The sequence below is a fragment of the Acinetobacter sp. SwsAc5 genome (genome assembly GCF_013391485.1).
Taxonomy (GTDB): domain Bacteria; phylum Pseudomonadota; class Gammaproteobacteria; order Pseudomonadales; family Moraxellaceae; genus Acinetobacter; species Acinetobacter towneri.
The window spans coordinates 1-57,671 of the sequence record NZ_JACAXD010000014.1 but is presented as its reverse complement, the minus strand read 5'-3'; the positions used below and the strand labels follow the sequence as shown (position 1 = coordinate 57,671).

Genomic DNA, 57,671 nt, shown 5'->3' with positions numbered 1-57,671 from the left:
TTCTGATCCAGTGGCTGATGGAGAGATCATTCAGGCAGCGCATCTTCGGGCTTTAGGTGCAGGTCAAACGGTAAAACAGACCATTGAATTGGTAAAAGTAATCAGGCTGCATGATGACCAGACACCAATAGTTTTCATGACTTATTTAAATCCGATTATGCAATATGGTTTTGAGACACTTATCGCCGAAACAGAAAATCTTATAGATGGAATATTGATTTTAGATGCTCCATATGGATATCGAGAAAACTTTGAAGTGCAGTTAAATGAAAAAAATATGCATTTAATTGCAATGACCGCGCCGACGACCCCAGTTGAAAGGTTAGAGCAAATTTCAGCGCGCGCGACAGGGTTTTTATATCATGTTGCAGAAAATGGATTAACAGGAGGAGACTTCAATCTATCTAATCTTGAGAAAAAGATGACTGAAATTAAGCCGATTTTTAATATTCCTGTTGCAATTGGTTTTGGGATCAAAAATGAAAGCCATGTTAAAGCACTAGCCAATAAAGTAAATCTTATTATCATTGGCTCAGCGCTTGTCGATACTTTTTTTAATAAGGGAATGAATGCGACTTTAGAAAAAGTGACGGTTTTTGCACAGATACTGAGACAAAATAAAGAATAGTCAGGCACCTTTCATAAATCTTCTTTAAAAGCATAATTGAATATAAAACAATATTTTATCTTCGCCTTCTCCCGAAAGGGAGATGGAACTTTATACGTGGGTTTTTTCTAAAAGTGATCGCTTTTTAAAAATCACTATTATCATATAGATGTGACATGCGTTTTTGCTTTGTTTCAAGATAAGCTTTGTTAAAGATATTTAAACCAACTTTTAAAGGAATACGTTCAACAACATTAATTCCTAAATCAGTTAAAGATTTAATTTTAAGGGGATTATTTGTAATGAGTTTTACATTCTTTATTTTTAAATAATCTAACATAATGGTACACATATCATATTTACGAGCATCTGCTGGTAAATTTAATAATAAATTGGCGTCAAGAGTATCATGTCCTTGGTCTTGAAGGGCGTAAGCTCGAATTTTATTGGTTAGTCCTATGCCGCGACCTTCTTGGCGCAAGTATAAGATCACACCTTGACCTGCATCATTAATCATTTTCATGGTTGAATGTAATTGGGGACCACAATCACATTTGAGTGATCCAAAAGCGTCACCTGTTAAGCACTCTGAATGAATTCTAACGAGTACAGGTTGATTAGAAATAGTACCCATGCCTTTAGCAAGAGCTATATGTTCTTCACCAGTACTTTGGTCTTGAAACGCTATAATTTCAAAATCACCAAATGCAGTCGGTAGTTTTGATTTTGAAACAAACTCTATAGCCATTGAAGAATACACCTATATAAATTTATATTTGGTACAATTTACTTAATCTAACTTGAAAGCATTGGCTAATTTTTTTCAGTCAAAAATTTCAGCATTTTACTTCCAAGTAAAGAGTATGTATTTAATAGTGAATTTTTTGTGAAATATTAAGTTGACAAAATAACTAACCAAGCTAAAAAAAATTTTTAGTTAGCTGAGGCTTTGTTGCTTAAATATGTAAATATCTGATTTAAATAAATTTAATTTTGGATAAAAAATAATCAAAACTTTTAAAATCATATGGTTATGAAAACTTTGCGCAACAAAGCCGAACAGATGCCAAAATAATTGATCTGGTACAGCGTATTACACCAACATGTTATACGCAGGCGATGAACTTTTTAACAGGTAAAAAACGCCGCAAATAAAGACGTATTCACATGAAAGATGATTTTATCATTTTAACCGAGTATGCTGAATCGAGTAATTTTTAAATTAAAAAAGCTTCGATTTCAATGCTGAAGCATTCCGTTAAATAAAATGATAAGGAGCCCTACATGAGTGGTTCTCATAACCATGATCACAGTCATGTTGAAGTGACTGCAAAAAATGCCAAGAAATTAACCATTGCACTTGCCCTGACGTTTACCTTTTTAATTGTGGAAGTGGTTGCAGGATTTATCACACAAAGTTTGGCCTTACTGTCCGATGCAGCGCATATGTTTACCGATGCCGCTGCTTTAGCCATTGCTTTAGCAGCCATCAAAATTGGGCAAAAGCCTGCCGATGATAAACGTACTTTTGGCTATCAGCGGTTTGAAATCTTGGGAGCTTTGTTTAATGCCATGATGTTGTTTGTGGTGGCGATTTACATTTTATATGAAGCCTATCAGCGTTTTAGTCAACCACCTGAAATTCAAAGCTTGGGTATGCTGATTGTTGCGGCTTTGGGTTTAATCATCAATCTGATTTCAATGAAAATTTTGGTGTCGAGCAGCCAAGACAGCTTAAATGTGAAAGGGGCTTATCTTGAGGTGCTCAGTGATGCATTAGGTTCTGTGGGTGTGATCATTGGCGCACTGGTGATTTATTTCACAGGTTGGATGTGGGTAGATACCGTTATTGCTGTGTTGATTGGCTTTTGGGTCTTACCTCGAACTTGGGTGCTACTGAAACAAAGTATCAATATTTTGCTCGAAGGTGTGCCAAGTGAAATTGATATTGAATCTTTACGTAATGACTTGCTGGCTTTAGAGGGTGTACAAGGCATTCATCAGCTTAAAGTTTGGGCTATTACTTCTAAAAATGTGCATTTAACCGCGCATTTGATTGCACCAGATGTAGATCAAAGAGCTTTATACCACCAAGCTGTAGAGTTATTGGGGCACGAGCATGGGATTACGCAAGTGACTTTACAGATTGAAGAAGATGAATGCCATCCACACCAACACGAACATAGTCTTTAAAAAGACTTGACCTTAGACTTAGTCTAGGCTTTACAATAGCGTCACTTTATTTCAGTACGACATTATGCGTTCTACCACGTGGACTAGCGTCTTAGTTGCTTTATTCATGTTCCAAAGTCTATGGAACGTGGCGGCAGCTTTTTGCGTCCATGAAGAACAAAAAGCTCAAGTCGTGACTCAACAAAGTTTTCATTTTGGCCACCATCAAACTACCTTGTGTGTGTCTGATGATAAGGCACACCAACAAATCAGTGTTAATGACCATACTCAAACGGCAAATGATCAGTTTCAATTGGGTGAAGACCATCAAGATCATTTACCCACAATGGCACATTTGATTATTCCGAAAGAAAAAAACTATCAACTGCCACTCGCTTTTGAACTTCGTGAGTGTCCGCAGTTTTTTTGGCACAATGCCTATCAAGCCCCTGATTTATTGGGGCAACATCCTCCTCCTGAACTTTCCCCGCTAATGGTGGGGTAGCCTAAAACATTTCCCACCACTTCTTCTAAAAATTAGTGGGAAAAAGCATGTCGAATCAATTTAAGGCGTTTATACGCCAAGCTCTTGCTGTGGGCATAACAACAGCCGCGATGCAATGGAGTTTTGCCGAACCGATCAAGACTTTGGATGAAGCTTTAGCAAAAGTAGAGCGCTATCAAAACCAAAGTGAAATTGGGCAACAGCGTCAAAGCATTTCAGAGCTGAACATCAAAAACAGCGGCCTATGGCAAAATCCTAGCTTAAATATCAATCAAGATGGTTTTGGTTCAAATACCGATCAAGAGCTCAGTATTGCCATCAGTCAGCCCTTAGATGTGTTTGGACAGCGTAAGCTCAATCAAAAACTCGCAGAAACAGCGCACCAACAAGTGCAGTTACAGCAACAACTGTGGACAGCACAAAGCCAATTGGTGGTGAAATTTGCATGGTCTCAATTGGCTTTGGCACAAGTTGAAAAATCGCTGTACGCAGCACAACTCAAAGTGAGTCAAAACAATTTAGACAGTGCCAAAAAACGTTATCAGGCGGGCAGTATTTCTTTGGTTGACTATGAACGTGCGCAAATCGAAAGTTTGGATATGCAGCGCTTATACCAACAAGCGGTATTGGCAGAACAAGTAGCACAGCGTCAACTCTCAAACCTATGGGGCGAAACCAAAGCCGATATTCAACTCAATGCGACCACCATGCCATGGCCAGATCAAAGTGATGCCACAGTACAGCGCTATATTGCTGAAGGTTGGTTGGAAAAGCTGTATGCACTGAACATTCAACAATCCAATTTAAATATTGAAAGTTTAAAAGTGCAGGCGCGTCCTAATCCGACCTTAAATGTCGGCATGAAACGAAGCCAAGCACCGAATGAAAGTAGCGATACCACATTAGGTGTCGGTGTGGATATTCCGCTGAATATTTTTAACCGTCAGCAATACAGCATTCCGATGGCCCAGCGCCAGCAAAGCTTGTTAAATCAGCAGCAACAGCGCGAGTTAAAACAGCAGATTTTAGATATCGCCAATGCCGTGCATGAGCTTAAAGGACTAAAACTGCAGTTCAGTGCGATCAGTCAACAAACCACTTTGGCAGAACAAGTGCAAGTCCGCACACTGCAAGGTTTTAAAGCGGGAAAGTTGTCCATTACCGACATTCAACAAGCCAACTCACAACTGCAAAGCATACGCCTTGGGCAGTTGCAGTTATTACGTCAAGCTTGGCAGACCGCATTGAGCGCAGAAGCACTCAGCCTCGGTACCAGCTATGAACAGATCAGTAGTTCAGATGCTTTTAGCCAAATCAGTAAAAATTCGATCGCACAAATACAAGACCTCATCCTTGGCGGAGCACAATAATATGCAACTAAAAAACCAATTTGGAAAAATATCACAGCCATTGATGATTGGGCTTTTGCTCCTTATTACATTCCTCATCGCTGTTGGGATCTGGTTTAGCTCCAAAGATAAAACCACCGATGAACATGCGCATGCCGAACATGAAGAATCTGAACATACGGATAAGCCCGAGGCAGAAAAAGGACATGCCGAGGAAGGTGAAATTCAACTGACAGCGCAGCAACTGACAGAGCAAGGCATTCAAATCGCTTCAGCTCAACAAGGTGTGGTGTCTCAAGTCACCGTTCTACCCGGAAAGCTTGTGGTGAATACCGATCAGCAAGCTCATATTTCGCCAAACTTTGGTGGGCATGTGGAACAGGTGAATGTTGAACTTGGTCAAAACATACAAAAAGGACAAACCTTAGCTGTACTGTCTGTACCCGAGCTGATCGATCAACAAGCCAATTTGCGGATGGCCCAAGCTAGCTTGGATTTAGCGCGTCAAGATTATCAACGTGAACAGCAGTTATGGTCACAGGGCATTTCTGCCAAGCAAGATTATCAACGGGCAGAAAATGCTTACCGACAAGCGCAGATTACTGTGCAATCGGTGCAAAGCCGCTTAAACGCCCTAGGTGCAACAGGTGGGGTAAATGGTCGTTTTGCCATTAAAGCACCCATTTCAGGTGTGATTAGCCAAAAAGATATCGTAGTGGGTGAAAACGTACAATTGGCCGATCAGCTTTTTGTGATTGAACAATTTAAAGAGTTATGGCTTGAGTTTAATCTGCCTGCTCAGTACTCAGGTCAGTTACAAGCCAATCAGAGTCTGACATTTAAGCCGAATGCTTCTGATCAAAAATATGAAGCCGTCATCCAAAGCTTAAATTCTCAAGCCGATGCACAAACAGGACGTTTGGTGGTACGTGCTAAATTAAAAAGCCAAGCTGCTGAACTACGTCCAAATGTTTTAGTGAATATCTTTTTAGACAATACCAGTTCCAAAACAGTACTTCGCGTCCATAAAAGTGCTATTCAAAACATTGAAGGTCAGACTTCGGTATTTGTGGTCGACGCTGAACAAAAAGGACAAGTGCATTTGAAAGCGCAGCCCGTTCAACTTGGACAAGCTTCAAACGACGCTCAATGGGTGGAAGTAATTTCAGGCCTAACAGCAGGACAACGCTATGTCAGTCAAGGCAGCTTTGTGCTTAAGTCTGAACTAGAAAAAGGCGAGGCTGATCATGCACACTAATCATGATTTACCCAAGCCTGAGGGTTTGTTTGAACGAATTATTCAGTTCTCTATTCAAAATGCAATTTGGGTCATGCTCTTTGTCTGTACATGGATTGCGGTCGGAGTTTATAGCTATCAAAAACTGCCGATCGATGCAGTGCCTGATATTACCAATACGCAAGTACAAATTAATACCCAAGCCAATGGTTTTACCGCACTAGAGGTTGAGCAGCGGATTACCTATCCAATTGAAACTGCAATGGCGGGTATTCCAGATTTACAGTTGACTCGCTCGATTTCACGTTATGGTTTGTCCCAAGTCACTATTGTATTTGAGGATGGCACAGACATCTATTGGGCACGTCAGCAGATTAATCAGCGGGTGCAAGAGGTCAAAGCGGACTTACCTAGCGATGTTTCCCCAACCATGTCACCAGTTTCAACGGGTTTGGGTGAAATTTATCAGTGGGTGATTAAAGCCGAACCGAATGCTAAAAAAGCGGATGGTATAGCTTATAGCGCGATGGACTTGCGGGAGATCCAAGATTGGATTGTTCGCCCACAACTGCAACGTGTTGCGGGAATTGCAGAGGTCAACAGTATTGGCGGGTTTAACAAAACCTATGTGGTTGCTCCCGACTTTAACCGTATGCAGCAGTTGAATATTTCCTTGAGCCAACTGCAAACCGCTTTACAGGAAAATAATGAAAACCGTGGGGCAGGTTTTATTGAGGAAAATGGTCAGCAACTCACAGTGCGTGTTCCAGGGACACTCAACAGTCTTGCAGACATTGAAAATACAGCGGTTGCCAGCCCAAAAGGGAACCCTATTCGTGTCGCAGATATTGCGCAGGTTTCAATTGATCATGACCTCAGAACAGGAGGCGCAACCTATAACGGCGAAGAAACTGTACTCGGCATCGCTATGATGATGATGGGAGAAAATAGTCGAACGGTGTCTAAAGCTGTAGATGCCAAAATTCAGGAGGTGCAAAGTAGTTTACCGCAAGGCGTTAGAATCGAAACAGTTTATGACCGCACCACGTTGGTAGAAAAAGCCATTAAAACAGTGCAAAAGAACTTGGTTGAAGGCGCAATCTTGGTGATTGTGATCCTCTTTTTATTCTTAGGTAATATTCGTGCGGCGTTAATTACAGCCTGTGTGATTCCACTGTCTATGCTGTTTACTTTAAAGGGTATGGCACAGCAGAACATCAGTGCCAACCTAATGAGTTTGGGTGCATTGGATTTCGGTATTATTGTCGATGGCGCAGTGGTAATTGTTGAAAACTGTATTCGCCGTTTAGCCCATGCGCAGCAGTTACTCAAACGACCGTTGACTCAGTCGGAACGTTTTAAAGAAGTGTTTTTGGCAGCGCGCCAAGCCCGTCGCCCGCTCATTTTTGGTCAACTGATTATTTTAGTGGTGTACTTCCCAATTTTTGCACTGACTGGTGTAGAAGCAAAAATGTTCCACCCAATGGCTTTGACGGTTGTACTTGCACTTGTTGCAGCCATTATTTTGTCGATCAGCTTTGTACCTGCGGCTGTCGCACTTTTTGTTAAAGGTGACATCAAAGAAACTGAAAGCCGTTGGATGCTGTGGCTAAAAAATCGTTATCAGCAGGTATTGGACTATGCCTATCAGTATAAAGCAGTGGTTTTAACCTTTGCACTGTGCTTGTTGATGTTGACAGGATTACTTGCAACACGTATCGGCAGTGAGTTTGCACCGCAACTGAGTGAAGGTGACTTTGCTGTACAGCAACTGCGCTCTCCAAGCACAGGCTTAGAAGAATCACTTCGTATTCAGGAAAATACGGAAAAGCTACTTCTGAAAAAATTCCCTGAAATACACGCTATTTTTGCGCGAACAGGCACGGCTGAAGTGGCGACCGATGTAATGCCTCCAAATATTTCAGATGGTTATATCATGTTAAAACCCCGTGATGCATGGCCAAACCCGAAAGAAACATTGGATGAACTGCGTAGCCGTATGCAGGCGTATTTAGCGACATTGCCCGGTAACAACAGTGAGTTTTCTCAGCCAATTGAACTGCGTTTCAATGAGTTAATATCGGGTGTACGTAGTGATGTCGGTGTCAAAATCTTTGGCGATGACATGCAAGTATTAAATGCGGAAGCTGAAAAAATCAGTAAATTGATTCAACAGGTTTCAGGCAGTACCGCCGTTAAAGTTGAACAAACGTCGGGTTTACCTTTGCTCAATGTGGAAATTGATAAAAGTTTAGCAGCTCAATATGGCTTAAGTGTCAAAACTATACAAGACTATGTGTCAGCAAGCATTGGCGGACAAAATGTCGGTGAAATTTTACAGGGTGACCGCCGTTTTGACTTTGTGATTCGGCTCAGTGAGCAAGATCGTAGTCTCAGTGGGATTGCGCAACTGCCAATACAGCTTCCAAATGGTGGCAGTATTTTACTTACCGATATTGCCACTGTAAAAATGATGGATGGCATCAACCAAGTCAGCCGTGAAAACGGCAAACGGCGTGTGATTGTCACGGCGAATGTGGAAGGGCGTGATTTGGGCTCTTTTGTCACAGAAGTACAAAGTCAGCTTAAGCAGTATCCTCTACCAAGTGGTTACTGGATTGAATATGGTGGTCAGTTTGAAAATCTGGCCTCGGCGCAGGCTCGAATGCAGATTGTGATTCCACTGGCGTTACTGACAATCTTTATTTTGCTGATGGCCGTTTTCCATAACATCAAAGAAAGCTTGTTGGTGTTCACGGGTGTTCCATTTGCTCTAACTGGCGGAGTGCTTTTCTTGTGGTTAAGAGACATTCCCTTGTCAATGTCGGCGGGTATTGGTTTCATTGCCTTGTCTGGCGTTGCCGTCTTAAATGGTTTGGTCATGCTGACCTTTATTAAAGAGCTAAGAGGGCAATATCGCCTGCATGAAGCCGTTTGGCAGGGAGCGATTTTGCGATTAAGGCCTGTTTTAATGACCGCTTGTGTGGCGTCCTTAGGTTTTGTTCCCATGGCGCTTGCCACAGGCACAGGGGCAGAGGTTCAACGTCCACTGGCGACCGTGGTGATTGGTGGAATTATTTCTTCGACGTTATTGACCTTGGTGCTATTACCAGTGTTGTATCGTTGGATGAATGCAAAAAAAGAAACGGAAGTTTAATTCCTTAATCAGATGAAGTATGAGGAGGTAAAATACTCTCCTCATGCTTGAGTGTGAGAAAATTATGCAGATGAACGGGCTTGATAAAAACCTGCATCAGAACGAGCTAATGCTGGTAGTCCACGAATTTGATCGGCAATTTTCTCAGCCATCATAATGGTCGTAGCATTCAAATTCCCTGTGATAATTAACGGCATAATTGAGGCATCAACCACACGTAAATTGTGCAGACCATGTACACGCCCTTGACCATCGACCACGGCCATTTCATCTTCGCCCATTTTGCAACTACAAGAAGGGTGGTAGGCCGTTTCAGCATGATTGCGTACGAAGTCATCCAATTCTGCATCACTGCTTAAATGTTTACCCGGACTAATTTCTTCACCGCGATAAGGATCTAATGCGGGTTGTTGCATGATTTCACGTGTAATCCGAATAGCATCGCGGAATTCGCGCCAATCTTGCTCTGTAGACATATAGTTAAACAGAATGCTTGGATGTTCAAATGGATCTTTAGATTTTAATTTGATGCGTCCACGCGAGGGTGAACGCATAGAACCGACGTGGGCTTGAAAGCCATGTTCTTTGACTGCGTTGCTACCATTGTAGTTAATCGCAACAGGCAGGAAATGAAACTGAATATTGGGCCAAGAAAATTCATCGGAAGAGCGAATAAACCCCCCTGCTTCAAATTGGTTGCTGGCGCCAATCCCAGTTCCATTGAATAACCATTCGGCACCAATGGCAGGCTGGTTATACCATTTCAAGGCGGGGTAGAGCGAAACAGGTTTTATGCATTTATATTGCAGATACATTTCCAGATGGTCTTGTAAATTTTCTCCGACACCAGGTAAATCATGGACAAGTTCAATATCTAGATCACGCAGTAACTCGCTAGAGCCTACACCTGAACGTTGTAAAATTTGCGGAGATGCAATTGCGCCTGCACAGAGCAAAACTTCTTTATTCGCATAGACCTGATGTAACTGTTGCCGATTTGCACCTTGCAGGTATTCCACCCCAATTGCTTGTTTGCCACTAAACAGAATTTTATGGGTGGTGGCATGCGTCATGATGGTCAAGTTGGGGCGCTGCTTTGCCATATCCAGATATCCGCGGGCTGTACTGGCGCGTCGACCATTGGGCGTGACGGTTCGATCCATAGGGCCAAAACCTTCTTGTTGATAGCCATTTAAATCATCTGTACGTGGATAACCTGCTTGTACGCCAGCTTCTACCATGGCATGAAACAGCTCATTATTATTGGCTTTCGGTGTCGCAACACTTACAGGTCCATCATCACCATGATAGTCGTTGGCGCCAATATCACGACTTTCTGCTTTGCGGTAGTACGGCAAACAATCGGCATAGCTCCAGTTTTCCAAACCTTTTAAAGTTGACCACTGTTCTAAGTCCATCGCATTGCCACGGATATAGCACATGCCATTAATCAGTGAAGATCCACCCAAACCTTTGCCGCGTCCACATTCCATGCGGCGGTTATTCATATGCGGTTCGGGGTCAGTTAAATAAGCCCAGTTATAACGTCGCCCTTGCAGTGGATAAGCCAGTGCAGCAGGCATTTGGGTACGAAAATCGAGTCGGTAGTCAGGTCCGCCTGCTTCTAGTAATAAAACAGAGACATCGGCATCTTCGGTTAAACGAGCGGCAAGAACATTACCCGCAGAGCCTGCACCAATAATAATATAATCGTAGTGTGTAGAATGCATAATGATCCTTTTTCTATGGCAGTACCACGCCCGATTAGAGCGTGGCAACATGTTGAGTTGAGGATGTAAAAACAGAAAAATAAAGAATAAAGGTCTGTATTTAGCGTTTAGAAAATACTGTGATAATCGCCCAATTCGACTTGAATGGATTTAATGCGGGTATAATGTTGCAAAGTAGATAAACCATTTTCACGTCCCACACCCGATTGCTTATAGCCCCCGACAGGCATTTCTGCAGGGGATTCGCCCCAAGTGTTAACCCAGCAAATGCCCGCTTCAAGTTGGTGAATAATGCGATGTGCCTGCGAGATATCTTGTGTTACAACCCCCGCTGCTAGACCATAAGGGGTCTGGTTAGCACGTTGAATGACTTCTTCGATGCTGTCATAAGTCAAAATACTCATCACAGGTCCAAATATTTCATCTTGTACAATTCGCATGTCGTCATGACAGTCTGAAAAAACAGTTGGCATGACATAAGCGCCCTGAGCCAGTTCCGCAGAGGTCGCTCGTTCACCCCCAATTAAAAGTGTCGCACCTTGCTGTTTGCCCAATTCAATATAAGACAAGACTTTTTCCATATGCGGGAAACTGGTGAGCGGACCAAAATTGGTTTCTGCCAACATTGGGTCACCTACACGAATACGTTTAACACGTTCGAGTACAGCCTGTTCAAACTCGACTTTTAGGTGGCGCGGAATAAAGACACGCGTACCGTTGGTGCACACCTGACCCGAACTAAAGAAATTTGCCATCACTGCAATGTCCGCAGCGCGGTCAAGAGGGGCATCAGAGCAAATGATCAACGGAGACTTGCCGCCGAGTTCCATGGTAATTTCTTTTAAACTGGATGCAGCTGCACTGGACATGACTTTTTTGCCTGTTTCCACGCCACCTGTAAAGGAAATTTTGGCAATTTCTGGATGTTCAGTCAGCCATTGACCGACTTCTTGTCCAAGCCCTTGAACCACGTTAAAGACCCCAGCAGGCAAACCCGCTTCGGTATAAATTTCAGCCAACTTAAAGGCCGTCAGTGGCGTAATTTCACTGGGTTTGAAAATCATGGCATTCCCCGCAGCTAAGGCAGGTGCAGATTTCCACAGCGCAATTTGAATAGGGTAGTTCCATGCGCCTATACCCGCGACAACGCCTAAGGGTTCGCGACGGGTATAGAAAAAACTACTTTCACGCAGGGGTACTTGTTCGCCCTGAATCGCAGTTGCAAGACCTGCATAATATTCGAGAACATCCGCGCCAGTTACAATATCGACACTAGAGGTTTCGCTGTATGCTTTACCCGTATCGAGCGTTTCTAGACGGGCAAGCTCATCATTACGTTTACGTAAAATATCCACGGCACGCAGTAGAATACGTGCCCGTTCAACAGCCGTCATGGCGGCCCAAACTTGTTGCCCTTGTTGGGCACTTTTAACCGCCGCATCTACATCGGCTTGACTTGCTTGCTGCACGCTCGCAAGGATTTGACCTGTAGCAGGGTTAATCGTATCGAAGGTTTTACCACTAGTGGCATTGACATACTGTCCATGGATATACAATTGATGTAATTGTGCATCATTCATTTTGCTGTTCCTGCCGTATCTGTTGTATTAAGCGAAGTTGCATATCGACATAGTCGTATGCAATAGAACGTGCCAAGTCACGATCAAATGCTTGATGACCACTTAAACTGCCGCGTAACCAAAGACCATCAATCAAAGCAGCAAGCCCTTTGGCGATATGGCTGGCTTTGTCTTTAGGCATCATCTGCAGTAAATGAAATTTTAAATTTGAATAAAGACGTTGGTCATTTATTCGCTGCAAGCGACCTAAATCGGGCATGTGCATGCTGGCGGACCAAAAATCTAACCAGACACGCATCGCTGTTTGATTCACCTGACTGATGTCAAAGTTGGCATCAATAATTGCCTTAAGTAAATTTTCTGGTGTGGGCTGACTAACTTTGGCTTTATAGGTTGCCGCAGTTTCACGTAAGACAAAGAGCATTTGTCGCATACAGCTTTCAATCAAACCCTGCTTATCACCAAAATAATGACTCACAATGCCTGTAGAAAGTTGGGCTTTTTTTGCAATCTGAGCAATAGTGGTATTGGATAAACCCACCTCGTAAATGACCTCATAGGCTGCGAGAATGATTTCTTCACGACGTTCATGCTCAGGTTTAACTCTACGTTTATTCATGATAATCCAGAAAATTTACCTTAGATTTAAAGGTGTTAGATTCAATTATTGACATGGAAAACATCATAGCATTTTTTTATGATACTTTTAATTGATTGAACGTTCAATCAATTAAAAGTATCATGTTGTTTAAATTGAATGCAGCTTTGCAAAGTTTGTTCTCAATTTTTTAAGTATTAATGCTTATTTATCATATGGATAGATTTGTAGTTGGTTTTGGTGAACCTGTGGCAGAGTACGCGCATTTTTTTATGTTCTTGCTTGAAACATCGGATACAACACCTAAAAGCTTCTACAAAAATTGAGTTTAAGGAGAAGAACAGTTTATTTATGTCGTTCTCATGTTGGAATTGGTTGTGTAAGCAGGGCAAATTTAGGGAATTTGTTACACTGCCACATATCTTTATATTCTGGCTAAACATTCGGTTACACGAAGATAGCATTTTTGTCGGAGACAAAAGTACTGTCGTATAGCACTTATCGATTTTTAAGCTCTCGACAGCGAGAAGTTTAAAAATTGATTTTCAACTTATATTTACTTCCTTGAGGATTGTATGGCAACAGATAATCCAAGAGCAGTTGATGATCAAACATTAGCACCAAAAGACCGTTTAAATGGTGTGGTCTTTTATATTTCAGCTCTCATTATTTTAATTTTTTCAATTACCACCATTTTGTTCAATGACTTCGCCAATCAAACGCTGAATGCAGTTTTGGCATGGGTCAGTTCCACCTTCAGTTGGTACTATTTACTGGCTGCCACACTGTATATGGTGTTTGTGATTTTTATTGCCTGTTCACGCTATGGTGATATTAAGCTTGGCCCCAAACATTCTAAACCCGAATTTAGTTTACTCAGTTGGTCTGCCATGCTGTTTTCAGCAGGGATTGGTATCGATTTGATGTTCTTCTCGGTCGCTGAACCTTTATCCCATTATATGCATCCACCAGTAGGTGAAGGACAGACCTTTGAAGCTGCACGCCAGAGTATGGTCTGGACTTTATTCCATTATGGCCTGACAGGATGGTGCATGTACGCCTTGATAGGCATGGCATTGGGATATTTCAGCTATCGCTACAATTTGCCACTCACCATCCGTTCCGCGCTTTATCCGATTTTTGGTCAAAAAATTCATGGTCCGATTGGACATAGTGTGGATACTGCCGCGGTGATCGGGACGATTTTCGGTATTGCGACCACCTGCGGTATTGGTGTCGTGCAACTGAATTACGGTTTACATGTACTGTTCGATTTACCTGAAAATCTGTGGATGCAGGCATCCCTAATTGGTGTTGCTGTAGTGATGACCATTATTTCGGTGACTTCAGGTGTAAATAAAGGTCTGCGCATACTCTCGGAAGTGAATATTTATGTATCCGTGGGTTTGATGCTGTTTATTTTATTCCTCGGCAATACAGAATTTTTACTCAATACTTTTGTGCAAAATATTGGCGATTACATTAGCCGTTTCCCAAGTATGACCTTGGAAAGTTTTGCCTTTCAGCAACCCAAAGAATGGATGAACAGTTGGACGCTATTCTTCTGGGCTTGGTGGGTGGCTTGGTCACCTTTTGTGGGACTCTTTCTTGCACGTATTTCTCGTGGGCGTACCATTCGTGAGTTTGTCAGTGGTACCTTAATCATTCCGTTAATTTTTACCCTAACGTGGCTGTCAATTTTCGGAAATAGTGCATTATACAATGTGATTTTTGATGGAAATCTGGCATTGGCTCAAACCGTCATTGCCAATCCAGCACACGGTTTCTACGACTTGTTGGCTCAATATCCGTTTTTTCCTTTTATTGCAGGCATCGCAACCATTACAGGGTTGTTATTTTATGTGACTTCAGCCGACTCAGGTGCATTGGTCTTAGGGAATTTCACCACACAATTTACCAATGTCGACCATGATGCACCACGCTGGCTCAGTGTATTTTGGGCTATTGCCATTGGCTTGCTGACCTTGGCCATGTTGATGACCAATGGGATTACTGCTTTGCAAAATGCAACTATTATCATGGGGTTGCCTTTTAGTTTTGTTATGTTCTTGGTGATGGCAGGTTTATATAAATCTTTAAGACTTGAAGATTATCGACAAGCCAGTAGCAGTTTGAATGCAGCACCTGTGGTGGGTAATGTAGATATTCTGAACTGGAAAAAACGCTTGTCACGGGTTATGCATCATCCTGGAACCAGCGATACCAAACGCATGCTGGATGAAATATGCCGCCCCGCCGTTCTGGCCGTAGCAGAAGAAATGCAAAAAAGAGGCGTGAATATTGACGTGCAGGAAAGTGCATTAGAGCAAGATCCAACTTTGTATCATTTAGATTTGATTATTCATCTGGAAGAAGAACAGAACTTTGTTTATCAAATCTGGCCAGTACGTTATATCGCACCCACATTTAGTGAACGTGGAAAGTTAGGTAAACGGTTTTATTTCCGTTTGGAAACCTATCTTTATGAAGGCTCACAAGGTAATGATTTGGTTGGTTACACCAAAGAGCAAGTTATTAATGACATTCTAGACAGATACGAACGACATATGACCTTCTTACATATAAACCGAATCAGTCCTGGAAATCGTCCGTTATTTCCAGATCCACAAAGTTAATCAGGGGACACCATGTATATCTCATATTTACATGCTTTTGCGTTGTTCTTTTCATTGCTTAATCCATTTCTGATGAGCATTTACATGATTGGCATGATTCGTAATTCAGAAGCTAGAGTGTTTAATAAAGCCCTGATTCAAGGCTGTTTAATTGCTTATGCGGTATTTATGCTATTTGCATGGGGTGGTGAAGCTATTTTCAGCAAATATTTGAATGTGCGCTTTGAGGCATTTCAAATCTTTGGTGGGCTCATTTTCTTGGTGATTGGTTATCGCTATGTGTTTCAAGGTGCAGACACCATTGGTGAGATGCGGGGAGCACCTGAACATTTGGCAGGTACCATTGCTATGCCCTTCATGATTGGACCGGGGACGATTAGTGCCGCCGTGGTAACAGGCATGACTTTGCCCATTAGTGGGGCTGCGCTGGTAATTTTCCTCACCTTGGCGCTAACTTGTAGTTTAATGATTTTGATGAAGTTTGCGCATGATCATCTCAGGTATAAGCATGCCAAATATATAGACCGTTATGTGGATATTGTAGGTCGATTATCTGCGTTACTGATTGGTACTATTGCGATTGAAATGATTATTACGGGGATTTTAGGTGTGATTGCAGAGATGTAAGTTCATCACAGAAAAAAACCGAATGCAATTCATACAGTTTTATTTACAGTCTCCATACACGTAAAAATCACGCCCCAGTTTAACTGGCAATAGTTTTGAACCCTTAGTTTTGAACCCTTGTATTAAAAATTAAACGAATCTAGCAATTCTTTATTTGATGTTAATACTCATCCAGTATTGAGGTTTTTTATCTTTTCTTGCTTGTGATCTAGGTTGAAATACTCTAATTTCATACTCACCTGACGCAGGTAAAATATAAATACCATTATCATCAAGCTCTGGAGAATATTCTCCAAGACTGATGGAGTCTTTTAATTGATTACCCCATAAGTAAGTTTCAACATTTCCTCCAGTCAACTTCACTTTTAACTTTTGCCCTTTTTTAGCATAAAATTTGTAGGAATCATACTTGTATCCATCTATCCTTCCGTAATAATTTGCAGAGTAAGCTTTTTTTGCAAAGTTAACTACTACAATCTTTCGTATATCATTGTTATCATTTGCAAGTACGGCAGGGCTAAGCATAGTTAAAGTTAGGGCCATACAAGCACCAGCTAGTAATTTCGTATTCGCTATTTTCATAAGTTACCTTAATAATTGTATACCTCACTACAGAATAACATATGAACCCTTGATCCTAGGCAGTATCTAGGACAAACAACTCCTCGTTTGCGAGCAGCTAAAAAAGATCATCTGTTTCAAATTTCTTTTGTGATTCTACTTTTTCCTCGCCAACAATGTCGCAAAACGCTGTTTAATTCGATTACCATCTGCATCTTTACGGTGCAATTCACCGACATTTTCATTGTATTTCACAATATCCCAATCAGCATAATAAGCACTTAACTCACCCGCTTTAAAACTAAAAGGGAAGTCCTGTTGCACAGGGTAATCTTCAGTATTCATCGCGCAAACAATTAAGTTAAAGCCTTGAGGTTTGGTCGCTTGCTGCATATGCTGAATAAGAGGAGGGATAGTTTCAGGCGCCAAAAACATCATTACTACGATACAGTTGATGAAGTCATATTCACCAGTAATAGTGGCATCCTGATTGAAATCCCGAACAGCAGTTTGAATAGATGAAATCTGTTCTGCAGCAATAATTTCATTTAATTTTTGGATACTACTCGGATTCACATCCCAAGCATCCACCTGAAAACCGTTTTGGCTCAAATACAGCGCATTTCGGCCTGTACCACAGCCAACATCCAAAGCTTTACCCACGGTTAACTGTGGAAGTGCCATTAAAATTTCAGAATGTGTTGGGCTTAATTTATATTTTTTAACAAAATAATCTTGAGGCAAACAATAAAAACTAAGCTGGCACTCAATATCATCACTGGCAGATACAATTTTATGCCACGCTTGCGGTTCAATAAATGGTGGTTGATTTTCCACGGAAAAAATATGGTCAGATTGTACTTCACCAGATTCATGCAGCATCGAAAAATGCAATTCGCCTTTTAAAATAGTCAACTTCGCCCATGTGCCGACTTGGGTATTGTGTTGTTTTTTAAACCCTTGTGGAATTGAGTCATGATTCCAAATAGGAAGTTGTTTATAACAGATCAATTCTTGTTGCATCATAAACTCCAGTTATACCGATTCTGATGGGGTAAAGCTTCACAGTAATGTAGTGTCTTGTGTAGATTAGAAAATATCATCTTCATTTCAGCATAACATTGCAGACCTGTTTCAGCCATCTTCTGAATTTTATCCATCTCATTAAAATCAAAATTATTTAAATGATGTAGATGGTTAAAATACCAAACTGAAAAATATTCACCTCAAATTGCATGATTTTCATGTCTATTCAGTTGTGAATGTTTTACCATAAGCTGTTTTAATTCATTGAATTATCCCGTGTTTATTCAAGCCAATCAGTACGTTATTCCAACACAGCAGCATGATTATCCTGAATGGCATCGTGGGCGTGAGCGTTATGTGCTTTGGTATTTAGCTGTTCAACATCCAGCTTTAGAATGTTATTTACAACAATTAAAACAGCAATTTTCAGATGTATTATTTCGCCCAAACACTCGCCAGTTTCATATCACCTTATATATTTGTGGGTTTTATGCAGCAAAAAAGCATTGGGAAGATGACTTTCTCGAGTCACAATTTCAACAACAAGTTCAAGCCTTACAGCAGTTGCAACTAGAGCCTTTTCAACTGAAAGTGGGCGGCATCAATAGTTTTGATAGTGCTTTATTTGTAGAAGTGCAAGATCAATCACAGCAACTGGCGCGTATACGTCAGGCACTTAGCGTAGGCGGGGCTGAAATCGCAGCTTTACAGTATCATCCACATATTACTTTGGGTTTATATCAAACAGCGTGTTCAACCAATTTGATTTTGCAGCGTATTCAAAATCTCCCCGTGCAATATTTCGATTTAGATATCCATCATTTAAATTTTGGTTATTATCAGGCACACACTTTACAAGGTCAGCTATTTAGCACGCATCAATTTCCTTTGGAGCACATGTGATTCAACTTATTTTGGGCGGTGCGCGTTCGGGTAAAAGCCGTATGGCTGAGCAAACCGCACAGCAACTTGGCAAATCCGTCATTTATGTAGCAACTGCACAAGCGGGCGATGCAGAAATGCAGGCGCGGATTCAGCATCATCAACAACAGCGTCCGCAGACTTGGCAATTGTGCGAAGAGCCTTTGTATTTGGCGGAGCAGTTAAAGATGCTGGATCATCCGAATGCTGTGATTTTAGTAGATTGTCTGACCTTGTGGATGAGTAATTTGTTGATGCAATCTGCAGAAAGCTTTGCCGAACAACAAATTTCAGCATTGCTCGAAGTTTTACCTCAGTTGCAAGCCGATATTATTTTAGTGAGCAATGAAACAGGTTTGGGCGTTGTACCGATGGGCGAAATAACCCGAAAATTTGTCGATGAAACAGGGCGATTACATCAGCAATTGGGACAAATTGCAGACAAAGTGCAGTTCTGTGTCGCAGGTTTTCCAATGCTTTTAAAAGGAGAGAAGAAATGACTTGGTGGTTTGCAGCGTGTCAAAAGCCAAATGAACAGATGAAACAACAGGCAATTGCACGACAACTTCAATTGACCAAACCAACAGGTTCATTGGCAGCATTGGAAAATATTGCGATTCAACTGGCGGCTTTGCAAGGAACAACGCAGCCGAATATTGAACGTCCGTGGATATGTATTTTCGCAGGCGATCATGGCGTGATGGAAGAAAATATTTCCGCCTATCCCCAAGCCGTGACTCGGCAAATGCTACAAAATTTTGCCACAGGTGGGGCATGTATCAGCGTCATCGCCCGACAATATCAGGCGCATTTACAAGTGGTGGATTGCGGCTCGGTCGGGGAAGCGTATGAATATGCAGGAGTAGAGCGGCATTGTATTCGTGCAGGCACAGCGAATTTTGCTAAAACCCGCGCCATGACTGAACAAGCGTGTGCAGATGCGATGGCACTTGGACGTCAAAGTGTGGAAGATGCCATCGCACAGCAGGCCTCGATTTATGTCGCAGGTGAAATGGGTATTGGAAATACCTGTTCGGCATCAGCCTTGTCTTGCTTTTTATTACAAGAACCTGCTGAAGCCTTGACTGGCATAGGCACAGGAATTGACACTGCACAATTGCAACATAAAAAACAGGTGATTGATGCTGCTTTAGCTCTACATCAGAACTATGTGCAAGATGATGCTTTTAAAGCCTTATGTGCAGTTGGTGGATTGGAGGTCGCCGCAATGGTGGGTGCGTATATTCGCTGTGCGCAGTTGGGCTTGCCGATGGTGGTGGATGGTTTTATCAGTAGTGCTGCCGCATTGGTTGCAGTGTGTTTAAATCCTCAAGTCCGTGAATGGATGTTGTTTGGGCATCAATCGGCTGAATATGGACATCGTCGCTTATTAGAAGCATTAGATGCACAAGCCTTGCTGCATCTAAGTTTACGTTTGGGTGAGGGCAGTGGTGCGGGCGCTGCATTGGGCATTATCCAACTGGCTTGCGCTTTGCATAATCAAATGGCGACTTTTGCTGAAGCTGCAGTTATTGGTGAGAAAGTATCTTCATGATCATGCTAGACCTATTAAGACATGGCGAAACAGAATTGGGTCATACTTTGCGTGGCTCAACCGATGATGCTTTGACTTTAAAAGGTTGGCAAGACATGCAGCAGACTTTAAACACGGCAATAGCTACAGGACAGCGATGGGATGTTGTGGCAAGTTCACCTTTACAGCGTTGTCTGCAGGTTGCTCAGACCTTTGCGCAAGCACAGCAATTGCCACTGTATATTGATGCACAATTTCAGGAAATGCATTTTGGTGCATGGGAAGCTATTTCCACTCAAACCTTATATGAACAATACCCTGAAGATTTAGCTAAATTTTGGATGACACCGACCCAATTTAGTCCGCCACAAGCAGAATCTTTGCTAAATTTTCAGCAGCGCGTTTTGCAAGGTCTGTCCGATCTCAACCAATATTTACAACAACTCGAGCAACAACCTAAACGTGTGTTATTGGTCACGCATGGCGGGGTAATTAAATTGCTCAAAGTATTGGCGCAGAAAAAATCTTTAGACGATATTTTAAAAATGTCTGCAGCGTTGGGGCAATTGAGTTCATTCCAGTTACATCCCAATGGCAACATTTGCATGCAGGGGCAAACATGACACCTTTTTGGATTGCCTTGCAATTCCTGAGCACTTTTCCTGTTTCTTTAAAACAGATGCCAACTGCAGCGCAAAATGCACAATCACTGCTGTTTTATCCGCTCGTTGGCTTACTAATTGGAGCTGCGCTGTGGGGGATGGCGCATTTATTGCAATTCTTGCCTTTGGTTCTGAGTAGCAGCTTAATTTTAGTGCTCTGGATTTGGCTGACAGGTGGTTTACATTTAGATGGACTGGCTGATACTGCCGATGCATGGGTCGGCGGTTTTGGTGATCCTGAACGTAGCTTAAACATCATGAAAGACCCAAGCAGCGGCCCGATTGGAGTATTGAGCTTACTGATCTGCTGTTTATTAAAATGGTCTGCGTTGTATGTATTGCTCGAACAACAGTATTTGGCATTTTTGCTGTTTGTACCCGTATTGGGACGATTAAGCGCTTTGGTTTTATTTTTAAGCACGCCTTATTTACGTGCCAATGGTTTAGGCACTGCTATTCAGGCACATTTGCCTAAAACAGGCACAAAAATTGTGATCGCATTGACCTTGCTTGCAGGAGTGCTTTGGGGATGGGTGGGTTTGGTGACCGTTCTGACTTTTATCCTTAGCACCTTGTATTTGCGATATAAATTTATGCAGCGTTTAGGTGGAATTACGGGCGATACCGTTGGTGCGAGTATTGAAATAACAGAAAGCATGATGTTATTGGCTATTGCGATTCTTTGGTTTTTAATAAATTAGCTTTTGAGCAGTTTTTCTTGTTTCAAGTGCGCTGAAAATTGAAATAATATAAGCGAATGAATTTACAGCTATTTATGCACTCAATTTCAGCAAGTATGCAGATGAATTTGTCATTTGTCGGAAAGTTCCTAAATTAGATTTGCTATTTTTTTTAAATATGATAATAGTAGTTTATGTCAATCAGCCTTGATGGCATTTGTATCTCAGGATGAGATCACAAACGTGATGTATAAAAATCAAAAGGAATGTCATTTATGATCAAACTGTTAAAGCAAATTTTCTGTATCCATATTTATGAATATGACGCAATGGAAGAAATCGGGGCGCATTTAGAGTGTCGTAAGTGTGGGGATTCTAAGACACAATAATGTTAAGTATTGAATCTGTATTAAAACCAAGTGAGTCTTTATGACTCACTTTTTTATTTTAGGCTAATAGCCTGAATATTTTGCTTAGTCTTGCCTGCATGTATAGATTAGACTGCACTTATCCATCTTCAAAACTACATATATCATTCCTACCTCTTTTGGTGGGGAGACTTCTCATGCTGTACGAAGTTTGATTTATACAAGTGCACAATTAAATTTTCTATCCTCCGCACACTTTATCCCACAAGGTATTCCGCTTAAAATCCAGTACCTAGAAATATTGAACTGACCGTATTTATGGCTAAAAACTTTCAAGAAAAAACGTATATTGTAGATGACAATCTAGCAGATACTTTGACGTGGTTGCTGCATCATCAGGACTGTTATGATCGGTTTTATTATGATGCGATTCAGCAACAACTGACGGTAGAACATGCCAACGGGGTAGATATTATTAAAACAGGGCAGTATTTAAATGCCAGTTACGGAATTTTAATCACCTCTTAAAAGCATTGCCGCATAAACTTATTTTGCTGCATAAAAAACAAAGTCCCTTTGCGGGACTTTGTACATTTGGATGGATGCTAAAACTTTAAGCCATTGCCATCGCATCTACCGACAATTCAGAAACCGTTGGTTTAGCACGTTCAGGCACTAAGCCTAACTTTTGGAACAATTGTTTGTCTTTGCCTTCGCCTGCGTTTGGTGTAGTTAAAAGTTTTTCACCTGAGAATAACGAGTTCGCACCTGCCATAAATGCCAATGCCTGATCTGAATCAGACAACGATTCACGCCCTGCAGACAAACGAATATAGCTGTTTGGCATGATAATACGTGCAACTGCAATAGTACGAATCCATTCAATCACATCTAGCTTTTCGACTTCAGCCAGTGGTGTACCTTCAATCGGAACTAACATATTGATTGGCACAGATTCAGGGTGTAACGGTAAAGTCGCCAATTCATGTAACAAACCAATACGGTCTTGGGTATCTTCACCTAAACCGACAATACCGCCACTACACACTTTCATACCTGTTTGACGCACAATATCTAAAGTATTTAAGCGGTCATCAAAGCTGCGAGTACTAATCACATTGGGATAATACTCACGCGATGTGTCTAGGTTGTGGTTGTAATAATCCAAACCTGCATCTTTTAAGCGTTCTGCTTGAGATTGATTCAACATCCCTAAAGTCATGCAAGTTTCTAAGCCTAGAGCTTTGACTTCACGCACCATTTCTAAAACATACGGCATATCGCGTTCATGCGGATTACGCCAAGCAGCGCCCATACAAAAACGTGAAGAGCCTGAGGCTAATGCTTCTTTGGCTTCCTGAATGACTTTATCAACTGCAATACGTTTTTCAGCTTCAAGCTGTGAATCATAATGCGCAGATTGCGAGCAATATTTGCAGTCCTCAGGGCATTTGCCTGTTTTAATAGACAATAAGGTACTGACTTGTACGGTATTGGCAGCAAAATGTTGGCGATGCACACGTTGTGCTTCAAAGACTAAATCCAGAAAAGGCTGTTCATATAACTGCTGAATTTCTTCCCGAGTCCAATCATTGCGTACTGACATAAGTAAAAGTCCATCATCCCTATTATTCATAGTCTGTATCATACACAAATAGTTGGAATCAGAAAGGCATAATCTCCCAATTTCATGGCTAATATTCGACAGTATGGAAACAAAAATATGCAGTCGATTTGGTTGCAAACTTAAGCAATTTTAATACTATTTCGCTGCAAAATTTATTTTTAAGCATTTTTATTTTGCAATGAATTGGTCACTAAAATTCAGTTAACTGCATAAATTGGCAAGTAACCTGCAGCCAAAATATCGTACCATTTGGGTGGTAGTTTTTGTTTAAATTTTAGGCTGTTTAAGCAATTGTTCCTGAATGGCCCAATCAATATGGATTTGCACAATCTCATCATGTTGTGCTCGCGTTTGCTGCAAAGTTTGCAAAATCTGTGCTGAAAATGGGGCATTTCCAAGCCCGATTGCAATATTACGCATAAAACTTTGATAGCCTGTACGACGCAATGGACTACCTTCAGTTTTGGCTAAAAACGTGCTTTCATCCCATTGCCATAAATCTAGCAAGCTGACTTGATCTAAGGCATGTCGAGGGTGAAAATCCTCCACCGTAGTGACTTGTGCAAAGCTATTCCACGGACAAATCAGTTGGCAATCATCACAACCAAACACCCGATTACCAATACCACGACGTAATTCTTCAGGAATAATACCCTGATATTCAATGGTCAAATAAGCAATACATTTACGCGCATCCAACATATAAGGTTCAACAATGGCCTGCGTTGGACAAATGTCGATGCAGGCTGTGCAAGAACCGCAATGCGAGGTTGCAGGCGGATCAAAAGGCAAATCTAGTGAAGTAAACAACTCGCCCAATACAAAAAAAGATCCAGATTTTTTATGAATCAGTAAGGTATGTTTACCTGTCCAACCCATACCAGCACTTTCTGCCAGTGACTTTTCAAAAATCGGGGCTGAGTCCGCAAAGGGGCGTGATTCAAAATTCCCCACTTTTTCACGAATACGGGTGGCAAGAGTTTTTAGGCGTCCGCGCATGACTTTGTGATAATCGCGCCCACGTGCATAACGGGCTATAATTGCAGAGTTAGGTGCATCGGGAATGTGTCGTGGACGTGGTGTTTCCACCAAATAATTCATCCGCACACAAATAATACTTTTTGTATTCGGGACTAACAGTGTGGGATTAGCGCGCTTGTCTAAATTTTCTTCTAGAAACTTCATATCGCCATGATAGCCACGTTTTAAATATTCCTGAAAACGTGCTAATTCTGCTTGAGCATCTGGTTTGGCAATGACACAATCAGCAAAACCAAGCGCCAAAGCTTGAGCTTTAATCCACGCTTTCAAGGCGGCTGGATCGTCTTGATGCAGAGAAATATGTGCTGAAGTGGTGGATGTTGCCATAACAAAATAGAAGGGAAGAAAATGCCGCAGCAAGTGTACCATAGCCCTGTTTATCATAGTCAAAGTATTCAAGCGTGGGAGCAGCGCTGGTTTGCCCGTCAAAATAGTTCTTACGGTTTAATGCAGCAAGTGGCGTGGACACTGCATTTACAAATTCGCAAAATTTTTGCCGCACAGCCATCTACAATACAAAAAATTGCTGTGTGTTGTGGACAAGGCAATAACGCAGGCGATGGCTATTTAACTGCAAAATATTTAAAACAAGCAGGTTTTCAAGTCGATATTTATGCCGCAACACGCGGTTCATCGGCAGATTTACATCAGGCTTTTTTAGAAGCTCAGACAGAACAAGTCAATATAATTCAAGGTTTTGCATTTCAACAAAGTTATGACTGCTATATTGATGCATTATTTGGTATTGGTTTAGATCGTCCTTTAAATGATGAGTGGCAGTCGCTTATTCACGCAATGAATCAACAAGCGGGTTTAAAAATTGCGGTTGATATTCCAAGCGGTTTAAATGCCAACACGGGGCAGCCATTGCCATGTGCAATTAAAGCCGATTACACCTTTACAGCTTTGGGTTTGAAAGCAGGGTTATTTACAGGGCAGGCACAGGAATATACTGGACTGGTCGATGTGCTGGATTTGATTCCAGCCGATGCAGAACTCAAAGCGTTGGCCCAACTCACACCACATTTGATTCAATTACCCGCACGGCAGGCTTTTGGACACAAAGGCAGTTATGGGCATGTGTTGATTGTGGGCGGACATGCACAAATGGGTGGTGCGGTGATGATGGCTGCAGAAGCCGCATCAAGCGCAGGTGCAGGGAAAGTGACTGTGGTCTGTCATGCCAAACATCATGTGGCGATATTAAGCCGTGCGCCGAATTTAATGTTGCGGGATATAGACGCACTGACAGGCGCAGAAATTCAGCACTTAATTTCACAGGTCGATGCCGTGAGTTTAGGGATGGGACTAGGACGAGATGCTTGGGCAGAACAGCATTATGCAGACTGGTTTGCCGCACTAAATCAGTCCGAGGTAGAAGTAGTTTACGATGCCGATGCCTTGTGGTTTTTGGCGAAACAAGCGCATTCATCGCATCATCCAGCCCAACTAAAACCGAACAGTTATGCCACACCACATTCAGGTGAGGCTGCGACCTTGCTCAATACTACGGTTGCAGCCATTGAAGCAGACCGTATTGCCGCGATTCAGCAATTGCAGCAACGCTATGCAGGCGATTGGGTGTTAAAAGGTTCAGGTAGTTTGACTTTGCAAGCTGCATCTACAGAACCGCAAGCAAGTTCATTGTGGATTTGTACCGCAGGCAATCCTGGTATGGGTACAGGTGGTATGGGCGATGTGTTGGCAGGCATGATTGCCAGTTTAAAAGCCCAGTTTCATCATAAAATTCAATTGCATGAAATTGTCATGTTACATGCCTTGGCGGGGGATGTATTGGCACAGCAGGGCATGCGCGGTTTACAGGCACAGCACATGAGCCAAGCGATTTATCAGGTTGTGAATCGGTAAAATATAAGCGATGGCGATGCTGATTTAGCGACGTCTGGAGCTTGAGCGACTGCGCCCGCGAGCCATACCGCCCAAGGCATTGAGCACAGCCAATTTGGTCATGCTGCCTGATGCATGAGCATGGCAAATTGCAGCAGCCAAAGCATCGGCAGCATCTTGTTGTGGTTTAATGGATAGATTTAATAGTTTCATGACCATCATTTGTACTTGTTCTTTATCGGCAGCGCCATAACCCACGACAGATTGTTTAATTTGACGGGCGGTATATTCCGCCACTTGTAAATCTAAATTCACCAAAGCGGCAATCGCTGCACCACGAGCCTGTCCCAATTTCAAGGCAGAGTCTGGGTTTTGCGCCATAAACACTTGTTCAACTGCAGCTTCAGTCGGGCCGTGAAATTTCACAATCCGTTCAATCCCTGCAAAAATCCGTTTTAAGCGTTCAGGCATTTCACTGGTTTCGGTGCGAATGGTTCCTGCATCTACAAAACGTAATTTAGCGCCATCACGTTCAATAATGCCGTAGCCCGTTAGACGAGAACCAGGGTCGATTCCAATAATAAGTGACATGCCAAGCCTTAAAAAATTACATCAAGTTGAATTATAGGAGTTTAAATCTCTTTTGTGTGGAGTAATTTCAAAACATTCGGTCAGTAAGCTGCTGTTTAAACCATTGGAATGTATCCCACGCCACATTTTCAATTTTGGACTTCATTTTATTTTAAGTTTTGAGGTGTATATTTTATATACGGTAGCAAATGAGAGCGGCAATGAAGTGGATTAATAGGCTAAAACAGTGGGCGAAGCAAATTAAACGAAATGTTTATGCGGTTTGGTTTGTCGCACGTGATCCTGAAACGCCGTTTATGGCAAAGCTTTTGGCATTGTTGGTCGCTGCTTATGCTATTTCTCCCATTGATTTAATTCCAGACTTTATACCTGTTTTGGGTTATTTGGATGATTTGATTTTAGTGCCATTGGGTATCATGTTGGTATTGCGTTTAGTACCTGCAGAGGTAATGCAGCGCTGTCGTTTACAAGCCGATGCGATCAGTCAAAAACCGAGCAGTTATATCGCAGCATCGGTTTTTATTGCGTTGTGGTTATTGTTGGCTTATGTCGCGTATTTTTATCTTTATCGTTCAAATATATAGACGTATTGAGTCTGTTATTGTGTGATGATGAAAATATTAATGACAGACTTAACCTTTAAAAATACAATAATGCCCATATTGAAACAACAGCGAATCAAAAAAGCTTGATCCCGATGAAGCACTTGGTTACTGCATTTTATTTATTTTATTGAGATTAGATTAATTTTCATGAAATTATTTCTTATTGTTCTAATTGGCTTAGTTCTTGAAGTCTTCGTCTGGATTGGTGTGGGCGACCTAGTGGGGAGCATGTGGTACGTGTTCTTTTGGTTTGTCGCTGCTTTCTTCATTGGTTTGAACCTGATTCGTAAATATTCTGCAGGCGTGATGCCACAAATGCAGCAAATGCAAATGGGGCAGATGAGTGCCGATCCTGCGCTGAGCAATAATTTACCTAAAATTTTTGCGGGTTTTTTATTGATGATTCCAGGATTAATTAGCGATGTTTTGGCATTGCTGGTGATGATTCCTGCCGTACAAAATGCCTTTAAAGCGGCAATGATGAAAGCCATGATGAAACGTCAGCAAGCCATGATGGATCAAATGATGGGTGGCATGATGGGCGATATGAATGGCATGGGCGGAGCAGGTCAAAACCCGTTTGCAGATTTAATGCGCCAAATGCAAGATATGCAAAATCAGCAGGGTGGTGGTCGTGATTCCAGTATTATTGATGGTGAAGCACGTGAAATTACCCCCGATGCGAAAAAAATTGAAATGAAAGATGTCAATCCACCTAAATAATATAGGTGATGCTTGATATCAAACCGAATCGTGCTGATTCGGTTTTTTTTATGTGTGTTTTTGGGTAAATATTCAAATATTGAGAGGCCTATTTTAAAGCCTTATTTATTCTCTTGCTGCAAAAGGTATAATCGGACTTTCAATTCTCCTGATGTATTTATGTCTTTGTTATTCACCATTTGTTCGCTGCATTTTGTGGCACAGCTTAGCCCAGGCCCAGATGTTTTATTAATTGCCAAAAGTGCAGCCAGCAATACCCGTCGTAATACCTTGCAGATTATTGCGGGCATTTCATCGGGGATTGTGGTGTGGGTAGTGCTGACCCTATTGGGTTTTACGGTTTTGGTGCAGCAGTTTCCTTGGATTCAGCAAGTCTTAATGCTGATTGGCGGTTTATTTCTTGCCAAAATGGGATGGGGCATGTTGTCGGGTGGTTGGCATAGTTGGCAGCAGCGCAAACAGTTTGATGATACTCAAGTGCAAATTCCAGCCGCAAAAAACTACTTTTTATTGGGGCTATTCACCAATTTATCTAATCCGAAAACCTTAATTTATTTTAGTAGTGTATTTGCTTTGGCGTTGAGTTCATCGGCAAGTGCATCTTTGAAAGCCCAATTGGCAGTGATTATTCCAATCCAAACTTTTGTGACATTTACACTATTTATGTTGCTACTTTCTACACCAAAAATGAAAAAGTTATATCAGCGTTCAGGCAGTTATATTGATATGGTCTCGGGCGGATTATTTTTATTATTTGCTGTGTGGTTGTGGTTAGATGCACTGCGTATGTTTTAAAACATAGGTTTTGATGCCAATTAGTTAGATGATTTGATGTTGTCCAAAGCCAAGTTTGACGATTTTTCATTCAGTATTTCGGTTGCAGTCGTGTTTTCAGTTTTATCTAAATGATTGGGCTGATAAGTACGGTTTGATTGCAAAGTTGCTTCGGTATTTTCCGAACCTTGGTATTTACGACTACGGTTGGCACGTTCTCGCAAGCCACCTTTTTTAATGAGTTGCACCACTTTAACTTTACTCCGTGTAATAAAAAAATATGTGCTGAAAGCCAAGCTTGAGTCTAAACTTCAAGTAATCGAGCATGCAGAATTTTAGCATGGCATACCTATTTTAGATGGATAAAGTGACTGTTTATTCAAAAATACGATTTGCGCGAATAGCAGAACTTTGACATTCTAATTCACAAGCGATTGTGTCAGTTAAATCATCCAAAGGATGCAGGCTACAAAGTGTCACAGTTGCTTAAACAAAATTACACTGCATCAGGGTAGATGGTGTAACAATAAAAACAAGAATTACAGTGAAGTAGGAGAATACCTATGCTGTATCATCAGTATCGTTGCGCATGTTGCAATCGGGTGGTGGAATCATCAGAAAAAGAATGTGGTACTTGTGGTTCACACAATATTCGTAGTCCTTATGGTTTCTGGTTATTCTGTATTTTGGCATGCTTGGCAGCAGCCGTTGTGTTTAAAGTCGTGCATGTTTATTTGCAAGATCATCAAGAAGTGCCCGTGCAACAATCGGTGCTTGAGGTGATTCGTACGCAATAAGTGCTGCATCCAAGCTTAACGCTTATTTCGTCTATACAAGATTTCAAAAAATCCTGAATCATTAAATGGCTCAGGATTTTATTCAACTGTTTTTTCAATATTGAAGAGACTCACCATTTTATTCTTCAATATGGATGAGCAATTTAAAAAGATTAGCGACTTAAGAAGTCAGCTTGGTTGATTGCAGACAGTGCAGCATTCACCTCAAAAATCTTGCCACGAATATTCTTCACGCCAAAACTTTCTAAACGTGCAGTGTGCATTTTTAAATAGCGTTCAGCATTGGCCGCATGATCAAACAGATAGATTCCACCGGCTTCCTGTGTTTGACTGTTCTCAGTCCAAATTTTCCAAAGCATGCCAGTTTCTAGGTTAATGCTTTCTGCAAGTTCACGGTACGCTTGGCTCATGCTTTCGCCAAATGGGCCTTCAGAAGGGAAATCGACTTGAAGAATAACCGCCATAATAAACTCCTACATCATTATCTTAGATGAGTATTTAAAAAATCTCAGGAATGATTCACTATAACATATTAGTATTTTGTATATTGTGGTTTGACAGCTAAATTTTAGGCATAAAAAAGCCCACCGAAGTGAGCTTGATAAAACTGAAAAGTTTTACATTACAGACCTGCAGAGGCTTTTAATGCTTCAACTTTGTCGGTTTTTTCCCATGTAAATGCAGTGTCAGAACCTTGACGACCAAAGTGGCCATAAGCTGCAGTCTGTTTATACATTGGTTGTAACAGGTTCAACATGTTGGTAATGCCGTATGGACGTAAATCGAAGTGTTCACGTACTAAAGCAATAATCAACTCATCTGCCACTTTTGCAGTGTTGAAGGTGTTGATTGAAATTGATGTTGGCTCTGCAACACCAATAGCATAAGACACCTGAATTTCACATTTGTCTGCCAAGCCAGCTGCCACAATATTTTTGGCAACATAACGGCCTGCGTAAGCAGCAGAACGGTCAACTTTAGATGGGTCTTTACCAGAGAATGCACCACCACCATGACGCGCCATGCCGCCGTAAGTATCGACAATGATTTTACGACCTGTTAAGCCGCAGTCACCTACAGGACCGCCAATCACAAACATACCTGTTGGGTTGATGTGGAATTTGGTGTCTGCATGGAACATTTCTGCAGGAATCACTTTTTTCACAATTTCTTCAATTACCGCTTCTTTAAGCTGAATTTGAGAAATTTCAGGATCATGCTGAGTAGATAACACCACCGCGTCCAAACGTACAGGCACACCATTTTCATAAGCAAAAGTCACCTGACTTTTTGCATCTGGGCGTAACCACGGCAAAGCACCACTGCGACGTAATTCAGCTTGCTTTTCCATTAAGCGGTGTGCGTAAGAAATTGGGGCAGGCATTAATACATCAGTTTCACGGCTGGCGTAACCAAACATCAAACCTTGGTCACCTGCGCCTTGATCTTCAGGCTTTTGACGGTCTACACCTTGTGCAATTTCAGGTGATTGTTTACCAATCATGTTAATGACCGCACAGGTTGAACCATCAAAACCTAAGTCAGAATGATGGTAACCAATGCCATTTACGGTTTGACGAACAACGGCTTCAAAATCGACATTTGCAGTTGTTGTGATTTCACCTGCCAGTACAACCGCACCCGTTTTTACAAGCGTTTCACAAGCAACCCGCGCATAAGGGTCTTCTTTTAAGATTGCATCCAAAATGGCATCACTGATTTGGTCAGCCATTTTATCTGGATGGCCTTCGCTTACAGATTCCGAGGTAAATACAGCGTACTCGCGCATAAGTCCTATCACAGTTAAATTCAAAAGACGCAATATGTTACATCGAGTTAGACTTTAGGACTAGCGCATTACGACTAAATTGGCTGAATTTATTTCAATTCAATGACTTTTTATCGCATATCTTTAGCTAAAAAATAGATAAAGTATCGGTATGACTATATTGTGACTCAAAAATATTCATGTTGGCTAAAGTATGCTGTCATAATTTTAAACTAAGGAGCACCTTGTTTTTAAGTGGTGAATCATTTTTAAAAACAATATTGTAGATGGGTAATTTAAAGACTTTGAATTGACTTTATCTGCATCAAGCTGCATTTTCAAAAGCTGTTTTAAAATTTTGGACGATGGCTGTGATTCAATTTATTGTGTGAAAAGTGAATAAAATTCAAGATGTGTTAAAATCTGTCTATTATTTCTACAGAATACTGTTGTGTTTTAACTTGTTGCTAGGCATTTGATTGGAGTTGCTGCAAGAGCGACATCACAATTCCATCCTGCGTCTATAAATTGAAATATCTATACTTTAGAATTTTGCCAAGAATAGAGCTTAACACGGCAATTAGCTATTTTCTTGTTGTTATAAACGTGAAAACGTCTTTGAATTTGCACGAAAAATACCCTGAATGGGAATTAATGCGGAAATATTGTTGCATAGGCTTTACCCCTCAGGCGTTTTTTTGAGAGAATAGCGGCTGTTTTGAATTCTATTCATCTTCTTCTATTTAACGATTTTTTGTGGACTCTGACCTATGACGACCCCGCTTAACGAACGTCGTATTGCAAACGCAATTCGTGTATTGGCAATGGATGCTGTGCAAAAAGCAAATTCAGGACATCCAGGTGCACCGATGGGGATGGCAGATATTGCCGATGTGGTGTGGCGTGAATTTTTGAATCACAACCCAACCAATCCACAATGGGCAAACCGCGACCGTTTTGTATTGTCTAATGGTCATGGTTCAATGTTGCAATATGCGTTGTTGCATTTAACAGGTTATGATCTTTCAATCGAAGATTTAAAAGCGTTCCGTCAGTTACACTCTAAAACACCTGGCCACCCAGAATTGGGTTATGCACCAGGGATTGAAACCACCACTGGTCCACTCGGTCAGGGGATTGCCAATGCTGTTGGTTTTGCTTTAGCAGAAAAAACACTGGCTGCACAATTTAATAAAGAAGATATTCAGGTTGTAGACCATTTCACTTACTGTTTCTTGGGTGATGGTTGCTTAATGGAAGGTGTTTCACACGAAGCATGTTCATTGGCAGGTACTTTAGGTTTAGGCAAGCTGGTTGTTTATTATGATGACAACGGCATTTCTATTGATGGTGAAGTAGAAGGCTGGTTCTCTGACGATACCGAACAACGTTTCTTATCTTACGGCTGGCAAGTCTTAAAAGTTGATGGTCACGATGCCGATGCAATTCGTGCTGCAACGGTTGAAGCAAAAGCTGAAACGCAAAAACCGACTATTATTATTTGTAAAACTGTTATTGGTTTAGGTTCGCCAAACAAACAAGGTAAAGAAGACTGTCACGGTGCGCCATTAGGCCATGATGAAATCGCTTTGACGCGTCAAGCATTAGGCTGGACAGATGAAGCATTTGTTATTCCTGAAGATGTATATGCTGCTTGGGATGCTAAAGCGAAAGGTGCAGAAGCAGAAGCAGCATGGAATACAACTTTTGATGCCTATGCAGCAAAATATCCAACGGAAGCTGCTGAACTTAAACGCCGTTTAAGCGGTGAACTACCTGCAGAATTCATCGCGCAGGCAGATGCGTTTATTGCTGAAACCAATGCTAAAGCTGAAACTATTGCAACGCGTAAAGCCAGCCAAAATACTTTGCAAGCATTTGGCCCATTATTGCCTGAATTATTGGGTGGTTCTGCAGACTTGGCAGGTTCAAACTTAACCCTTTGGAAGGGTTGCCAAGGCGTTCAGGACAATGCAGCAGGGAACTACGTGCATTATGGCGTACGTGAGTTTGGTATGACTGCTATTGCAAATGGTGTAGCACTTCACGGTGGTTTCATTCCTTACGTTGCAACATTCTTAATGTTTATGGAATATGCGCGTAATGCCGTGCGTATGTCTGCATTAATGAAGCAACGTGTGATTCATGTGTATACCCACGACTCGATTGGTTTGGGTGAAGATGGTCCAACACACCAACCGATTGAACAAATTGCATCTTTACGTGGTACGCCAAACTTAAATACATGGCGTCCTGCAGATACCGTTGAAGCGGCTATTTCTTGGAAATCTGCATTAGTACGCAGCGAAGGTCCAACTGCTTTAATTTTCTCACGTCAAAACTTGCCATTCCAAACTCGTACTCAAGCGCAAATTGAGAACGTGGCAAAAGGTGGTTATGTCTTGGCTGAAGAAAAAGGTGAATTGAAAGCCATTATTATTGCAACAGGTTCAGAAGTGGGCTTGGCAATGGAAGCATACGCGCAGCTTGAAGGTGTACGTGTTGTGTCTATGCCGTGTGCAGAAGAATTTGTGAAGCAAGATGCAGCATATCGTGAAGCGGTATTGCCATCACATATTCGCGCACGTGTTGCGGTTGAAGCAGCGCATGTAGACTACTGGTGGAAGTTTGTCGGCTTAGACGGTAAAGTTATTGGTATGACAACTTATGGTGAATCTGCACCTGCAAAAGACTTGTATCAGTACTTTGGCATTACCACTGAAGCGGTTGTTGCTGCAGTAAAAGAATTAACAGCTTAATTTTTTAATCCAGTGTTTTTAAAGGCGTTCCTGCAAAGGGACGTCTTTTATTTTTGCATATTTGTTTGGTATTCGATGTGATGATCCAACAAATTTTGTCAGTGTAAGTCAGGTTTGTGAATAAACCTCTGTGTAATTGAGTGAGATGAGAAATGAGTTTGTACGAGCAAATTAATGATGAAGTCACTTTAATGGATGCGGGTGAGCAAAAGTGGATTGGACAAGATTTACCACTTGAAGCTATGGTGGCGGTAGAGTTGTTGTTACAGGATTTGGCTGAAGATCAGCAAATCAAAATTCGCCGTAAGAACCATGAAAAGCAATCAGGCTTAAAGCAGGTTGATCGTATTTTGATTGAGAAGCTTTAATCTATTGCGATGAATACGGTGCATTAAAAGGTGTATCGTCAAAAACAGCTTTATTCTATGCGTAGGGTAAAGCTTTTTTATTGCTGAAAAATAGTGTATAAAATAGCCTAAGCATAATATGAATTGTGCATAATTAGTAAAATGATTCGATGCAAAAATAATCAGGCAACATCAAAGCTTGCAGACAACTATATTAGATCGTCAATTTAAGCACATCGACATTGTCGCGTTAAGTGAAATCCAATTTGAGCAATGGCAACCACTTTGGCAGGGTTATCAGCAATTTTATCAGGTGCAATTAAGTGATGAGGTTACGCAAAATACGTGGTCAAAACTAATTAATCCACACAGTACGCATATTTATGGTTTTGCTGCCGTATATCAAACTCAAGTTGTGGCAATTGTGCATGTAATTGAACATGACAGTTGTTGGACGCTTAAACCTTATGCCTATTTGCAAGATTTATATACCTTGCCTGAGTACAGAGGGATGGGAATTGCTCAGCAGCTTATTCAGCAGGTGAATCAAACAGCGCAACAGCGTGAATGTGATCGGGTATATTGGCTGACCCATGAAGATAATTTACAGGCACGGCAGTTGTATGATCGTGTCGCAAAAAGAACAGGTTTTATTCAATATCGCAGTCCTGTAACGGCGATGTAAAACGCGCATGCATATTTTTACAAATTTATCGTTTCAGTCATGCAACATACTGTTTTATCTTTAATCCTGTATTTGCAGCAAAAATCTATAAACTAAACCTCATTGAAACGTATCAACACTTTTAGAGATGAACAATATGAACATGAAATCAATTGCTTTAGGTTTGGCTATCGCGTCTGCAGCAACAATGACAATGGCTAAACCAGTGGCTTATCAAATTGACCCAACGCATACTGCTACTGTATTTACTTGGGATCACTTCGGTTTTTCTACGCCATCAGGTAACTTCTCAGACATTCAAGGTACTATCAACATTGATGAGAAAAAACCTGCTAACTCATCTGTGAATGTGACGATTCCATTAAGTAGCATCAACACCAACGTAAAAGCTTTAGATGAGCACTTAATGGCAGCAGATTGGTTTGATGCAGCAAAATATCCAACCATTACTTTTAAAAGTACAAAAGTTGAAACTCAAGACAAGAAAAACTTTAAAATCACAGGTGATTTAACAGTTAAAGGTGTAACTAAGCCAGTGGTACTTGACGCAGTATTGAACAAACAAGGTCCACACCCAATGACTCAGGCAGCGACTGTTGGTTTTAATGCAACAACATCATTCAACCGTTCTGCATTTGGTATCGCAAGCTATGTACCAAACGTGGGTGATAAAATTACTGTTAACATCACTACTGAAGCATCTGTAGCTGCAAAAAAATAAGCAGTTGTGATTTGATCAAAAAGCATCATTTTTTAAATGGTGCTTTTTTTATGTCCGTGATTTCATCTACATGACTTTGATGTTAGTAATTTTAGGTCTATGACTTGTAAATCTATGTAGATAAATGGCTTTTTCTGTTTTTCTGTTTTTCTTTTTGTCCATCTGTACATCCAAAATATAAAAAAATGCGAACCGAAGTTCGCATTTTCATTCATCATGTTGAGGTTAAAAGCTTAACTTAGAAGAAGCCTGCAGGTTTAGTTGAATAACTTACCAACAAGTTTTTGGTTTGTTGATAATGTTCTAACATCATCTTATGGTTTTCACGGCCAATACCTGACTTTTTATAACCACCGAAAGCTGCATGCGCAGGGTAAATGTGGTAACAGTTCGTCCAAACGCGACCCGACTGAATAGCACGACCTGCACGGTAAGAAGTGTGCGCAGAACGTGACCAAACACCTGCACCTAAACCGTAAATGGTGTCATTGGCAATTTTAATGGCTTCATCGAAGTCTTTAAATGTGGTCACAGAAAGCACTGGGCCAAAAATCTCTTCTTGGAAAATTTTCATGTCGTTGGTGCCTTTGAAAATTGTCGGCTCAATATAGAAACCGCTGCCAACTTCATGACGCTCACCACCACCTGTTAACACTTGTGCACCTTCGGCACGACCTGTCGCAATACAACCCAAGATTTTGTCCTGTTGTTCTTGCGATGCTTGTGCACCAATCATCGTTTCAGTATCAAGCGGGTGACCTGTTTTAATACGTTTAACACGTTCAATGGCTTTTTCAAGGAAACGGTCAGCAATACTTTCCTGCACGAGCGCACGCGATGGACAAGTACAAATTTCACCCTGATTCAGCGCGAACATAGCAAAGCCTTCGAGTGCTTTGTCTAGGTAGTCATCATCTTGCGCCATAACATCTTCAAAGAAAAGATTTGGAGATTTACCACCAAGCTCCAAAGTCACTGGAATGATGTTTTCAGTGGCGTATTGCATGATCAATTGACCGACCTGAGTCGAACCTGTGAATGCAATTTTGGCAATACGTGGATTGGTTGCCAATGGGCGACCAACTTCTACGCCGTAACCATTGACTACGTTTAGTACGCCTGCAGGCAATAAATCTTGAATGAGTTCGACTAAAACTAAAATGCTGGCAGGGGTTTGTTCTGCAGGTTTAAGTACAATACAGTTACCCGCAGCCAAAGCAGGTGCAAGTTTCCATATTGCCATTAAAATAGGGAAGTTCCATGGAATAATTTGCCCTACAACGCCCAATGGCTCATGGAAATGATAGGCAATGGTATCTTCATCAATTTCAGAAATTCCGCCTTCTTGGGCACGAATACAGCCCGCAAAATAACGGAAATGGTCAATCGCCAATGGAATGTCGGCAGCCAATGTTTCCCGAACAGGCTTACCATTATCCCATGTTTCTGCCACTGCCAATAATTCTAGATTTTGTTCTAAACGATCTGCAATTTTAAGCAGAATGTTGGAGCGTGTGGTTGGAGATGAGCTGTTCCATTGTGCTTTGGCTTTATGGGCTGCATCTAAAGCCAGTTCAATGTCTTCTGCCGATGAGCGTGGGACTTTGGTAAATACTTTGCCATCTACAGGAGAGATATTTTCAAAGTATTCGCCTTTTACAGGGGCGACCCACTCGCCACCAATAAAGTTTTCGTATTGTGCTTTAAATTGAACTTTTGAACCGGGTTGATTGGGATCTACGTAACGCATAATTCTCTTCCTTTGATGGTTTTTTATAATCTGCCGTCATCTTTACCTTTTATCACAATCCTGTGTCTAAAATCAGGTTAAATTTACGGCTAAGGTATAAGGTACTTTAGTACGTTATTTGATTAGCATACCAATATAAGGTTGGAAAAAGGTTGGAAAGTTGCAGGTTTACAAGCAGCGAACAAATCCTTACAAAAGTAAGCAGTACAATGGATGTAATGCCCACAGGATTGTGAGAATCAGTCATGATGAAAAAACAAGATCTATTGGAAAAAAAACTGCATATTGAACGGTTTAGACAAAGCAGTAGTTTATCGCCGCTTCATGCGCAGCAAATTCAGCAGAGTATTTTAAATTCTTGGCAACGCTCTGAAATTGCAGAAATTCCTGTAGATCGGCAGGCTGCTCCGTTAAATTCCAGTTTATCGCATCCGCAAGGCGGTTCGGCTTTACAGAGAGCTGTGCAAAATTGCGCAGAAGATTTAAAACATATCGCGCAGCAGTCCGACATGGTGGCAGCCGTGGGCGATGTGGGCAGTACGATTATTTGGACGGCAGCGAGCGCTCAAATGCGTAATGTGGCGGAACGAGTACATTTTGTAGAGGGTGGACAGTGGCGTGAAGAGTTGGTGGGTACCAATGCTTTGGCTTTGTCACTCAAAACTCAGCAAGCCAGTTGTGTGTTTTCCAGTGAACATTATATGTCATCGTTACATGACTGGGTTTGTTATGCCGCACCAATTTTAGACCCACATTCCAAACAAGTGTTGGGCGTGATTGATTTATCGACCACTTGGAAAAATCATAACAGTTTGGGTTTGTTGGCAGCAGAGCGCTGTGCTTCTTTAATTCAAAATGCGTTGCTGGAACAGCAAAAACAGCAGCTTTATATTCGCGCGTTTCGTGTGCCACAGGTGTTATTTAATGGCAAAGTGGTGGTGATGACACCGCGTCAAATTGAAATATTGGTGATTTTGGCACTTTGCCCACAAGGCATGAGTTTAGACACTTTACACCAAGCACTATATGGTGAGCGTAAAGTCAGCATGGGAACGCTAAAAGCTGAAATGTCGCAATTACGCGATATTTTAGGGGGGATGCTCGGCTCGCGTCCTTACCGAGTTTTGGCGCATATTGAAGCCGATTTTTTACAAGCTGAGCAGGCTTTAGATGCAGGTTATGTGCAGTCTGCCTTGCAAACGTGTGCAGGGGTATTTTTGGCGAAAACTGAAAGTCCATTTTTATGCGCATGGCGAGATTGTTTAGAATCACGCCTGAGTGATGCCATTTTTAATGCACAAGATACCGATGTATTGCTGAAACATTTGGCGCATAGCCCTGAAGCGATTGATGCGGTAGAGCGTTTAATTGAATTGATGCCAAAGGGGCATCCTGCACATCAAATTTTATTAAAATACACAGCTTAAGGGATGCATCAAGTCATTTAGCCGTTAATTCACTTCCTTTAGTTCTAGTTTTTAGTTTTATAGCCCCTTGCGGTTTAACCAGTCAAACAAGGACTGATATACTTCCGCACGGACTTCGGGCGCAGAAAGCACCAAATCATGCATGCCATTTTCAATTTGGCAAAGCTGAATATCACCATACATGTGATGCCCATATTTTTGCATATCTGCAACATCTAAAATTACGTCAGTGCGTTGCGCAATCTCATTCCATTGGCGTGGATAACTACTTTGACTCGCATGCATAATTAAGGTTGGTACACCCAAATGTACGCTAGCATGAATTTCTTTTTGCGCTTCATGAATTGCACGTACAAAACTTAATCGTACTTTAGGATAGCGCGGTTTTTTCCATTCCAAGTTAAATAGCCATTCACCATGATATTGTTTGTGTAGACTTGGTACATAAAATGGATTAAGGCGGCTTGGAAATTTCATTTCTGGCAGCAATTTGCCCAATTGGCTTAAACGAGGAATGCCGAATTTTTTCTCAATCTCGCTCATATTGAAATCATAAAAAGGGCTGTTGCACCATAAACCACGAATCAGTGGATGATTGGGATGATGTGCCACATACAACGTGGTGATTAATCCACCTGTTGAATGTCCCGCTAAAATCACTGAGTCATGTTCTTCTGCGGCAATTTGCTCAAGTGCAGCGGAAATTTCTGCATCATATTCAGACAAGCTGCGCACATTGTACCAATTTTGATGTGACAAATGCGAACGCCCATATTTACGTAAATCTAGGGCATAAAAGTCATAACCATGCTGATTAAACTGGTCTGCCATTTCTGTTTGAAAAAAATAGTCAATAAAACCATGAATATAAAGTACGGCTTTACGGGTTTCCTGTTCGGCTTTTTTGCGTACCAAGGTAGCAATCACTTTGCCTTCATAATCCGAAGGAAAATCCAGCGTCATTTGTTGGTAATCGGCACCCAAAATATCGGGTTGATAGCTTGGTGTTGTTTTTTGTTTTTTACTTAACAGCATAAGGTGTTCGTCATCCATTTTATTTTGACTATATCCTTGATGAGCTGTGCGCATTTGTCAAATTGAATTATGCAAACCCTCTGCATCTAAATCGCTTTAGTTTTATGCTGCGAGTTCATTTTGTTCTGAACAGCAAAAAAAGCAGAACGCATCTGAGATGGTTCTGCTAAAGGGAAGGATAAAAATAAAACAGCAAAAGAGGAAAATTGAAAAAAGGATGGGAAATGCTGAGCAAATCGTGATTCACTCAGCAGGAGATTCAAATTACATCGCGGCTTTAAAAATTTCGACCACTTGTGCATGATTGGCTTTACGTGGGTTGGTGAGCATGCAGGCATCTTTTTGTGCATTTTCAGCCATAATCGCCAAGTCATCTTCTTTAACGCCTAACTCTGCTAAACCTGTTGGAATACCAATTGAGCTAGATAATTCACGAATTGCATCAATTGCGGCATAGGCGGCTTCTGTGGTAGTTAATCCATCAGTATTTACCCCCATCAGTTCTGCAATATCTGCATAACGCTCAGGGCAGGCAATCAGGTTAAATTCGCAAACATGCGGCAGTAAAATTGCATTACAGACGCCGTGCGGCAAGTTGTAGAAACCACCGAGTTGATGCGCCATGGCATGCACATAACCCAATGAGGCATTATTAAATGCCATACCAGCCAAATATTGCGCATAGCTCATGGCATCACGTGCTTCAATATTTTCACCATTTGCCACGGCAGGGCTAAGCCACTGGCTAATCATACGAATAGCTTTTTCAGCGCAGGCATCGGTAATAGGATTGGCTGCAGTTGAAACGTAGGCTTCTACAGCATGGGTTAAGGCATCCATGCCTGTTGCTGCGGTTAAACCTGCAGGTTTGGCAATCATGAGTTTTGGATCATCAATGGCGATGAGTGGTGTGCAGCGCCAATCGACAATTGCCATTTTAACGTGCGTGTCGGTATTGGTAATGATACAGAAACGGGTCATTTCCGATGCTGTACCTGCTGTGGTGTTAATGGCAATTAGTGGAGTCATTGGCACGGTACTTTTATCAATGCCTTCATAATCACGAATATGCCCACCACCTGCGGTAACTAAGCCAATGCCTTTGGCACAGTCGTGTGAAGAACCGCCACCTAAAGACACAATAAAGTCGCATTGATTGGTATTGTAGGCATCGACACCGTTATGTACGTTAATGTCGGTTGGATTTGGCTCTGCACCTGCAAAGATATGACTGGCAACGCCTGCTTCGGTGAGATAGCCTGCAATGGTGTTGGCAACGCCAAATTTAAACAGTCCTTCATCTGTCACAATCAGGGCTTTTTTAGCGCCTAAATTTTGTGCTCTTACGCCAATTTCTTTGGCACAACCAGGGCCGAAGAGAGACACACAAGGAATATAAAAACCGTTGGTTTGATCTGCAATATTTTTAAAAGCCATGCTCAGATTCCTTCTTGCATTGGGTATTGGAATAATGTGTTGTTATCGCGGTGTTGAACCGTGATTTGAGTATTCAATGCTTTGTGGTGAAATCCTACCTACCAAACACCAACCCTATTTTCTGAGTAAATAATGCAAACTAATCAATTGAAATTTATTTGTTTTTTAATGGGTTTTTATTTTTTCTGAAGTGATGCGCAGGCTATAGGCAAGGGCTTAAATCTTGTTTATAGTGTTTTTGTATCTCTAATTTTAAGGTGTAGATACCGTTCACATAAATTTCAGGTGTAATTCAATTAATAAGTGGCTTAAGCTTGATTGAAGAATTGTCCACTTTTTGCAGATGGAAATAAAAAACAAAAAATAGGGATGTATCACGTGATGGGTCTAGTCGGTGCAATCAAATAAAAATAAGATGACACTTAGATAGACCGCACTTAAGCATGAGGAGCGTATATGCAGCCAATTTGCCAGCATAGCCAGTTGCATGCCGTTGCACAGCAATTGGTTCGTATTTCCAGTGTGGCCGCAGAAATCTATCAAGATCAAATGGATTTGGTTGGACATTTTACAGCACAAAATTTGTTTCGGATCGATCCTTTGCAGCATCGGGTCGAATTGCTGAATGGTCTGTTTAGTCTTGAATTTTATCCGCCAAAATCGCATACAAATTTAATAGAAACTCACTTTGAATTTGCGGGGAAACAGCAAGAAGCATTTGAAGATTTTTTCTTACATGATCTGCATTTTTTGACTGGGGATTTAAAACCGCAGCATTCTTTATTTTTGCGTAATCAGGCGCAGCAATTGCGACAATTGATTCTGCAGCAAGTTTACCTGTGGGTAGATGGTGCAGCACGGGTTAAGCAATTGTTATTGCATTTAGATGCAATGCAGGCACAAATTTTAGATCAGGCATTAATGCAGGCAGACGATCAGTATCAACCAGTATTGACCAAATTTGTGCAGCAAGGGCAGCACATTCCTGAAGATGTTTTAACTAACTTATCGATGCTGTGTGCTTTGGAATTTGTAGAGGGTGAAACCTTTTTGCCAGTGCAAGCACTGATGCAAAGTTATGATGATTTTTGTTTTAGTGCGACAGAATTTTTACCTAAAGCCATGCATCGTATTTTAAGTATTTCATTTCCTGAACGATTTAATTTGCAGGATTTAATCGATCATCAGGATGATATTCGGTTGTTGTATCGACATGCCGAAGAACATGGGCATTTATTGGGTTTTGCGCGTTTAATGCACCGTGAGGTGTGGCAGCGTTCCGATGCTTTGGCGAAACCGCATTTTTTAAAATCTTGCCCTTTAATTTGGCAAAAGAAAGTCGCCAAACTGCCGTTATTTGATTATCCACGTGCGGTGAATTGGCTGTTTAAACAGTCTGCACAAGTGTTGGATTGGCTTAGTTTAAATATTCATCATACCAGTGTGCGGGTGGCAGTGACTGCGCTCAGTTTTGTCGATTGTAGTCAGGCACATCCACGGATTATTTTGGCAACTTTGCAATATTTTCAATATTCAGCCGCACGTATGTTCATTCAAAGCTGTAATGTATATGCGACACAGCAAGCGTGGTTCGCACATGCGCATAATGTCAGTTTAATGCCGCATGGCGAAAAACAATCGTTGGATGATCCGCGGGTTGCCATTAGTCCTTCTATTTTGTATTTGGATGAATGGATGACTTTGCTGAAAACCGTGGCGCAACACGATGAGCATTTGGTCAAGCATGTATTTCGGCGTTTAAGTCGTGTCATGCAAAGTTATATGTTGTATTTACAGCAGATCACCCAAGATTTACCGACAGCTTTGTTGGACTATATTCAGTCTGATAGTCAGCAGCAACGTGACTTTTATACGGTATTGCAGCGTTATCAGATTCAGCCTGATGATTTTCGGCAGCGTTTTTATTTACGTGCGCACAATACACGCGTTTCAGTATTTGACAGTTATGTGCGTGACTATTTACTGGAGTATTTTGCAGCGCATACGCATATTCCAAAAAGTTTGAGTTGGTTGGGGTTGTTTCATCAAGCGGTGCATTGGCATCAACAAGTGTATAAAGCAGAGCTATTTGCCAAACTGAAAAAAGAAATTCCATGTAGCACATGGCAGGCGAAAAGCCCGCAGCAAATATTGTATTTTTCGGGTTGGTGTTTTGAAGAACTGACCGATTTAGACCGTATTATTGAAGAATCGAAAAACTTTAAACACTGTTTGGCACTGAGCTATGCCAAAGCCATGAGTGAAGGACAATATGTGGCATTTCACATGGCATCGCCACATTATGCGCAGCAATTGACCATGGGCTGTCACTTTAGGAATGGGCAACTTGAGTTTGATCAATTGGAATATCCAAATAATCAAAAAGCGGAACAATTGTTGGTTACTATCGCAGCGCAGTTTATTGCATGGCTGAATCCACAATTACCATCAAAGTCATAAGTTACAAGTCATAAGACAACTGTTGTCGTATTCACGGACTTGAGCCTTAACTTTTGGCTCAAAACTCGTTAGGCTATAGCCGTTCAATCATGGTATAGGTCTTATGAAACAGGAAACTGCACTTAAACTTTTAAAAGCAGGCGAAAATGTCTTTTTAACAGGCTCGGCTGGTGCGGGTAAAACCTATACCCTGAATCAATACATCAATTATTTAAAAGCGCGCAAAGTGCCAGTGGCAATTACGGCATCTACAGGCATTGCTGCAACGCACATGAATGGCATGACCATTCATACATGGGCAGGCATTGGTATTAAAGATTTTTTGTCCGATGCTGACCTGAAAAATATGAAAGAGCGCAAATATCTCAAAGAACATTTAGAAAATGCGCAAGTGCTGATTATTGATGAAATTTCGATGTTGCATGCTAAGCAACTGAATTTGGTCAATCAGGTTTTAAAATATTTTAAAGACAGTGATGACGCTTTTGGTGGTATTCAGGTGATTGTCGCGGGAGATTTTTTCCAGTTACCGCCTGTGGGAAAAAACGATGAGCGCAATCGTGACAAGTTCTGTTTTATGTCAGATGCGTGGGTCGAAGCTAAATTTCGGGTCTGTTATTTAACCGAGCAGCACCGTCAGGGCGATGACTACTTAAATGACATTCTCAATGCGATTCGTGCACAAAGTATTGATCATCAACATATTCAGGCTTTGGAACACACCCGTCATCAAGATATTGGCGACACTTTCACGCGTTTATATACGCACAATATGGATGTGGACAATATCAACTTTAAGCATTTGAATGAAATTGAAACTGAGAGCAAGCAGTTTGATGCCGTGTGTGATGGCAATGAAAAGTTGATTGAAACGCTGAAATCATCGGTACGTGCGCCTGAAATTTTAAATCTAAAAAAACATGCCAAAGTGATGTTTGTTAAAAACAACTTCGATATGGGCTATATCAACGGCAGTTTGGGCGAAGTGATTGGCTTTGAAGAAGATGATGATCACGGCATTTTACCTAAAGTAAAATTGACCGATGGCACAGTATTGTTGGTCGAGCCTGAAACTTGGTCGGTGGATAATGATGCAGGCAAAACCATTGCCAGTTTCCAGCAAATTCCGCTGCGTTTGGCATGGGCAATTACCATCCACAAATCACAAGGTATGACCTTAGAAGCGGCAGAAATCAATCTTAGCCATACTTTTGAAAAAGGGCAGGGTTATGTGGCGTTGTCACGATTAAAATCGTTAAGCGGTTTGCGTTTATTGGGATTTAATAGCCAAGCTTTGGAACTCGACAGTTTAGCGATTAAGGCTGACCGCCGTTTTCAGGAATTGTCTGAAGAAGCTGAAACGCACTATGAGCTGATGGATTTAACACCACAACATAATGCATTTATTCGTCACTGTGGTGGCACGTTGAACGAAACCGAAATTTTGCGCAATGAAAAGAAAATTGCCAAAGGTGGAAAAACCAATTATGCGACTGCCACGTTAGATGAAACCCGCGCTTTATTTGAAGAAGGTTATGATATTCAGGATATTGCAGTAGAGCGAGGTTTAACTCCTGCAACTATTATCAACCATTTGGCACGTTTGCAAAAAGAACAAAATCTGGATATTTCAGTGGCACATCCAGGTGAAGAAGTGGTGGAAGAGGTCCGTAAAATTTATAAGCGATTAATGAAGCGTCAAAATGCAGAGCACTTCAGCGATGATGGCGCAATTAAACTGCGCCCGATTGTTGAAGCGACTAGTCCACGCATGGGCTATGATCAGGTGCGTTTAGCATTGCTGTTTATTCAGTAGTTTAGTCATTTGGATAATGATGACTTATACTGCAATTCTGCATTAAAAATGCCCGCTTAACGTCACATAAAATACTATCGTTTTGAGAAAAACTTCGGTTAAACTGCCATCACTGTAAGCCTTAAAATATAATATTCGGTATGGCATTTACACCGTGGTACACATTTCGAAAATTTGTCTATAACAACTTACACGACGATGACTATGAAACATGGTTTAGTCGTTGCATTAACTATTTTTTAATTTTACTGATTTTAGGCAATGCCAGTGCGGTTATTTTAGAGTCGGTGAATGATGTCTATCTTGCCTATCAGGTATTTTTTGACCATTTTGAAAACTTTTCCATCGCAGTGTTTACGCTTGAATATTTGCTGCGGATTTGGAGTATTGCCGAAAAAGACCCGTTTATTTCGCCGTGGAAACAGCGTGTAAAATGGCTTACCAGCGGTGGGGCAATTATAGATTTGTTGGCGATTCTACCTGCTTATATTAACTTCTTTGTGCATCTAGATTTACGGTTCCTAAGAATTTTACGTTTGCTGCGTTTGTTAAAACTGACACGTTACTTTGTATCATTGCAAATTTTATTAAGAGTGATCGAACGGGAAAAAGGATCATTTCAGGCAGTCATTTTTATTCTCTCTATTATGATTGTGATGTCTGCCGCAGGTGTGTATGTGGTGGAAAGCAAGGCACAGCCTGAAGCCTTTAGCTCAATTCCCGCTTCGATGTGGTGGGCAGTGGTGACTTTAACCACAGTCGGTTATGGCGATGTCACACCAATTACCCCTTGGGGCAGAATTTTAGGTGCGTTAATTACGGTATTGGGTGTCGGCTTGGCAGCATTGCCTGCAGGTATTTTAGCCACAGGTTTAGCCAACGAACTTGAACAACGTAAGCAGCATTTAGGGTTGAAATTTAGAGAGCTATTGCAAAATAGTGAGATTGATCTGTTAAATGATCAAGAAAAAATTGAAGATTTACGCAAACAAGTTGGTTTAACCACTGAGCAAACCCAAGATATTTTATTGCAGTTAATTCGTGAGCGTCGTGAAGAAGAGCTGCGTTTAGAACAGGAGCCTTATAAATACTGCCCACATTGTGGAGAGAAGTTGTCGGAGTAAGCGAGGCTTGGGTTAAGAATTTCAATTCTAGTTTGGCTCTGCACGTTGGAAGCTTAAAACATGCTTGCTGAAAGCCATATTATTATTATGGAATTGTATTGATTTCGTAGTAAATATCATCGAATAAAAACTAAGATGAAGAAAACTCATTATTTACATGCTAAGATTAAATTAATTCATTATTAAATTGAATCATGTTTGGCTTTGTTTCTTATTTTGCAAAATAAAAATGCGACCTAGGTCTAAACATGCAGTCAATAACTTGAAAAACTAGGAACAAGCAATGCTTGAAATTCGCCACTTAAAAACGCTATCAGCCCTGCGTGAACATGGTTCTTTGGTTGCTGCCGCCAATGATTTATGTCTGACGCCATCTGCCATTTCTCATCAACTCAAAGAACTAGATCATTGGTATGGCGTAGAAGTGGTGAATCGCCGTAGTCGTCCTGTGACATTTTCCAATGTTGGGCAGCGTTTATTGAAACTGGCGGATGATGTCTTGCCACAAATTCAAATTACCCAAACCGATATTACCCGCATTGTGCATGGGCAAACGGGGCGGATTATTTTTTCTTCGGAATGTCACAGTTGTTTTGACTGGTTGATGCCGCTGCTGAATCAATATCGTCAGCAATACCCTGATGTAGATTTAGATTTTGCTTCAGGTTTTGAAGCCAATCCGCATGAATTATTGCAAAACGCAGAATTTGACCTATTGATTACTGCAGACCCGATTGCCTTAAAAGGTATCGAATATTTTCCAATTTTTGAATATGAATCGCGTTTGGTGTTGTCAAATACTCATCCTTTAGTACGTGCCGAGCGCATTACCGTACAGGAGTTGGCAGAAGAAACCCTGATTACCTATCCTGTCGATAAACACCGTTTAGATATTATGTCTAAGCTATTCATTCCAGCCAATATTCAGCCAAAAGCTATTCGTACTACAGATTTAACCCAAATGTTGATTCAACTGGTGGCGAGTGGGCGAGGGATTGGCGCATTGCCAGATTGGGTGGTGAATGAATATGAGCAAAAAGGCTGGGTAACTTCACGTCGTTTAGACTGCGTTGCTGCGGGAGGATTACGCCGTACCTTGTATGCGGGTTATCGTAGCGAAGAAAAAGAAAAGAGCTATTTTGAAGGCTTTTTGAAGCAATTAGAGAAATTTTCCCAAAAACGCACACAATATTATTCGAGTTAAAAATTGCACAATCAGCATTTTAAAGAGGATGCTGATTAATTGCTAAAAACACTAAGCTCATCTAAATCTCCACTAAAAACAGTGAGATGTTCTTGCTAAGCTTGCCTTGCGAAAATTAAGGGAGAGCGCTGTGAGTTCGGTACGTTGGCTGACCAAGGATTTATGGATTGTTGCTGCGGGTTTTATGGCAGCAATGCATATTGGCAAGTTGCCACCGACTGTACCCATCCTACAAGCTGAACTCGGAATTAGTTTGGTTCAGGCAGGTTTTTTGCTGTCTTTGGTACAAGCTGCGGGCATGTCTCTGGCGTTGTTGCTAGGCAGTTATACCGCAAAAATTGGCTTAAAACGCTGTGTACTTTTGGGTTTGTCTTTATTGGCAGGTGCAAGTTTTGTTGGTGGTTTTGTACATAGCTTTTCCGCACTATTAAGTCTGCGTGTAATTGAAGGTTTTGGCTTTTTACTGATTACACTCAGCGGCCCTGCATTTATTCGTCAACTGGTTGCAGTGGAGCAGTTGCCTGCCAAAATGGGGCTGTGGAGTGCCTATATGGGCGGTGGGATGGGTATTGGTTTACTAAGTACGCCGTTTTTACTGACCATCTTGGATTGGCAAGGCGTGTGGATGTGTTTTGGATTGTTATCCTTTGCGCTCGCAATCATCATTTATAAAGCCGTACCGAGTGTGCAGATCAGCACGCAAGCCATTGCCATCTTTGAACTGATTAAAAGCACTTTGAGCCATCCACCCGCATGGATATTGGCTTTGGTTTTTGGTGTTTATGCAGGGCAGTGGTTCAGTTTGGTGGGTTTTTTGCCGACCATTTATCAGCAATATCAAATATCTTTACAAACCGCAGGTGTGCTCACAGCTATGGTTGCAATGGCAAATGCGGTGGGCACATTTGTATGTGGGTTGTTATTACAGCGTGGGCTGAGAACGCAAGTGTTGATGCAAATGGGTTTTGCGATATTGATGCTATGCGCACTGAGTTTTTATATTTTGCGTGATGTTTTACCATTCATTGTGCAGTTTTTATTGGTCATCCATTTCTCTTTATTTGGTGGTTTAGTCGCAGCTGTGGTATTTGCGCAAGTACTTAATTTTGCACCACAACCGATTGCGATTAGTACCACCGTAGGTTTGGTGTTGCAGTGCTCAGCAATTTCACAATTTTTATTGCCGCCTGTGGTCGCAGCGATCGTATATGCCACAGGAACATGGCTTTGGGTTGGTATTTTAATGGCCGTTTTATCTGCAATGGGAATGATATTAACATCTATCTTGTTTCGCAAAGTGGCTTAGATTTGGATGGTTTTTATTGAAATTGGTTGATACAAGACGATGAATTCAAGCAAAACCATCTAAACCAAGCGTCCCTAAATCTATGTTAAGAATAGCCAATAAACAAGGTGAGAATTCCTGCTGCAATCAGTGGTCCCACAGGCACGCCACGTAGCACAGCAACACCTGCGACTGTACCAATCAATAAGCCTGCGACCACATCAGGCTGATTGGTCATGAGCTTGACACCACGCCCGCCTAACCATGCCACAAAAACACCAATTGCAATCGCAAGTAAAGATTTCCAACTCAGGAAAGATTTTAGAATTGCTTCGCCTGGAAGTTTGCCACTGGCAATGGGTGTCAGTACGCCAATGGTGAGAATGATAATGCCCAGGTTTAAGCCATGCTGCTGCAATAGTGGGAAAAATTCACTTAGCGGCGTAATTCTAAAAACAATCAGTACTGCTGCGGCAATGGTCACAGCCGTATTTTGGCTAAAAATACCGCATGCGAGTAGAACGATCAGCACCATCAGGTTAAGGTCTAATTGAGAGAGCATGGTGATCCATAAAAGGGGAAATAAATTGGAAAAGTGCAGTTATTGTAACTGTTTTGAACTACAAGCGGGCAAGGTACGCAATGTGTTCAGAATTTACGGTGTATTTGGTTTAGAATAGCAGCAAATATATTTATACTTTTTATCATTAGGTCGCTCATCATGTTGTTGGAAAAAATGTTGCAATCACAAGGCTTTGGATCACGTAAACATTGCCAACAACTCATTAAAAATGGTGCAGTCACCATTATGGGCGAAACCCAGACCAATCCTAAATTCGCGATAAAAATTGCGCCTGAAACGGTTTTGCAATTTTCGGTGTATGGGCAAAATTATCAATATCGTGAAAAGGTCTATATCGCCTTACATAAACCACAAGGCTATGAGTGTTCGCATCAGGCGACCCATCATTTTAGTGTGTTTGACTTGTTTGATGATGTATTGCTGAATCGTGGTTTGCAGTGTGTTGGACGCTTAGATCAGGACACCACAGGGCTGTTATTGCTGACGGATGATGGACAGTTTTTACAAGCATTGACCCATCCTAAAAAGCATGTGGCAAAAGTGTATGCTATGCACACCGCAGACCCGATTAATGCAACACAAATCCAGCAACTTGAGCAGGGTGTCGCATTGCGCAATGAATCAGGGACATTTGCTGCAACAGAGGTACAACAGCTTGCTGAACATGAATTGCAGATGACCATTCATCAAGGTGTTTATCACCAAGTTAAACGTATGCTGGCAGCAGTGGGCAATAAAGTAGAACAATTACATCGTCAGCAAGTTGGTGCATTAAACTTGACTGATTTGGCTTTAGATGTGGGTGAATGGATGTATTTAAGCCCTAAACAAGTCGAATTGGCAAAAAACCGTATGGAATAAATGAGGTTCTGCTGAACTTTCATCAATAGCTTATGATCAATGGCTTGGGCTAGGTTAAATTTAAACCCTTTGCCTAAAGCCGTAATCGTCAGATCAGGTGACTATTTTAAAAAGCAGTGATAAGTCTGGAATTCATCATCTTTGACAAAGCCCATCTTTTCATACAATTGGTGGGATTGGTAATTACTTTTTTGTGTTTCAAGGCTAATCCGTAGCGCATTTTCATGTCGTGCAAATAAAATTGCAGTATCAATGAGCTGTTTGGCCGAACCTTGTCGTCTAAAAACAGGGGTGACATAAACGTCATCTAAAATATAGTAGGTCGAGCAGGCAACCGAAGAAAAGCCTAAATAAAGTAATACAAATCCAGTGATTTTTTGATCTTTGATATGAATGAAAATCACACTTTCCTGATTTTCAAAACGCTGTTTTAAGAATGCTGCTGAAAGGCTTAAATTCGAGGATGCACCATAAAACTGACGATACTCATCGAACAATACAGCAAGCTGGTCTAAGTCTTCTAAAGTGGCACGTCTTACAATCATTACGATACTCCATGCTTTTTTATTGTCCTTGCATGAAGCATAGCTAAGTTTTTAAAGTAAATTTTTAAAGAATTGTTTAAAAATGCAACACTGTTAATTTTTGTCAGTTTCACCCAAAATTGCATTGAGTTCATCAAACAAGTCTAGATGTTCATCATCCAGTTCAAAATCTTCAACACTATTATTGCCAGTTACAGATGCTTCATTGCTTGGGGTTGCATCCACTAGCGTTGCTTTTTGCTCTTGTTTTAATTTGCGTAACTTAATCAATTGTTCCAGATTAATATTCTGATTTTCAATTGAAAAGGGAATTGATTTAGTCAGCACGACTTGCTTAAAAAACAAACGTACCGCTTGCGCAGGCGTAATCCCCAACTGTTTAAACACAGCAAAGGCTTGTTTTTTCTCTTGAGAGTCCAAGCGTACTTGATAGACTTCAGTTTTTCTCATAATTTTTAATAGAAGGAAATAGATTTAAATTTTAGCAATATTGTAAACAATTCATTTGTAATTTCAATATGACTACAACGAAAATCCACTATTTTGTAATGACAAACATATTACAATGTCAATTCTTGCTGTGCGCTAAAGTGGAATTGTTGCTGGCTAATCGGGTCAAAAAAACTTAAATGCTTGGCAAGCAATTGTAGCGGTGCAGAAAAATCATCTGCTTGTTTGTGCTGTAAAATGGGATAAAACGGGTCGTTCTTAATCGCAATACCTAAGCTATTTAAATGCACACGCAGTTGGTGCTGCTTGCCTGTTGTAGGCTTTAATTCATATTTTGCCCATGTTTGATTATGTTCAAGCAAACGAATTTCTGTTTCGCTGTTAGGTGTGCCTGCCACGACGTGCATCAAATAAAAAGGTTCACCTTTTTCCATGCGTAATTGCACAGTACATGGTAGTGACAAATTAGCTTGATAAGGCGCAATGGCATGGTAGGTTTTTTGCACCTGACGTTCTGCAAATAATTGCTGATACACCGCCCGAGTTTCTGGTTGTTTGGAAAACAGCACCACACCCGCAGTTTCGCGGTCTAAACGATGAATAGGTGTGAGCTGCTCATTCTGTGTTTGTTTTTTTAAGCGTACTAATAGGGTTTCTTGTACATATTGCCCTGTAGGGCTCATGGTCAAAAAATGTGGTTTATCTACAACCAATAAGTGTTCATTTTCAAATAAAACTTGATGCTGAAAAGGCACGGCAACTTCATGCGCTAAAAAACGATAATAAAAAATATCCTGATGTGCGCTATAAGGTGTATCTAAATCTAAACGCTTGCCTTCGGCATCATAAACCAGACCATCCTCAAAGCGTTGCAGCCATTCCTGTGCAGAAATATGGGCAAACTGGGCACATAAATAACGAAAAATTGATTCAGGCTGTGTGCTTAATTTGGGTAAATGCAATTTGCTGGCGCTCACACCATCTAGCATTGGTGGAACAAAGGTGTTGGGATGAGTCGACTTCATCTGCAAATTGCTCATATTCAGGTGGGAGAGTTTCTTTTTCATTATATTGAAAATAGCCTAAGCAGTTTGGGTGCTAAGCTTAATAATCTTGATTCATTGCCTTGTCTAAACTTGTTATAAATTGTCCACATTTACACAGTTTTATCCATCAGTACATAGGCTTTAAAGCAGTGCGATGCTATCATAATTGGTCTTTTGAATCATGTCGTGAGCGTTATGCAGTATTCATTTAATTTGGCTTTAAATAATGAGCAAGATACCCAAAATCTGGCGCAGGTTTTGGCAACGCATTTTCGGTCGGGTGTGATTTATTTAATTGGTGATTTAGGCGCAGGAAAAACCACTTTATCGCGTTATTTTCTACAGCATTTGGGGCATCAGGGCGCGGTTAAAAGCCCGACTTACACCTTGGTGGAACCTTATCAAATACAAGGACAAGATATTTTTCATTTTGATTTATATCGTTTAAATGATCCTTATGAATTAGAGCTGATGGGCATTCGTGATTATTTAGAAACCCCAAATGCCTTGTTTTTATTTGAATGGCCATCAAAAGGTGGCGATGAAATTCCGCCCGCAGACCTGATCATTGAAATTAAAAAATCGGAAGATGAATTAAGCCGTACTGCAACGCTAAGTTCGTCTTCGGTTGCATTACAACAAGCTTTGGAGCAACAATTTAATCATGCCTAATGATGTGTTAAATCTACGTCGGATCCACACGCTTGAACCTGCCTTAGCCAACCAAATTGCTGCAGGTGAGGTGATTGAACGTCCTGCCTCTGTGGTCAAAGAACTACTAGAAAACTCCATTGATGCAGGTGCAACCGAGCTAATTATTCGGGTGGCACAAGGCGGCAGTACACTCATTGAAATTATTGATAATGGTCGTGGCATTCATGCTGAAGATTTGCCTTTGGCGGTGACTCGTCACGCGACCAGTAAAATTCAAACGGCTGATGATTTACATGCTATTGTCAGTTTAGGCTTTCGTGGTGAAGCACTGGCATCAATTGCAGCAGTATCGCGTTTGACTTTGGTCAGTAGCCAAACTGAAGATGGTGTCGGTTATCAGGTCGAAGTCAATGGCACTGCCTTTGACCATCAAGATATTCAGGCCGTTGCTGCACAAAAAGGCACACATATTCGGGTACAGGATTTATTTTTTAATGTGCCTGCACGACGTAAATTCCTGAAAAAAGCGGGTACAGAATTCGGACATATTGAAGAAATTGTGCGTCGTTTGGCACTCACACATTTCGATATTCGTTTTGTTTTGGAACACAACGACAGCATTAAACTGAATTTACCCATTGCAGACAGTGGCGAATTGCGTTTTCAGCGCGTGCAGCAACTTTTAGGACGAAACTTTGTCGAAAATGCCTATTGGATTGATGCTGATAGTGTCACCATGCGCTTATCGGGTTGGTTGGGGCATCCTTCCGATGCACGTTCACAAGCCGATTTACAGTATGTGTATGTGAATGGACGTATTGTAAAAGACAAGACCATCTCCCATGCTTTGCGTATGGCATACGAAGGTATTTTGCATGGACATCAACATGCTGCATATTTGCTATTTTTAGAAGTAGAACCTGAAAATATTGATGTCAATGTGCATCCGACCAAGCATGAAATTCGCTTTTTAAATCAGCGAGAAGTGCATGAGTTTGTAAGACATTACGCCAAAGAAACCTTAGCTCAATTTCAAACTGCAACTGCAGATTTAGCTACAGCCATGAAAGCCGATCCTATCGAACAAGCTGCGCCTTATGTGGTGCAACCGCGTTATCAGGAACAATTTTTACTGCACAAACATGCCGAGGCAAATCCTTACAATTCCGCTGACGATGCAGTAGATGCGTACACGATGCAGCCCGCTTCACAAGCGGGAAGTGAGTTACTTACCGATTTTAATCAGAGTCAGCCGCAGACAGTTCAATATAACCGACCTGTGCAGAGTAATTATCAAGGTTCGCAACAGCTCAACAATGCTTTAAAAAGCTATCTCGCGCCTTTACGTGATCTAGATCAAGACTCAGCCAATCTTACGCAAACAAACACAACACCTGCGGTGGATGAGCATCCGCTCGGCATTGCAATTGCGCAATTGCATGGTATTTACATTCTGGCGCAAAACAGTGAAGGCTTGATTATTGTAGATATGCATGCCGCCCATGAACGAATTGTGTTGCAACAGATGAAAGCCGCTTGGGATAAACCTGAGTTTTGGACTTCGCAGCAATTGCTGATCCCCAAAGTTATCAGCATTAGCCGCATGCAAGCCATGCGGGTGGATGATTTAAAAGAACAATTGGCACGACTGGGCTTGGAAATAGACCAATATGGCGATGAACAGGTCATTGTGCGCGGTGTGCCCGCGATTTTGCATAAGGCAGATTTTGCCGAATTAATTCCTGAATTACTTGATGATTTAGACCCGAATGATGAGGCGCAAGCCTTGTTGCAAAAGCGTGATCATATTTTGGCGGGAATGGCATGTCATAGTGCAGTACGTGCACATCGGATGTTAAGTCTTTCTGAAATGAATGCCTTATTGCGTCAAATGGAACAAACCGAATTTGCTAGCCAATGTAATCATGGTCGCCCGACTTGGCGTGCCTTTCCATTGGCACAACTAGATAAACTTTTTGCTCGAGGAGAGTAGCGTTACATGTCAAATCAATTGCCGGTCATCAATTTAATGGGACCAACTGCAAGCGGTAAAACTGCTTTGGCATGTGAGCTGTATGAAATGGGGCATTTTGAGCTGATTTCAGTCGATTCTGCGCTAGTTTATCGAGATATGGATATTGGTACAGCCAAACCAACTAAAGCGGAACAGGCGCGTTATCCGCATCATTTGATTGATATTATCAGCCCGCTTGAAGTGTATTCTGCTGCACAATTTGTCGAAGATGCCTGCGCCTTGATTGACGATATGCACGCGATAGGAAAAACCCCAATTTTAGTGGGCGGAACCATGCTGTATTTTAAGGCATTGCTTGAAGGTTTATCTTCAAATTTACCCAGTGCCAATTACCAAGTACGTGCTGAAATTGAAGATAAAGCCGCGCGTGAAGGTTGGGAGGCTGTATATGCAGAATTATGTGCGGTAGATGCATTGGCGGGACAAAAGTTTAAAGTGTCCGATAAGCAACGTATTATTCGTGCTTTGGAAGTTTATAAATTAACAGGCACACCAATTACCCAACTGCAAGCAGAACAACCTAAAAATGTACCATATCGTTACACTTTTCATAACCACGCCTTAGTGCCTGATCGGATAGAATTACATCAGCGTATTGAAAAACGCTTAGAGATCATGTGGGAAATGGGTTTTTTAAATGAGGTGCGTCATCTTATTGAAAAATACGATTTAGATGCAAATTTACCATCCATGCGCTCTGTCGGTTATCGTCAAGCTTTAGAGTTTTTACAAAAAGGTGATAAAAGTCGCGGAAAAATGCAGGAAATGGAGGATAAGGCGCTATTTGCAACACGACAACTTGCGAAACGTCAATATACTTGGCTCAGATCGTTGCAAGAATCGCATAAATTTCACACATATTTTACGATAAAGCAGGCTCAAGAAGACTTGCGAAACTGCTACGGATAAAGCAAAATTTACACACTGTCTTTTTTATAATTTTTAATTGAAAAATAAAGATAGTTTTTGCGCTGATTTTTAATTATTTTTGGAGTTATAACATGTCTAAAGGTCAAACTTTACAAGATCCGTTCTTAAATTCTCTCCGTAAAGAACGTATTCCTGTTTCTATCTTCCTTGTGAACGGTATCAAGCTACAAGGTCATATTGAATCTTTTGACCAATATGTTGTTTTATTGAAAAACACGGTAAGCCAAATGGTTTACAAACATGCAATTTCTACAGTTGTTCCTGCGCGTAATCCACGTCCAGCGGGTGCACCAGCAGGCGGTCAAAGCGCAGGCTTTGGCGGTCAAGGTGGCTTCGGCGGTCAAGGTGGCTTCGGTGGTCAAGGTGGCGGCTTCGGCGGTCAAGGTGGTGGCTTCGGTGGTCAAGGTGGCGGCTTCGGTGGTCAAGGTGGCGGCTTCGGCGGTCAAGGTGGCTTCGGTGGTCAAGGTGGCGGCTTTGGCGGTCAAGGTGGCTTCGGTGGTCAGTCTGCAAGCGGTTTTGACAACGATTCTAAATTTGAAGAATCTCAAGAAGACGACAACAATCGTTAATTGATATTCTGAAAAAAAGCCTCTCATTTTGAGAGGCTTTTTTTATGTCTTACTCTTTTTCTGGTCAATTTACATACTCTGATTTATAAGCTTAAGTGTAAGCGTCCGCTGAACCCCATGCCTATTTTTTAATTCGGTTCCGGTTTCCAGCGGTGTGGTAGCAATTCTTCAATCTGAGTCACTTTATGTGTCGGCAACCTTTTCAGCACATCACTTAAATAGGC

At 41.4% G+C, this 57,671-nt stretch carries 54 protein-coding genes and 1 pseudogene (1 of these 55 running past the window's edge); 35 read left to right on the top strand and 20 right to left on the bottom strand.

The features are described from left to right. Positions 1 to 628, top strand: the 3' portion of a protein-coding gene (trpA, locus tag HYG89_RS09685; RefSeq protein ID WP_178867272.1) for a tryptophan synthase subunit alpha. Its footprint begins 161 nt before the window's first position; 628 of the gene's 789 nt are visible here — the last part of the coding sequence; its start codon lies off the left edge, out of view; it ends in the stop codon at positions 626 to 628. Positions 629 to 752: 124 nt separating this feature from the next. Here the strand turns inward: trpA and ribA are convergent, their stop codons facing one another. Then, a complete protein-coding gene (gene ribA / locus HYG89_RS09680) occupies positions 753 to 1,355 on the bottom strand; it encodes a GTP cyclohydrolase II (RefSeq protein WP_004976959.1) in 603 nt (200 codons plus the stop codon). Positions 1,356 to 1,666: 311 nt separating this feature from the next. Between ribA and HYG89_RS16060 the strand changes: the two are divergent. From HYG89_RS16060 to HYG89_RS09655, 6 genes and pseudogenes are all read left to right on the top strand, one after another. Further along, positions 1,667 to 1,762: pseudogene (locus HYG89_RS16060) on the top strand (short-chain dehydrogenase); the annotation flags it as partial. A gap of 129 nt (positions 1,763 to 1,891) precedes the next feature. Then, positions 1,892 to 2,800, top strand: coding sequence for a cation diffusion facilitator family transporter (locus HYG89_RS09675; RefSeq protein ID WP_178867269.1), 909 nt, complete (start codon positions 1,892 to 1,894; stop codon positions 2,798 to 2,800). A 64-nt stretch (positions 2,801 to 2,864) separates the two neighbouring features. Next, on the top strand, positions 2,865 to 3,284 hold the full coding sequence (locus HYG89_RS09670; protein WP_178867267.1) for a cation efflux protein, CzcI-like: 420 nt from the start codon (positions 2,865 to 2,867) through the stop codon (positions 3,282 to 3,284). A gap of 47 nt (positions 3,285 to 3,331) precedes the next feature. Next, positions 3,332 to 4,654: a TolC family protein gene (locus HYG89_RS09665; protein WP_178867265.1), complete on the top strand. Its 1,323-nt coding sequence runs from the start codon at positions 3,332 to 3,334 to the stop codon at positions 4,652 to 4,654. 1 nt (position 4,655) lies between these two features. Then, entirely contained in the window at positions 4,656 to 5,891 is a 1,236-nt protein-coding gene (locus HYG89_RS09660) for an efflux RND transporter periplasmic adaptor subunit (RefSeq protein WP_178867263.1), read from the top strand. Continuing rightward, positions 5,881 to 9,027: an efflux RND transporter permease subunit gene (locus tag HYG89_RS09655; protein WP_178867261.1), complete on the top strand. Its 3,147-nt coding sequence runs from the start codon at positions 5,881 to 5,883 to the stop codon at positions 9,025 to 9,027. The genes HYG89_RS09660 and HYG89_RS09655 overlap by 11 nt, the downstream gene beginning before the upstream one ends. Before the next feature lie 62 nt (positions 9,028 to 9,089). Here HYG89_RS09655 and betA read toward each other — a convergent pair whose 3' ends face one another. The 3 genes from betA to betI all read right to left on the bottom strand — a co-directional run bounded on the left by betA (position 9,090) and on the right by betI (position 12,956). Next, positions 9,090 to 10,757, bottom strand: a complete 1,668-nt coding sequence (gene betA / locus HYG89_RS09650; RefSeq protein ID WP_096901207.1) for a choline dehydrogenase — start codon at positions 10,755 to 10,757, stop codon at positions 9,090 to 9,092. Between the two features lie 107 nt (positions 10,758 to 10,864). After that, the gene (betB, locus tag HYG89_RS09645) at positions 10,865 to 12,337 is read right to left on the bottom strand and encodes a betaine-aldehyde dehydrogenase (RefSeq protein WP_096901206.1); all 1,473 of its coding nucleotides are present in this window, start codon (positions 12,335 to 12,337) and stop codon (positions 10,865 to 10,867) included. Beyond that, complete coding sequence (gene betI, locus HYG89_RS09640) at positions 12,330 to 12,956, bottom strand: transcriptional regulator BetI (RefSeq protein WP_178867259.1); 627 nt, start codon at positions 12,954 to 12,956, stop codon at positions 12,330 to 12,332. The genes betB and betI overlap by 8 nt, the downstream gene beginning before the upstream one ends. Positions 12,957 to 13,510: 554 nt before the next feature. Between betI and HYG89_RS09635 the strand changes: the two genes are divergently transcribed. Next, positions 13,511 to 15,571 (top strand): choline transporter, encoded by a 2,061-nt coding sequence (locus HYG89_RS09635; RefSeq protein WP_178867257.1) that lies wholly within the window; start codon positions 13,511 to 13,513, stop codon positions 15,569 to 15,571. 12 nt (positions 15,572 to 15,583) lie between these two features. Further along, complete coding sequence (locus HYG89_RS09630; protein WP_178867255.1) at positions 15,584 to 16,198, top strand: MarC family protein; 615 nt, start codon at positions 15,584 to 15,586, stop codon at positions 16,196 to 16,198. A 150-nt stretch (positions 16,199 to 16,348) separates the two neighbouring features. On the opposite strand, the gene HYG89_RS09625 is transcribed toward HYG89_RS09630, so the two are convergent. Together HYG89_RS09625 and tehB are read right to left on the bottom strand one after the other, a co-directional pair. Next, positions 16,349 to 16,780, bottom strand: a complete 432-nt coding sequence (locus HYG89_RS09625; protein WP_004976922.1) for a PPC domain-containing protein — start codon at positions 16,778 to 16,780, stop codon at positions 16,349 to 16,351. A 135-nt stretch (positions 16,781 to 16,915) separates the two neighbouring features. Continuing rightward, positions 16,916 to 17,782, bottom strand: coding sequence for an SAM-dependent methyltransferase TehB (tehB, locus tag HYG89_RS09620; RefSeq protein ID WP_178867300.1), 867 nt, complete (start codon positions 17,780 to 17,782; stop codon positions 16,916 to 16,918). A gap of 279 nt (positions 17,783 to 18,061) precedes the next feature. On the opposite strand from tehB, the gene HYG89_RS09615 reads away from it, so the two are divergent. From HYG89_RS09615 to HYG89_RS09590, 6 genes are all read left to right on the top strand, one after another. Next, positions 18,062 to 18,688, top strand: a complete 627-nt coding sequence (locus tag HYG89_RS09615; protein WP_096901204.1) for a 2'-5' RNA ligase family protein — start codon at positions 18,062 to 18,064, stop codon at positions 18,686 to 18,688. Further along, positions 18,685 to 19,206: a bifunctional adenosylcobinamide kinase/adenosylcobinamide-phosphate guanylyltransferase gene (cobU, locus tag HYG89_RS09610; protein WP_096901203.1), complete on the top strand. Its 522-nt coding sequence runs from the start codon at positions 18,685 to 18,687 to the stop codon at positions 19,204 to 19,206. Before HYG89_RS09615 ends, cobU begins: the two co-directional genes overlap by 4 nt. Further along, positions 19,203 to 20,261 carry a nicotinate-nucleotide--dimethylbenzimidazole phosphoribosyltransferase gene (gene cobT / locus HYG89_RS09605; protein WP_154320822.1) on the top strand — a complete coding sequence of 353 codons (1,059 nt, stop codon included), beginning with the start codon at positions 19,203 to 19,205 and terminating at the stop codon, positions 20,259 to 20,261. Before cobU ends, cobT begins: the two co-directional genes overlap by 4 nt. Continuing rightward, complete coding sequence (locus HYG89_RS09600; protein ID WP_131261637.1) at positions 20,258 to 20,863, top strand: histidine phosphatase family protein; 606 nt, start codon at positions 20,258 to 20,260, stop codon at positions 20,861 to 20,863. Before cobT ends, HYG89_RS09600 begins: the two co-directional genes overlap by 4 nt. Further along, entirely contained in the window at positions 20,860 to 21,603 is a 744-nt protein-coding gene (locus tag HYG89_RS09595; RefSeq protein ID WP_004976907.1) for an adenosylcobinamide-GDP ribazoletransferase, read from the top strand. Before HYG89_RS09600 ends, HYG89_RS09595 begins: the two co-directional genes overlap by 4 nt. Before the next feature lie 665 nt (positions 21,604 to 22,268). After that, the gene (locus HYG89_RS09590; RefSeq protein ID WP_004976903.1) at positions 22,269 to 22,478 is read left to right on the top strand and encodes a hypothetical protein; all 210 of its coding nucleotides are present in this window, start codon (positions 22,269 to 22,271) and stop codon (positions 22,476 to 22,478) included. 85 nt (positions 22,479 to 22,563) lie between these two features. Here the strand turns inward: HYG89_RS09590 and bioB are convergent, their stop codons facing one another. Then, positions 22,564 to 23,556, bottom strand: a complete 993-nt coding sequence (bioB, locus tag HYG89_RS09585) for a biotin synthase BioB (protein WP_104851863.1) — start codon at positions 23,554 to 23,556, stop codon at positions 22,564 to 22,566. Positions 23,557 to 23,844: 288 nt separating this feature from the next. Further along, entirely contained in the window at positions 23,845 to 24,945 is a 1,101-nt protein-coding gene (queG, locus tag HYG89_RS09580; RefSeq protein ID WP_096901200.1) for a tRNA epoxyqueuosine(34) reductase QueG, read from the bottom strand. A gap of 21 nt (positions 24,946 to 24,966) precedes the next feature. Here queG and HYG89_RS09575 point away from each other — a divergent pair, with 21 nt between their 5' ends. Further along, positions 24,967 to 26,487 carry an NAD(P)H-hydrate dehydratase gene (locus tag HYG89_RS09575; protein WP_178867253.1) on the top strand — a complete coding sequence of 507 codons (1,521 nt, stop codon included), beginning with the start codon at positions 24,967 to 24,969 and terminating at the stop codon, positions 26,485 to 26,487. Between the two features lie 24 nt (positions 26,488 to 26,511). Here the strand turns inward: HYG89_RS09575 and ruvC are convergent, their stop codons facing one another. Further along, positions 26,512 to 27,057, bottom strand: a complete 546-nt coding sequence (ruvC, locus tag HYG89_RS09570) for a crossover junction endodeoxyribonuclease RuvC (RefSeq protein ID WP_004976895.1) — start codon at positions 27,055 to 27,057, stop codon at positions 26,512 to 26,514. A 200-nt stretch (positions 27,058 to 27,257) separates the two neighbouring features. Between ruvC and HYG89_RS09565 the strand changes: the two genes are divergently transcribed. The 3 genes from HYG89_RS09565 to HYG89_RS09555 all read left to right on the top strand — a co-directional run bounded on the left by HYG89_RS09565 (position 27,258) and on the right by HYG89_RS09555 (position 29,180). After that, on the top strand, positions 27,258 to 27,641 hold the full coding sequence (locus HYG89_RS09565; RefSeq protein WP_178867251.1) for a YkvA family protein: 384 nt from the start codon (positions 27,258 to 27,260) through the stop codon (positions 27,639 to 27,641). 168 nt (positions 27,642 to 27,809) lie between these two features. Then, complete coding sequence (locus HYG89_RS09560) at positions 27,810 to 28,385, top strand: FxsA family protein (RefSeq protein WP_004976892.1); 576 nt, start codon at positions 27,810 to 27,812, stop codon at positions 28,383 to 28,385. A 159-nt stretch (positions 28,386 to 28,544) separates the two neighbouring features. After that, positions 28,545 to 29,180 carry a LysE family transporter gene (locus tag HYG89_RS09555; RefSeq protein ID WP_004976890.1) on the top strand — a complete coding sequence of 212 codons (636 nt, stop codon included), beginning with the start codon at positions 28,545 to 28,547 and terminating at the stop codon, positions 29,178 to 29,180. Positions 29,181 to 29,200: 20 nt separating this feature from the next. Here HYG89_RS09555 and HYG89_RS09550 read toward each other — a convergent pair whose 3' ends face one another. Continuing rightward, positions 29,201 to 29,410, bottom strand: coding sequence for a hypothetical protein (locus HYG89_RS09550; RefSeq protein WP_154320816.1), 210 nt, complete (start codon positions 29,408 to 29,410; stop codon positions 29,201 to 29,203). A 315-nt stretch (positions 29,411 to 29,725) separates the two neighbouring features. Here HYG89_RS09550 and HYG89_RS09545 point away from each other — a divergent pair, with 315 nt between their 5' ends. After that, positions 29,726 to 29,956: a hypothetical protein gene (locus HYG89_RS09545; protein WP_372238839.1), complete on the top strand. Its 231-nt coding sequence runs from the start codon at positions 29,726 to 29,728 to the stop codon at positions 29,954 to 29,956. A gap of 152 nt (positions 29,957 to 30,108) precedes the next feature. On the opposite strand, the gene HYG89_RS09540 is transcribed toward HYG89_RS09545, so the two are convergent. Together HYG89_RS09540 and metK are read right to left on the bottom strand one after the other, a co-directional pair. Beyond that, entirely contained in the window at positions 30,109 to 30,420 is a 312-nt protein-coding gene (locus HYG89_RS09540) for a monooxygenase (RefSeq protein ID WP_004976884.1), read from the bottom strand. Between the two features lie 158 nt (positions 30,421 to 30,578). Beyond that, positions 30,579 to 31,745, bottom strand: coding sequence for a methionine adenosyltransferase (gene metK, locus HYG89_RS09535; RefSeq protein ID WP_004976883.1), 1,167 nt, complete (start codon positions 31,743 to 31,745; stop codon positions 30,579 to 30,581). A 749-nt stretch (positions 31,746 to 32,494) separates the two neighbouring features. Between metK and tkt the strand changes: the two genes are divergently transcribed. The 4 genes from tkt (at position 32,495) to HYG89_RS09515 (ending at position 36,236) form a co-directional block, all read left to right on the top strand. Continuing rightward, complete coding sequence (gene tkt / locus HYG89_RS09530; RefSeq protein WP_004976881.1) at positions 32,495 to 34,483, top strand: transketolase; 1,989 nt, start codon at positions 32,495 to 32,497, stop codon at positions 34,481 to 34,483. Between the two features lie 152 nt (positions 34,484 to 34,635). Further along, entirely contained in the window at positions 34,636 to 34,851 is a 216-nt protein-coding gene (locus HYG89_RS09525; protein ID WP_004976879.1) for a hypothetical protein, read from the top strand. 178 nt (positions 34,852 to 35,029) lie between these two features. Next, complete coding sequence (locus HYG89_RS09520; protein ID WP_218644941.1) at positions 35,030 to 35,515, top strand: GNAT family N-acetyltransferase; 486 nt, start codon at positions 35,030 to 35,032, stop codon at positions 35,513 to 35,515. Between the two features lie 136 nt (positions 35,516 to 35,651). Beyond that, positions 35,652 to 36,236: a YceI family protein gene (locus HYG89_RS09515; RefSeq protein WP_004976875.1), complete on the top strand. Its 585-nt coding sequence runs from the start codon at positions 35,652 to 35,654 to the stop codon at positions 36,234 to 36,236. 238 nt (positions 36,237 to 36,474) lie between these two features. Here HYG89_RS09515 and HYG89_RS09510 read toward each other — a convergent pair whose 3' ends face one another. Then, positions 36,475 to 37,986 carry an aldehyde dehydrogenase family protein gene (locus HYG89_RS09510; protein WP_178867249.1) on the bottom strand — a complete coding sequence of 504 codons (1,512 nt, stop codon included), beginning with the start codon at positions 37,984 to 37,986 and terminating at the stop codon, positions 36,475 to 36,477. Between the two features lie 245 nt (positions 37,987 to 38,231). Between HYG89_RS09510 and HYG89_RS09505 the strand changes: the two genes are divergently transcribed. After that, on the top strand, positions 38,232 to 39,413 hold the full coding sequence (locus HYG89_RS09505; RefSeq protein WP_178867247.1) for a transcriptional regulator: 1,182 nt from the start codon (positions 38,232 to 38,234) through the stop codon (positions 39,411 to 39,413). A 57-nt stretch (positions 39,414 to 39,470) separates the two neighbouring features. Here HYG89_RS09505 and HYG89_RS09500 read toward each other — a convergent pair whose 3' ends face one another. Both HYG89_RS09500 and HYG89_RS09495 read right to left on the bottom strand, forming a co-directional pair. Beyond that, positions 39,471 to 40,466, bottom strand: a complete 996-nt coding sequence (locus tag HYG89_RS09500) for an alpha/beta hydrolase (protein ID WP_178867245.1) — start codon at positions 40,464 to 40,466, stop codon at positions 39,471 to 39,473. Positions 40,467 to 40,712: 246 nt separating this feature from the next. Next, complete coding sequence (locus HYG89_RS09495) at positions 40,713 to 41,885, bottom strand: iron-containing alcohol dehydrogenase (protein ID WP_178867243.1); 1,173 nt, start codon at positions 41,883 to 41,885, stop codon at positions 40,713 to 40,715. A 456-nt stretch (positions 41,886 to 42,341) separates the two neighbouring features. Between HYG89_RS09495 and HYG89_RS09490 the strand changes: the two genes are divergently transcribed. From HYG89_RS09490 to HYG89_RS09470, 5 genes are all read left to right on the top strand, one after another. After that, positions 42,342 to 44,345, top strand: a complete 2,004-nt coding sequence (locus HYG89_RS09490; RefSeq protein ID WP_178867241.1) for a hypothetical protein — start codon at positions 42,342 to 42,344, stop codon at positions 44,343 to 44,345. Between the two features lie 103 nt (positions 44,346 to 44,448). Beyond that, positions 44,449 to 46,161 carry an AAA family ATPase gene (locus HYG89_RS09485; RefSeq protein ID WP_136144566.1) on the top strand — a complete coding sequence of 571 codons (1,713 nt, stop codon included), beginning with the start codon at positions 44,449 to 44,451 and terminating at the stop codon, positions 46,159 to 46,161. Between the two features lie 140 nt (positions 46,162 to 46,301). Then, positions 46,302 to 47,285 carry an ion transporter gene (locus HYG89_RS09480; RefSeq protein WP_096901190.1) on the top strand — a complete coding sequence of 328 codons (984 nt, stop codon included), beginning with the start codon at positions 46,302 to 46,304 and terminating at the stop codon, positions 47,283 to 47,285. Between the two features lie 283 nt (positions 47,286 to 47,568). Further along, positions 47,569 to 48,489 carry a LysR family transcriptional regulator gene (locus HYG89_RS09475; RefSeq protein WP_004976859.1) on the top strand — a complete coding sequence of 307 codons (921 nt, stop codon included), beginning with the start codon at positions 47,569 to 47,571 and terminating at the stop codon, positions 48,487 to 48,489. 130 nt (positions 48,490 to 48,619) lie between these two features. After that, positions 48,620 to 49,795: an MFS transporter gene (locus HYG89_RS09470; protein ID WP_178867239.1), complete on the top strand. Its 1,176-nt coding sequence runs from the start codon at positions 48,620 to 48,622 to the stop codon at positions 49,793 to 49,795. Between the two features lie 85 nt (positions 49,796 to 49,880). Here the strand turns inward: HYG89_RS09470 and HYG89_RS09465 are convergent, their stop codons facing one another. Beyond that, positions 49,881 to 50,336: a DUF441 domain-containing protein gene (locus HYG89_RS09465; RefSeq protein WP_004976854.1), complete on the bottom strand. Its 456-nt coding sequence runs from the start codon at positions 50,334 to 50,336 to the stop codon at positions 49,881 to 49,883. A 159-nt stretch (positions 50,337 to 50,495) separates the two neighbouring features. Between HYG89_RS09465 and HYG89_RS09460 the strand changes: the two genes are divergently transcribed. Continuing rightward, a complete protein-coding gene (locus HYG89_RS09460; RefSeq protein ID WP_178867237.1) occupies positions 50,496 to 51,218 on the top strand; it encodes a pseudouridine synthase in 723 nt (240 codons plus the stop codon). A 101-nt stretch (positions 51,219 to 51,319) separates the two neighbouring features. Here the strand turns inward: HYG89_RS09460 and HYG89_RS09455 are convergent, their stop codons facing one another. From HYG89_RS09455 to HYG89_RS09445, 3 genes are all read right to left on the bottom strand, one after another. Next, positions 51,320 to 51,763 carry a GNAT family N-acetyltransferase gene (locus HYG89_RS09455; RefSeq protein WP_004976850.1) on the bottom strand — a complete coding sequence of 148 codons (444 nt, stop codon included), beginning with the start codon at positions 51,761 to 51,763 and terminating at the stop codon, positions 51,320 to 51,322. A 93-nt stretch (positions 51,764 to 51,856) separates the two neighbouring features. Beyond that, positions 51,857 to 52,213 (bottom strand): type II toxin-antitoxin system RelB/DinJ family antitoxin, encoded by a 357-nt coding sequence (locus HYG89_RS09450; protein WP_004976848.1) that lies wholly within the window; start codon positions 52,211 to 52,213, stop codon positions 51,857 to 51,859. 110 nt (positions 52,214 to 52,323) lie between these two features. After that, a complete protein-coding gene (locus HYG89_RS09445) occupies positions 52,324 to 53,238 on the bottom strand; it encodes a pseudouridine synthase (protein ID WP_154320807.1) in 915 nt (304 codons plus the stop codon). Between the two features lie 216 nt (positions 53,239 to 53,454). Here HYG89_RS09445 and tsaE point away from each other — a divergent pair, with 216 nt between their 5' ends. The 4 genes from tsaE to hfq all read left to right on the top strand — a co-directional run bounded on the left by tsaE (position 53,455) and on the right by hfq (position 57,447). Further along, positions 53,455 to 53,931, top strand: a complete 477-nt coding sequence (tsaE, locus tag HYG89_RS09440) for a tRNA (adenosine(37)-N6)-threonylcarbamoyltransferase complex ATPase subunit type 1 TsaE (protein WP_096901184.1) — start codon at positions 53,455 to 53,457, stop codon at positions 53,929 to 53,931. Beyond that, positions 53,924 to 55,906 (top strand): DNA mismatch repair endonuclease MutL, encoded by a 1,983-nt coding sequence (gene mutL, locus HYG89_RS09435; RefSeq protein WP_154320806.1) that lies wholly within the window; start codon positions 53,924 to 53,926, stop codon positions 55,904 to 55,906. Before tsaE ends, mutL begins: the two co-directional genes overlap by 8 nt. 6 nt (positions 55,907 to 55,912) lie before the next feature. Further along, positions 55,913 to 56,857: a tRNA (adenosine(37)-N6)-dimethylallyltransferase MiaA gene (miaA, locus tag HYG89_RS09430; RefSeq protein ID WP_178867235.1), complete on the top strand. Its 945-nt coding sequence runs from the start codon at positions 55,913 to 55,915 to the stop codon at positions 56,855 to 56,857. Positions 56,858 to 56,949: 92 nt separating this feature from the next. Next, the gene (hfq, locus tag HYG89_RS09425; protein WP_178867233.1) at positions 56,950 to 57,447 is read left to right on the top strand and encodes an RNA chaperone Hfq; all 498 of its coding nucleotides are present in this window, start codon (positions 56,950 to 56,952) and stop codon (positions 57,445 to 57,447) included. Between the two features lie 128 nt (positions 57,448 to 57,575). Here the strand turns inward: hfq and HYG89_RS09420 are convergent. After that, the coding region (locus tag HYG89_RS09420) for a transposase domain-containing protein (RefSeq protein ID WP_075175639.1) at positions 57,576 to 57,671 on the bottom strand (96 nt) is incomplete at its 5' end.

Coding starts and splice junctions, on each gene's coding strand:
- ribA (WP_004976959.1), bottom strand. CDS start 1,355: ATGGCTATAGAGTTTGTTTCAAAATCAAAACTACCGACTGCATTTGGT.
- HYG89_RS09675 (WP_178867269.1), top strand. CDS start 1,892: ATGAGTGGTTCTCATAACCATGATCACAGTCATGTTGAAGTGACTGCA.
- HYG89_RS09670 (WP_178867267.1), top strand. CDS start 2,865: ATGCGTTCTACCACGTGGACTAGCGTCTTAGTTGCTTTATTCATGTTC.
- HYG89_RS09665 (WP_178867265.1), top strand. CDS start 3,332: ATGTCGAATCAATTTAAGGCGTTTATACGCCAAGCTCTTGCTGTGGGC.
- HYG89_RS09660 (WP_178867263.1), top strand. CDS start 4,656: ATGCAACTAAAAAACCAATTTGGAAAAATATCACAGCCATTGATGATT.
- HYG89_RS09655 (WP_178867261.1), top strand. CDS start 5,881: ATGCACACTAATCATGATTTACCCAAGCCTGAGGGTTTGTTTGAACGA.
- betA (WP_096901207.1), bottom strand. CDS start 10,757: ATGCATTCTACACACTACGATTATATTATTATTGGTGCAGGCTCTGCG.
- betB (WP_096901206.1), bottom strand. CDS start 12,337: ATGAATGATGCACAATTACATCAATTGTATATCCATGGACAGTATGTC.
- betI (WP_178867259.1), bottom strand. CDS start 12,956: ATGAATAAACGTAGAGTTAAACCTGAGCATGAACGTCGTGAAGAAATC.
- HYG89_RS09635 (WP_178867257.1), top strand. CDS start 13,511: ATGGCAACAGATAATCCAAGAGCAGTTGATGATCAAACATTAGCACCA.
- HYG89_RS09630 (WP_178867255.1), top strand. CDS start 15,584: ATGTATATCTCATATTTACATGCTTTTGCGTTGTTCTTTTCATTGCTT.
- HYG89_RS09625 (WP_004976922.1), bottom strand. CDS start 16,780: ATGAAAATAGCGAATACGAAATTACTAGCTGGTGCTTGTATGGCCCTA.
- tehB (WP_178867300.1), bottom strand. CDS start 17,782: ATGCAACAAGAATTGATCTGTTATAAACAACTTCCTATTTGGAATCAT.
- cobT (WP_154320822.1), top strand. CDS start 19,203: ATGACTTGGTGGTTTGCAGCGTGTCAAAAGCCAAATGAACAGATGAAA.
- HYG89_RS09600 (WP_131261637.1), top strand. CDS start 20,258: ATGATCATGCTAGACCTATTAAGACATGGCGAAACAGAATTGGGTCAT.
- HYG89_RS09595 (WP_004976907.1), top strand. CDS start 20,860: ATGACACCTTTTTGGATTGCCTTGCAATTCCTGAGCACTTTTCCTGTT.
- HYG89_RS09590 (WP_004976903.1), top strand. CDS start 22,269: ATGGCTAAAAACTTTCAAGAAAAAACGTATATTGTAGATGACAATCTA.
- bioB (WP_104851863.1), bottom strand. CDS start 23,556: ATGTCAGTACGCAATGATTGGACTCGGGAAGAAATTCAGCAGTTATAT.
- queG (WP_096901200.1), bottom strand. CDS start 24,945: ATGGCAACATCCACCACTTCAGCACATATTTCTCTGCATCAAGACGAT.
- HYG89_RS09575 (WP_178867253.1), top strand. CDS start 24,967: ATGCCGCAGCAAGTGTACCATAGCCCTGTTTATCATAGTCAAAGTATT.
- ruvC (WP_004976895.1), bottom strand. CDS start 27,057: ATGTCACTTATTATTGGAATCGACCCTGGTTCTCGTCTAACGGGCTAC.
- HYG89_RS09565 (WP_178867251.1), top strand. CDS start 27,258: ATGAAGTGGATTAATAGGCTAAAACAGTGGGCGAAGCAAATTAAACGA.
- HYG89_RS09560 (WP_004976892.1), top strand. CDS start 27,810: ATGAAATTATTTCTTATTGTTCTAATTGGCTTAGTTCTTGAAGTCTTC.
- HYG89_RS09555 (WP_004976890.1), top strand. CDS start 28,545: ATGTCTTTGTTATTCACCATTTGTTCGCTGCATTTTGTGGCACAGCTT.
- HYG89_RS09540 (WP_004976884.1), bottom strand. CDS start 30,420: ATGGCGGTTATTCTTCAAGTCGATTTCCCTTCTGAAGGCCCATTTGGC.
- metK (WP_004976883.1), bottom strand. CDS start 31,745: ATGCGCGAGTACGCTGTATTTACCTCGGAATCTGTAAGCGAAGGCCAT.
- tkt (WP_004976881.1), top strand. CDS start 32,495: ATGACGACCCCGCTTAACGAACGTCGTATTGCAAACGCAATTCGTGTA.
- HYG89_RS09525 (WP_004976879.1), top strand. CDS start 34,636: ATGAGTTTGTACGAGCAAATTAATGATGAAGTCACTTTAATGGATGCG.
- HYG89_RS09515 (WP_004976875.1), top strand. CDS start 35,652: ATGAACATGAAATCAATTGCTTTAGGTTTGGCTATCGCGTCTGCAGCA.
- HYG89_RS09510 (WP_178867249.1), bottom strand. CDS start 37,986: ATGCGTTACGTAGATCCCAATCAACCCGGTTCAAAAGTTCAATTTAAA.
- HYG89_RS09505 (WP_178867247.1), top strand. CDS start 38,232: ATGATGAAAAAACAAGATCTATTGGAAAAAAAACTGCATATTGAACGG.
- HYG89_RS09500 (WP_178867245.1), bottom strand. CDS start 40,466: ATGGATGACGAACACCTTATGCTGTTAAGTAAAAAACAAAAAACAACA.
- HYG89_RS09495 (WP_178867243.1), bottom strand. CDS start 41,885: ATGGCTTTTAAAAATATTGCAGATCAAACCAACGGTTTTTATATTCCT.
- HYG89_RS09490 (WP_178867241.1), top strand. CDS start 42,342: ATGCAGCCAATTTGCCAGCATAGCCAGTTGCATGCCGTTGCACAGCAA.
- HYG89_RS09485 (WP_136144566.1), top strand. CDS start 44,449: ATGAAACAGGAAACTGCACTTAAACTTTTAAAAGCAGGCGAAAATGTC.
- HYG89_RS09480 (WP_096901190.1), top strand. CDS start 46,302: ATGGCATTTACACCGTGGTACACATTTCGAAAATTTGTCTATAACAAC.
- HYG89_RS09475 (WP_004976859.1), top strand. CDS start 47,569: ATGCTTGAAATTCGCCACTTAAAAACGCTATCAGCCCTGCGTGAACAT.
- HYG89_RS09465 (WP_004976854.1), bottom strand. CDS start 50,336: ATGCTCTCTCAATTAGACCTTAACCTGATGGTGCTGATCGTTCTACTC.
- HYG89_RS09460 (WP_178867237.1), top strand. CDS start 50,496: ATGTTGTTGGAAAAAATGTTGCAATCACAAGGCTTTGGATCACGTAAA.
- HYG89_RS09455 (WP_004976850.1), bottom strand. CDS start 51,763: ATGATTGTAAGACGTGCCACTTTAGAAGACTTAGACCAGCTTGCTGTA.
- HYG89_RS09450 (WP_004976848.1), bottom strand. CDS start 52,213: ATGAGAAAAACTGAAGTCTATCAAGTACGCTTGGACTCTCAAGAGAAA.
- HYG89_RS09445 (WP_154320807.1), bottom strand. CDS start 53,238: ATGAAGTCGACTCATCCCAACACCTTTGTTCCACCAATGCTAGATGGT.
- tsaE (WP_096901184.1), top strand. CDS start 53,455: ATGCAGTATTCATTTAATTTGGCTTTAAATAATGAGCAAGATACCCAA.
- mutL (WP_154320806.1), top strand. CDS start 53,924: ATGCCTAATGATGTGTTAAATCTACGTCGGATCCACACGCTTGAACCT.
- miaA (WP_178867235.1), top strand. CDS start 55,913: ATGTCAAATCAATTGCCGGTCATCAATTTAATGGGACCAACTGCAAGC.
- hfq (WP_178867233.1), top strand. CDS start 56,950: ATGTCTAAAGGTCAAACTTTACAAGATCCGTTCTTAAATTCTCTCCGT.